This window comes from Microcoleus sp. M2_D5 (assembly GCF_036701935.1).
In the GTDB taxonomy this organism is placed as follows: domain Bacteria; phylum Cyanobacteriota; class Cyanobacteriia; order Cyanobacteriales; family Microcoleaceae; genus Microcoleus.
Genome location: NZ_JAUBRP010000013.1, coordinates 23,040 through 80,710, shown reverse-complemented (window position 1 = coordinate 80,710; position 57,671 = coordinate 23,040). Strand labels below are relative to the sequence as shown.

Below are 57,671 nucleotides of genomic sequence, written 5' to 3'. Positions count from 1 at the left end.
ACCGAATGGCAAACCGTCACCTGCGACGATCGCACCTTTTTGGTCTTCCCCGTCCAATTCAGACACCCAATCCTGACAGCGATAAATTAAAACGCGGTCTGTTTTGAGAAATTGGCGCACTTCTGCGACTGTACTTTGGAGAATGCTTGCTGGATCTATTGACGATCGAATATGTTCGATCATTTTGCCCAACAGCCGCTGTCGCAGAGCCTGCTGTCGCAATTGTTCTTCGATTTGCTGGCGTTCGATCGCGTAATGGATTGCCCGCACCAGCAGAGTTCGGTGAAATCTTCCCTTTACCAAACAATCTTGAGCGCCCCAGCGCAATACTGACCGGGCAATATTTTCATCGCTGATATCTGTCAGCACCACAATTGGCAATGTGGGCCATCCCCCTTTCAAAACTGCGATCGCCTCGCTTCCCCTCAAGCTGTCTGCCACTGACAAATCTAATAGTACGGCGTCAAACTTTTCTACTTCCAGACACCCGACTCCTCTCTCCACAGACTTAACAGTTTGGAGCAGAAAGAGAGACTCGCTGAATGACCCTAGAAGGTCTTCGATCATTGTCGGCTCTCCGAGGTCATCCTCAACCAACAAAATTTTCAGACATTGGTGACTTGTTAACACAACTATAGCGTTCGGAGCGAGTCGAAGGCAACTTTTTTGTTTTGAGAGCGATACTTGCGATCGGCAAATATTTCCGCTTATCAAATTCACTATACACTCAAACTAGGCATTTAGCGCTCCATTAAAGCTTACATATCCGGTGGGAGTGAAACGAGCTCAAACCAATACTCACATAAAGTCTTCATTACTTCCAGCAATCCTTCAAAAGTTACTGGTTTGGATATGAAGGAATTGGCTCCCAAGCGGTAGCAAAGCAAGATATCTCCTCTGCGGTGGGAAGTTGTGAGTATTACAACCGGAATTTGTTGCAAATGGGGGTCAGCTCTGATCGAAGTTAGTGTTTCTCGCCCGTCCAGCCTCGGCATATTCAGATCCAAAAGAATCAAGTCTGGCTGATGCCAATTGCTGCTACCAACATATTGACCGCGACGGTACAAGTAGTCTAGAACTTGTTCTCCATTTTCCACAAATTCGCTCGTGATTGCTAATCCAACTTCTCCCAGTGCTTCCTCCATCAAAAAGCGCGTAGCCTCGTCATCGTTTGCTATTAAAAGAGTAAATTTTTTCTTTTGATAATTCACGGCTTTGTCTCACTACAAACGTCTTTTGTGTGGTCGAGGGACTTTGAGCCGTGTCTGAGTACCTGCAAAGCATCTCTTGCCATCATCCGGTAAATATGACTGAGAACACTGAAATTGTGTTCGAGTAACTTACCGTTTGTCTCCATTTGCAAAGGTTTGCGAATCATGCTTGTTTCACTTGACAGTCTGTCCGAGAACCTGCCAACTGCAAACACATCACAAATCCTTCTCCGCGAACTACTATGGAAACTACTGCATCCCAAAGCAAGATGCTCTGGATACAGTTGAAAAAAATTAACAAGTCTTGCGCGCACGGCTGATTTGTAAGTTGTATAAGGATAGAGCTAATAGATTTATATTGATAGATTTATAGCTCGATGTCATCAGTGAATATGCTACACTTTATAAGCATTTTTGTAAAGAAAAGATAAAGATATTAAAAGCTTAAGTAAAGGACGGGTGACAATCAAGCAATTTGGTGACCAGCCCCCGGATTCATCCGTGGAGCGAGAAAAAAGCTCCGAATCCCGATCGCCAGCCCCCGGATTTATCAGTGAGGTCGCTTTCTTCAAATTTAAAATCTAAAATCTAAAATCTAAAATCTAAAATCGATTGACTGCTGGAGGCGGACTGCTGACTTCACTTTGATATAGGAAGAGAAAAATAAAAAGTCGAGCCTCGATTGGGTTCGGATTCTACCCACAGGCTACCGCCATGCCGCTCGACAATTCTTTGACAAATCGCTAAACCGATACCAGTTCCCGAATACTGTTTTTGGGTGTGCAAGCGCTGAAAAATCTGAAAAATTCGCGGATGATACTGTGAGGCAATCCCAATACCATTATCCTGCACTGAAAACACCCAGCTATCCCCCTGATGCGAAGCGTCCACCTGCACCACCGGCGCCTCACTGCTGCGGTACTTAATCGCGTTACCAATTAAATTTTGAAACAGTTGCAGCATTTGAAAACAGTCACCTTTTACCCTTGGCAAATTCCCCTTAGTAACTGAAGCTTGATTCTCGCGTATTGCCAAATGCAAATTAGCACAAGCATCCTCAAAAACCAGATTGCAATCTATCATCTCAAAAGGTTTCTGACTGCGACCTACCCGCGAATACTCCAGCAAGTCATCAATCAGCGCCTGCATCCGCTCGCAAGAATGAACTATATTGCGGATAAATTTATTACCTCGGGAATCGAGTTGGTTGGGCAAGCGTTTTTCTAATAGTTTAGCGTAGCCAGCAATCGTACTCAAAGGCGCTTGCAAATCGTGAGAAGCCACGTAAGCAAACTGTTCTAGTTCGGCATTAGAACGAGTTAATTCTTGAGCGTAGCGGGTTTGAGTGTCTAAACTCTCTTGCAGCAATTCTTGTACCAGCTTGCGTTCGGAAATATCTTCAATCGCACAAATCAAATACTGCAGCTTCCCGTTCACATCGCGCAGTGCCGAAACAGTAACATTTGCCCAGCGCACGGCCTCATCTTTGCATAGCAAACGCTTCTCCACAGAAAAAGTTTGAATCTTCCCAGATAACAGCGACCCCAGGTATTCTCTGTCCGCTTCTCTATCATCTGGGTGAGTAATTGCCTCCCAATTTTGCTGTAACAATTCAGATTGTGCATAGCGGACAATTTGACAAAAGCCGGGATTTACCCGCATAAATTTACCGCAAAGCGCTGTTTTAGCTATGCCGACCGCAGCTTGCTCGAATATCGCGCGGAAGCGTTCTTCGCTGTCTCGCAGGGCAATTTCTGCTCGTTTGCGATCCGTAATGTTACGAAATGTTACAGCCAGACCATCGTTTAATTTGACCGCCACAATGTGCAGCCAAACAATTGTATCTCCCTCCTGTTCGTAATAAAATTCTCGATCTACAGTTTCTCCTGTTTCTACTACAGAAACATACAAATCAAATAACCTGTTATTGCTAAATTGGGAAACTTTGGCTAAAAAATTCTTGCCAACTATCTCATTTAATAGCAAACCATAAAATTTTTCGGCAGCAGGGTTGATCAAGAGCCACTGGAAATCTACAATATTTCCCTCACTGTTGCGGACAGCAGAATAAGCCACCATACAGTCTAAGGAACTATTTAATATGCTAGCAAGCAGCGACTGCGACTGTTGCAGTTGATAATTTTGTTCTTTTAATTGCTGTTGCAGTTTTTGCAAGCGGACTTGCTTGTCGATGCGCGCTAAAACTTCTTCTACTTGAAATGGTTTAGTAATATAGTCGGCGCCCCCTACTCGAAAAGCTTGTAATTTATCGTTCATTTCATCTAATACGCTTAAAAAAATTACCGGAATTTGTTCAGTTTCTGGTGTCGCTTTCAGTCTCCGACAAACTTCATAACCGTTCATTTCCGGCATTCTAATGTCGAGCAAAATTAAATCCGGGCGATGGGCGATCGCAACATTCAACGCCAGTTGACCGGAAATAGCTCGGTAAACTTGATACCTCTGGGATGTTAGCAGTTTGGATAAGAACCGCAGATTGCTCGGTTGGTCATCAACCACCAATACTTTAATTTCGCTATTATCCATTTATTTTAAACTCGATTGAGTTAAATCCATTATCTTGTCGAGTCGGTAATCGGCAAGCAAATCTTTTAAAGCCTCAGCTAAAGTTGGATGACTTTCCCAGATGCGATCGACAAGTTGAATGGCCAGCTCTTCATTAACATCACTAGCTGCGTCGTAGAGTTCCTGCACCCAGCTTTGAGGCATTTGAGCCAGCAGCCCTCCGAAAAATGAATCGGGTTTTTCGCTCACACAATAACGCCGCAAAGCCCCGACTGGGAGTCGGGGCAAGTCTTGATAAAGATAGCGGACTCCCAAGTAGCAAGCCATCTTATCAAAAAGGATTTGTTCTTGAAAAGGTTTCCGCACAAAATCGTCGCAACCTGCGGCGATAATTTCGCCTTTTTTTTCCTCAAAAGTGCTCGCAGTCAGAGCAATAATTACAGTTCGCCACTGAGTTTCTTTCTCTTTGGCTCTAATTTGTCGGACAGCTTCAAAACCGTCCATTACTGGCATTCGCGTATCCAGCCAAATTAAATGAGGCTGCCAACTTTCCCAAAGTTCAACCGCTTGGTAGCCATTTTCCGCTTCTCGGACTTCAAAACCAATTGGTTGCAACATTTTAACCAGCAGCAGCCGATTTTCTTGATTGTCGTCAACCGCTAAAATCCGATAAACCGGTTGATCTGCTTCTAGTCCGATCGCCCGCTGCAAAGTCGCCACTGTTATTTCAGACGAAATAGCGGCAACTACTCGGATATTAAATTTAAAACTGGTTCCCTCACCTAAAACACTTTTTACCCAAATATCCCCGCCCATTATCTGCACGTATTTTTTAGTAATTGTCAAACCCAACCCCGTACCATCAGCCGCTTTTCTCCCCGCTTGTGTTTGCACGAAAGCATCGAATAAAGTATCAATTTCTGCTGCTGATATGCCAATTCCAGTGTCTTCAACTTCAAACAAAATTAACAATGGATCGACGAAGGTATAGTTAAGACGACTTTCAGATTCTGCCGGCTGTTGCTGGTTGCTTTCCACGCTCACGCGCAGCCAAATGCGGCCCCCGTCGCGAGTAAATTTCATGGCATTTCCCAGCAGGTTAATTAAGCAAACGCGCAGCTTTTTTTCGTCAGTTTTTATATATTGGGGAACATTAGCATCGACGAAAAATCTCAGTTGCATTTTTTTTGTTTCAGCTTTAATTTGAAACATTTCTTCGAGAGTATCGAGGAGTTGATAAAGGTCAAAGCTGCGTTCATCTAAGCCAATTATCCCTGCTTCTATTTTCGACAAGTCTAAAACATCGTTAATTAGTTCTAGCAAATGTTGACCGCTGCGGTTAATAATTCGGAGATTTTCGAGATTTTCGTGGCTGAGCAAAGAGTCGCGGCTCATGACTTGGGTAAAACCCAGGATGGCGTTCAGGGGAGTCCGCAATTCGTGGCTCATGTTGGCAACGAATTGACTTTTTGCGAGGGATGCAGCGGCGGCTGCTTCTTCGGCTTTTTTGCGTTCTATTATTTCTTCTTGCAGTTCGGCATTGCGATCGAGCAATTGTTTTTTCAGTCTTTTGATAGTCAGTTGGTGTTCGATTCGCGCTAAAACTTCTGCTACATGAAACGGTTTTGTGACATAATCTACCCCTCCAACTTGAAAGGCGGTTAGTTTGTCCAATACTTCATCTAAAGCGCTGATAAAAATAACGGGAATTTCCGAGGTCTTCGGATCTTCCTTGAGCTGGGTGCAGACTTCGTAGCCATCCATTTCCGGCATTTTGATGTCGAGCAAAATCAAATCGGGAGAACCAGACCGCGCGGCTCTGATTGCCATTTTTCCGTTAATTACGCCGCGGACTTTGTAGCCTCGATCGGACAGCGTTGCTGATAAAACTTGCAAATTTTCTGGAGTATCGTCAACAATTAATATGTTGCCTTTATTTTCTTCTATTTGATTGTGGATCATCGCTCGCTATTTTTTGTTAATTTAAGAATTATTGAATTTAGGAAAACTGGTTAAATACTCATTGTAGCACTCACTCCTCAATCAACTCCTTTTATATTTACAGAACTTATCCTAGTTAAGATTTTAGATTTGACATTAAAGAATTGGGAATGACTGATGATTAGCAGGGTGTGGAGCTGGGCTACAAGTAAATTAGTCGATCGCCCGCAGGCGAGTTTACAAATAGGCGATCGACCTACACGATCAATAATCCTGAACCTGCCTCTATTATCCCTTCTTCTCTCATGCTTCAACAATTTCTAAACTCCTCAATCAAATCGATAATTCGATCGCACCGGAAGTTATTCGCCAAATCGGCGAGCGCGCTGCGGAAACTAGCATTAATAGGAGGAATTGACAACAACAGCCGAAAAATCTCCTCGTTATCAACCGCATCCGCCGCAGAATACAATTCATCAACCCATTCAGCAGGCATAGCTTCCAAAAATGAAGTATTCAGCGTAAAAGCCAAATCAGCCGTTTCAGTTGCCGTGGAAACCTCGGCAGACACCGCAGCATCAGAACTTAGCGAAGCTTCTCGATCGTAAATATAGCGGACTCCCAGATACTTAGCCATCTTTTCCAGAATCACTTGCTCCCGAAAAGGCTTCGCTACAAAATCATCGCAACCAGCAGACAAAATCACCGATCGCTCCTCATCAAAAGCACTTGCAGTCAGAGCAATAATCACCGTTGCTTGACCTTTCAAATGCGCTTTAATCTGTTTAGTAGCTTCGTAACCGTCCATCACCGGCATCCGCATATCCATCCAAATCAAATGAGGTTCCCAACTCGACCACATTTCCACAGCTTGAACGCCATTTTCAGCTTCCTGCACCGCAAAGCCGAGCGATGTCAACATTCTAACCAACAGCAAGCGGCTTTCCAGGCGATCGTCAACAGCTAAAATCCGGTATTCTGGCTGTCCGGGTTCGAGACCCACAACTCGGCGAGCTGTTTGAGCCACCTGCATTTCCACTGCATTAGGGAGCGAAACTTTAACATCAAATCTAAAAATGCTGCCCCGACCGAGGGTGCTTGTTACCGTCATCTTCCCTCCCATTAACTTAACGAACTGCTGGCTGATTGGCAAGCCCAAACCGGTTCCTTCTTGAGCTTTTTTACCGCTTTCTGTTTGCGCGAAAGGTTTAAACAAATTCTCCATTTCTGCCGCCGAAATTCCAGCACCAGTGTCTTCCACTTCAAATAGCAAACAGCAACTGTCAATTGGTTGAATCTCTCCCTCCTTTTTAGTTTTTAACAACTCATGTTTGATTCTCAAGTTAACACCACCTTCTGCCGTGAATTTAATAGCATTTCCCACTACATTTATCAAAACCTGTCGCAACTTGCTTTCGTCAGTTTCTATATATTGAGGGAGAGCTGGCGAACAATCAAAAATTAACTGCAACCCCTTTTTTTCGGCTTGCAGCTTCAGCATATTTTCAGTATTTATTAGCATTTTGTGCAAGTCGAAGGTGCTATTATTAAGTGTCACCAGCCCGACTTCAATTTTTGACATTTGCAGAATATTGTTAATCAGAACAAGCAAATGTTCCCCGCTCTGGGTAATAATTCCTAAGTATTGCTGTTGGTCGGCATCGAGGTCTGGGTCGCGGGCCAGCAGTTGACTGAAACCGAGAATTGCGTTGAGGGGAGTTCGCAATTCGTGGCTCATATTCGAGAGAAATTCGCTTTTTGCCCTGTTCGCTCTGTCGGCTTCTTCTTTGGCTTTTTGCAGGACTATTTCAGCTTGTTTGCGTTCGGTAATATCGCTAGCAGTCCCTGTTGTGCCGATGATGTTTCCTTCTGCGTCCATGCGCGCGATCGCCTTGGTATTTATATCAATCTTTCTGCCATCTTTTCCTAATACTATATTTTCGTACTGAAACACAGTCTTTCCTGTCAGCAAGCGCTGCTGAAGTTCCCATTTCCAGTCTATTTCTCCTGGGGCTAAGAAATCGCTAAAAGAACAGCCTAGCATTTCTTCAGGCTCGTAACCGTATATTTGTTTAACTGCTTGGTTGACAAAAGTAATGTGTCCTTGAGCATTGCAAGACCAGATAACATCTTGGGAAGTTTCAACTAAATGACGGTATTTTTCTTCGCTCTCTGCTAGGGCTATTTCTGCTAGCTTGCGTGGAGTAATGTCCATCAAAGTTGTGAATAGTTTTGTCACTTGCCCTTGTTGGTTGACAACTACTTCTCCTCTGGCTTCGATGTAGCGGATGAAGCCGGCTTCACTTATTTGTGACGGAGAATTATCCGCAACAATTTTCTGTTCCGGGCGCAGAATTCGATATTCCAAAGTGTAAGATTGCCCGCTAGCAATCGCAGTGTCGATCGTTGTTTGCCACTTTTGTCGATCGTCGGGATGCACGTATTGCAAAAACTCAGTTAGTGTTGGCGCAGGCTCGGTTGGAGCGATCCCAAAAATCCGAGATAATTCTTCCGACCAAGTAGTTGTGTTGGCCGATAAATCGCATTCCCAATTACCGACACGGGCAATTCTTTGCGCTGCTGCTAAAGAAGCCGCTACAGCTCGGAGTTTTTCTTCTGCTAATTTGCGATCGCTAATATCTTGAATCACAGAAATTACGCAGGTTTCCCCATGAATCTCAATGATTTCTGCTGACAGCAGCCCCGTTCTAACTTCCCCTGTTTTAGTGCGAAAATTAAATTCGTAATTCAGAATAATTTGTTTTTCATCTAACAGTTTAAACAACTCGGTGCGGGCTTGTATATTTTCCCAAAGATTCAAGTCAAGCGCCGTGCGATCGATAATTTCAGCAGCCGAATAACCAATAGTCTGACAAAAAGCCTCATTAATTTCTAAATAACGACCGTCATTAAATCTGGTAATAGTAATCGGGTTGGGAGAAGAACGAAAAGCTTTAGCAAACTTTTCTTCAGACAATCGCAGTTGTGCAGTCCGCTCCTCGACCAAAGTTTCCAATTCTTGATTTAGCTTTTGGAGCTGAGAATTTTGTTGCGCTAATTGTTTCTCCCTAAAATAGCTGTTAATCGCTTCTTTTACCGTCAACTTCAAATCTTCCGACTGCCAAGGTTTCGATATGTATCGGTACAATTTAGCATATTTAATAGTATTCGCCACTGCTTCTAGGTCTGCTTGCCCCGTTAGCATGATTTTGATAGTTTTTGGCGAAATTACGTGAATCTGCTTCAGCAATTCGTCCCCTTTGATATTCGGCATCAGATAGTCGGAAATTACTGCTACGATTTCGCAACCCTCTGCGAGTAATTCCTCGATTAACTCTAAAGCATCTTCGCCACCTTCAGCGGTTTCTAATAAGTGTTCTTCCCCCAGGGTTTTTTTTAACTCAATTTTCAAACTTTCAAGAATTATCGGTTCGTCATCCACACAAATAATCACAGGTTTATTGTTCATATTTTTGTCAAGCCAGATTTTATTGTTTCTACTAATTCTTTGCGCTCCCACGGCTTGTACAAACAACGGTGCAAGTTTGCTTGCTCTTTCACCCGTGATATTGCTACTTCGTCTGCTTGCCCTGTCAGCATAACTTTCACAATTTTAGGATATTTTTGGTGAACCATAATCAAAAAATCATCTCCTTTAATCCCTGGCATTAACCAGTCAGATACTATGACTAAAATATCACTTCCATCTTCTTTTTGAATTTCCTCCATAATTTCCAGAGCTTCATCTGCATTTTCTGCTACTTCATAGAGGTAAGCATCCCCAAATTCTTTTTTCAGTTGAATTTTCAAACTATTTAAGACCACAACTTCATCGTCAACGCACAAAATTACTGGTTTAGACATAAAATTTTACTTCAATTAAAATTGTAAAATTTGGTAATTTCCCTGTTTGTTGTATTGCTATCAAGGGATTCCTATGGGCAAGGATATAGTAAATTTTGTTTTACCAGGCACGCTTTCTACTTGCAGTCCACCTTGATGTTTCTCCAGAATTTTTTGAACTATATCTAATCCCAAACCACTGCCTTCCCCTGGAGGTTTAGTTGTAAAAAACGGCTCAAAAATTCTCGGCATAATTTCTGGGGGAATGCCGGGGCCACTGTCGGTAATACTGACTGATATTGCGTTCGCTTGGTGTTTGACATCAATTTTTAACACGCCTTTGTTACCCATCGCTTGTAAAGCATTGTGAACTAAATTTGTCCAAACTTGACTGAGTTCATCAGGATAGCATAGCACAGAGGGCAAATTAGTACCATAGTTTCTGACTACTTCCACACCGTGTTTAATTTGGTAGTGGTAAAGCGTTAAAACAGTATCAATACCGTCGGTAATATTAGCGATTACTTTGGAACCCGACTGGTCGTAACGAGAGTAGCTTTTTAAAGCAAAAACGATTTTGGCTGCCCTATCCGTGGCAGTAGCAATATTTTTTGTGCTTTTTAGTACCGTAGCAAATTGGTAGGCGATTTGTACAATGTTTTGACTTTGGCTGTCTTTCAACAAAGGTAAAAAAGGTTCTACATTATTGCCGATACCGATGTCTAATAAAGTACAGGCAAGGCTAGCGGCGTCGTCAATGTTTTCTGATTCTAATTGCCCCTGCAAAACTTTTTTTAACTGACGTTTTTCTTTACTAGATAATGTATCTGTTTCTTGGCTGGACTTGTGTAGTAAAGCAAAGAAATCGTGCCGCCTTTCCGGGGATAGTTGTTGAAAAAATATCGGCAACTGCTGCAACTGTTCCGTCCAGAAGTCGGCGATGTTCTGCACAGAAGAGCGAATCGCCCCTAAAGGAGAATTGATTTCATGAGCAACTCCGGCAATTAACTGTCCGAGGGCTGCCATTTTTTCTGATTGAATAAGTTCTTTTTGAGTTCGCTTCAGTTCTTCTAAGGTATGAGATAATTCAGCATTTTTTTGGCACAGCGCTGACTCGGCTATTTTGCGGTCGTTGATATTGCGGGCAACCCAAATGACTGCATCTTTTGAAAATAGAGAAATACAGGCTGAAAACCAAATTTTGCGACCGCAAACTGTTAAGCTGTAGTCGAAATTGATAGTTTGTTGTGTTTCTAACACTTGCTGAACTAAAATCCACCAGTCATCCGGGTTGTCGTCGTCAAAAAAATGTTCGATGGTCAAGCTGACTATATCGCAATCCGGTTCAAAAACCGCTGCCACATTCGTAGGCAAAACTTCTATGTTCCGCTCACTGTCTAGCACGAGAACGATGTCTGTCATCGCTTCAAAAACTGCGCGTACTTTCCTTTCAGAAAAGTGCAATTTTTCTTCGAGCAATTTGCGATCGCTAATTTGTTGCTGCAATTCTTCGTTACTGGCTGCTAGTTGAACGGTGCGATCTAGAACCCGCTGTTCGAGTTCTGTGTTCAGGCGGCGAACTTCAGCTTCAGCGGTGGTGCGGTCTTGTATTTCCTTTTTTAACTGACTGTTGGCATTAATTAATTCTAAAGTTCGCTGTTTTATTTGTTCTTCCAAATTATCATTTAATATTCGCAATTTTTCTTCTACTTCTGTTCTCCGCAACGCTTCTTTTTGCAATTCTTCGTTCATTTTGTTCAACTCCTGAATTTTGTCGGCAACTGTTTCCTGCAAAAGCTCAACATTTGCGTGCATTTCTACCGGATCTAAGGCCTGCAGCAGGCTAATTTCAGTCACAATTCCGGCTAAATATCCTTCCTCGTCCACCACCACCAAGCGCCGGATGCCGTGCTGCTGCATTAACTGGTGAGCCTGCCACAAGGTGGCTTTTACTTGCAACGGTATCAGCGGAAAACTCATCGCGGCGGTGACGGGAGTACCTGCGAAATCTAGTCCAGAAGCTTGAAATTTAACAATATCGCGTTCTGTAATTATGCCCACAGGTTTCTGATTTTTGTTGTCGCTGTCAGTGCAAATGACTATGCAGCTTTTTCGCTGGGTTCTCATCTGTTTTGCGACTTCTAAAACTGAGGCGCTGCTTGAGGTAACTGTTAATTGTCTAGTCATAATTTCTTCGGCGCGCCACATTTTTAGCAAGTCGGCCGGTTTGAGGATTTTACGGATGCTTTCGCAGGTGATAGCGCCTAGCAAGTTCCCACCTTCGTCTAGGAGGGGTAAATGACGGATTCTTTTCGATCGCAATATGCTCAATACCTTGAAGATATTCCCCGCTTTATCGAGGTTCAGGGCGATCGGGTTTTCAGTCATCACCTCAGAAATTGCCACCCCTGCTAGCGGTATTTCGCTAGCAGTTATTTTCACAACATCACGTTCTGTAAAAATTCCGAGCAATTGCTGCTCAAACGCGATTAAAATACAACTGGCACTCGCCTGAGTCATGGCAGCAATTGCGACTTTCAAGGGTGTGTCTGGAGGCAGCACCGGCGGTTTGGGGTCGATCGCCTGTTCTAGCAAGCTTTGGGTATCAGAAACTGTTGTTGACATGGGCAAATCAAGGGGGATAGATGCAGGGGGAACCGCCACTTAATACCATTTTAGATTTCAGATTTTACAGTCGCGGTATCCTCACAGCAATAGAGAATTGACATCGGTCTAAAGTTGCATTTTAGTCCCGTATTGGTATGATTTTTAGTGCGATCGCGCTAAACGGCGATATGAATTGGCACGATACACGTCCTTTAGCCGATAACTGATGTTACTTCTATTTTAGCTAAATGTTTTTCCACACTTTTTTTAACAATCCCCAGTTCCAACCCGCTGCCTTCGTCGGCGGGTTTTGTGGTAAACAACGGATCACATATTCGTGGCAAAATTACCAAGTAATTCAGTTGCCACTGACGAGCAGGCTCTGATTTTCTTCTCTCACCTCTAATTTTAAAATTAGGCAATTATCTATCGCTTGTAAACCATTGTGCATCAGATTTATCGAAACTTGTTTTAGTTCGTCTGCCTCCGACAAAAATTTAGGCAGTGGATCTGGATGATTTCTGACCACTTCTACTCTTCTGTGCTTGAGTTTTTTCAATCAAAAATTAATAGAGTTTTAATAGATCGGTAATATTGGCAATTAGTTTTATACCAGACAGTTATATCGAGAATATTTTAAAAGTTAAAACTTACTTTTTTGGCTCTATCTAGATTTTCTTTTTTGAGAATTTGTGAATAAATGACAGAGACTCTCTGCCTGTATCAGCCATTTAATTACCCTTTGATGAAATATGTGATTGCAGTACAATTGTATGGATTATTTATGTTGAGTAAGCAGGTTTATCGATTAATAAAATTAGTGTTTGATTTCTGTAAGTTATTGCCATAAAAAATAGAAAAATTGCGAGCTTTTGCTCATAGCAGACAACTTCAAAATCAGCGTTTTTGACAAAAAATTAATAGCTTTTTCGGAACATTGGCAGAGTTTCCCTGACATGAAACTTGTCGTTAGCGATACAAGCTGCTACTTATAATATCCTGCCTCAGAGGCTGTTGGCATTGAACATCGATAACTGTAGCTATGTGTTGCAGGAACTAGCAGCCCAGAAAATCACGGTGTCCGCAATTGTAAATAATAACCCTGCCTTTGCGCGCAAGCATTCAAGGCAGGGTTATTATTGAGTATTCCGAATTCTCAAGGGTGAAGCGAGGGCGCTGCTGCCGACTTCGGCTGCCCAGCAGTGCACTACTCGCCCAATCGAGTTATTTTAGCGCTGCGTTGGGCCAACATCAGCACTACATAAATAGTCATTACATAGCCGGCGGCCAGAATGGGAATAATTAGAGGAATATCGCGATAAATCATAATTAGAACCAAAAGTCAAGGACGAGGAGGAGCAGGACAAGTTCAAGACCTACTACATTAAGTCAGCACGCAAGACCATGCCTTGGTTCTGAAGGCTGTTTTTCCAGATCAAGCCTGCGGGAACATTTAGGCGTTCCCGGTCATCAATAATGATTTACTGCTTTACAGATGCTTAAACAGCCTAAAACCATCCACTTTAGCTGCTTTGAGCTACCGTGCACATAAGATGCGCTACTCTTAACTTCTGAAAACTTTTAGCCGCGAGGAACTAAAAATCTGTACCAGAAATTTTGGCTGCGATCGACTAACAAGGCTGGCTCTACGAAACTTTTACAGGCACCTAATAGCTACCTGCCCGTCTGGCTGCACTTAATGTATAGAATTGTTTAAATCCTTAATACCCATAATAACACAGGGTTTCTGGGATTTAGAGAATTTTTGGCAAGGTCCTTAACAATTCGATACAATAGGGGCAACCCCTCTGGCAGCCGGCTACTCGCCTCTGGCAGACGGGTGACACCCATCGGGTGGTAGATGACAAATAACTGCAGATATCCTAGATTTTTCTTTTCTATTGCAGAGAATTACCTTAAAATAAAGATATGATATGTAAAATTTTGTTACTTTACGGCTTGAGTCGGCGTATCCATGATCTCTAGCACTCTCCTATTTTCCTCGGTTGAAGAAGACCTGCGACTGTTGACAGAAAACTTAAAACAGTTAGTGGGTGCCCGTCATCCCATCTTGTACGCGGCTGCAGAATACTTATTCGGCACAAAGGGAAAACGAGTGAGACCCGCAATCGTTCTGTTGATGGCCAAGGCGACTATGCCCGATCGGGAAATCACGGAAAAACACCGCCGCCTCGCTGAAATCACGGAAATGATCCACACAGCTAGTCTAGTCCACGACGACGTGGTGGACGAGTCGGATTTGCGACGGGGAGTGCCGACGGTTCACAGTCGGTTTAACAACCGAGTGGCAGTATTGGCGGGAGACTTTCTGTTTGCTCAATCTTCCTGGCATTTGGCAAATCTCGACAACCTGCCAGTAGTCAAACTGCTTTCAGAAGTGATTATGGATTTAGCTGAGGGGGAAATTCAACAGGGACTCAATGGATTTGACACCAGCTTGTCGATCGAAGCGTACCTCGAAAAAAGTTATTACAAAACAGCGTCTTTAATTGCCAACAGTTCCAAAGCAGCGGGCTGTTTGAGCGAGGTTTCAGCGTCCATAGCAGACGATTTGTACAACTACGGTCGCAACATTGGTTTGGCATTCCAAATAGTAGATGATATATTAGATTTCACCGCTTCAACGGAAACTTTGGGGAAACCTGCAGGCTCGGATCTCAGAAGCGGTAATCTGACAGCACCCGCACTATTTGCCCTAGAAGAAAAACCTTACTTGGAAGTTCTCATAGAACGCGAATTTGCCCAAGAAGGAGATATAGAGCAGGCCCTGGCACTGGTAGAAGATTCTAGAGGCATAGAGCGATCGCGAGAACTAGCCACAAACCACGCACAGAAAGCAGTCGAATACTTAGCTGCGCTGCCCCATTCAGAGTCCCGTCAAGCTTTGATTGATTTGGCTGAGTACGTTTTGAGTAGACTTTATTAGAGGTGAAAAAGTTACACTTTATTGGTAATGGGGAATTGGTAATGGGGAATTCCCCATGCCTAATGCCCTGTTACCAATCAATAGAAAATAGATTTGTTTAGGCAAGATCCGGCGGTGGAGCCGATCGATACTGTTGCAAGTAAACGTTAATTAAACTCTGTACTTGCTCGCGAGGGATTTCCGTCCCGACTTCCTGATTTCCGGGACTTTCAAAAAAAACAATGCTGTCAAGACCTTCGAGAGCTATCATCTGAAATAAAATGTGAGTGACAGGCAAAAGCACCGGTCTGAGGCGATCGCCCCCAGCAGCAGCAGCCTGCGACGCATCTTTAATACTGCTCCAAGCATAAATCACCCTCTTCTCCCGTCCCGGTTGCTTGAGATTGCTCAAAACCACGATCGCCCAACTTTGGTCTACCGCTTGCAGGATCGAGTATTCAAGGTGCTGTAGCTGTTGGGCAATTAACACCAGGGCCGGGGCGATCGCCTTTAAGATTTGTGGCGTCGAACCGTCGGGCGGAGCTTTTTCGATCAATGCTTGAATCTGTTGGTCTAAATCCATCAGTCAGTTCTTTGATATCTAAAATTAAAAATTTCAGGTTAGCAGGTTCGCATCCAAGTATATATTACCCCTTGGAGTTTAGCTAGTCAGACGGGAATCCCCACACGCTTGTCGCTTCGATTAGTGTGGGATGACTCCTCGCGTGAATCGAGGATTCCACATTTTCATGGTAATTAGCTCAGCAACAAAACATTTAATCGATCGACTTCTTTTGGAGAAGATTTCTTTGGCTGGTATAGCTAGAAGCACGGGTGTTTCTCAAAAATGGTTACAGGATTACGTAAATAATAAATATGCCTCACTCGAACGCAGAGTAAAGGTTAAACCTAAAAAAAGTCAGATTGAATGTTGAATGTGATGAACTGTGGCCATTTGTAGATTGCCAAGAAAATAAGCAATGGGTGTGGCGCCGCAATGGATAGAGAGACCAGAGAAATTATTGGTGTTTATATTGGTGATCGTAGCGAAGAAGGATCCAAACAATTATGGAATTCTCTACCTTCTGTATATCGACAATGTGCTGTTTGCTATACAGATTTTTGGGCTGCATATGCTTGTATTTTTCCTTCGCTACGCCATCAGCCAGTTGGGAAAGACAGTGGAAAAACTAATCACATTGAAAGATTTAATACTACTTTGCGCCAACGTGTTTCTCGTCTAGTAAGAAAAACTCTTTCATTTTCTAAAAAGTTAGAAAACCATATTGGTGCTATTTGGTATTTTATCCATCATTACAACTATGTTTTGAGCCAATAAATATCTAATCACTACATATTTATTACTACCCCGCACCTAAACAGTTGCCATCAATGATTCTGATTTGATAAGGAGTTAGTAACTTTGGTGGACTATCTCCCAGAAATTGCATCACATCAGTCATAGAGGCAGCAGTTTCTCCTAAATACTGCAAGATGGGGTGAGCCAATAGCTTGTATGCTAGTCCTACAAGGTTTCAACCATTATACCGATACCCGCAAGTCGAAGAGAACAGCAACAGTCGCCGATCTAAGTTTATTCGTAAGGTTGCCAAGCTTGTCGCCAGCGACCGTTGCCGTTCAAGATTCACCAAGAATGCCTGAATCAAGAACACTTTGACAGGGCTACCCCGCTTTAGCCTATTGGTTGCCACCCGGTAAACTAGGGGATATGCTTTCACTGCTACACTTGGAGGGAAGGACTTACCGCATGGCGGTTCACCTTCAAATGTCACCAGTCTCATCAACTGCGCTAACCGTATCGCAAGCTTTTTAACTTACTTTAGGTTAAACGAATCGCACACTCCGATCCGTACCGGGTTGTTGACTGCTTAGTTGAGGCATGACCGGACTTCAATTGAAGTTTTTTACGTGGGAGTAGCGGGTGTGAATCCGCTAGGGAAGTGGGCTTCCCATACTAAACAACCTTATCAGGTCGCACTCGGCTAAACGAATCGCACCCGAAACAATATAATTACACAATCGCAGCCGCTTTCATCGCGAAAATGCGATCGATCGCATCTTCCACAACCCTATCAGGCGTAGAAGCACCCGAAGTCACGCCGACTACAATTTTACCATCCGGTAGCCAACCTTCAGTTACTACCAAATCTCCCCCCAAAGGCTTGTGTTCGATCCGATTTCCCGGTAAAATGCGCTCCGCACAATCAATGTGATAAGAAGGAACAGTTTTGTCGATCGCAATTTCCTGCAAATGCGTAGTATTAGAAGAATTAAAACCACCAATCACCAGCATCAAATCCAACTTTTCCTCAACCAAACTCAACATAGCATCTTGCCGTTCCTGAGTCGCATCGCAAATAGTATTAAAACTAAGAAAATGCTCGCTCAAATTCTCCGGCCCGAACTTCCGCATCATCGTTTTTTCAAACAACTTGCCAATATTCTCTGTCTCTGTTTTGAGCATAGTAGTTTGGTTAGCAATTCCCACCCTTTCTAAATCCAGATCCGGGTCAAAACCAGCAGAATAAGCCTTACTAAACTTAGCCAGAAACTCAGCGCGATCGCCCCCATGCAAGATATAATTGCTGACATATTCAGCTTCTTGCCAATTCAACACAATCAAATACTTATCAGCAAAAGAACTCGTAGCAACAGTTTCCTCATGCTTGTACTGACCGTGAATAATCGAAGTGTAATCCTTTTTTTTGTGCTTTTCAACAGTATTCCAAACCTTAGAAACCCAAGGACAAGTAGTATCAACAATCTTGCAGCCCTTATCATTAAGCAACTGCATTTCTTGGACGCTGGCCCCAAAAGCAGGTAAAATTACCACATCGCCGCTATCGACAACCGAAAAATCTTTCTGCCCCTTTTCCACAGCAATAAAACCAACTTCCATATCGCGCAAATGCTGATTGACAGACGGATTATGAATAATCTCATTAGTAATCCAAATCCGTTCGGTTGGGAAATGCTGGCGAGTCTCGTAAGCAATAGCTACAGCGCGTTCCACCCCCCAGCAAAAGCCAAAAGCCTCAGCTAGCCGGATCGTGACAGCCCCACGTTCCAGTCTGTAATTATTGTCGCGAATTTGCTGGATCAGACTGCTTTGATAAGCCGTCTGCATTACCCCAGCTACCTCAGCTTCGTGTCCGAAACCCTTGCGGTGGTAGTTTTCCGACTGTTGGAGCGATCGTTTAAAAGCTTTAGTATCCATGCGGTATCGAGTTGAAATCTAGGTTAATTACCTTTGATTTTAGAATGCCTGGGGTGCGATCGGACTTATTGGCTCAGTAGCAAACAGGGCATATGCTATTTATACGATCGACACATTGAATTGAGAGCCAAGAAAGAATGAACGCGCCTTCGCGGCTCGTTAAAAAAAACTTAAAAAAAAGCGTAGAGACCCAGATACCTGCATCTCTACACGATCGAACTTATTCAAATAATCAGCTTCAAATCTTCTTCGGCGCAAAAGGAGAACTCGATTCAAACGAACTGAAACCGCCGCCAAAATCCTCACCGTAAGCTTCTTCCCCGTGCAAGTCAATATCCAAACCTTTGTCTTCAGCAGATGACGGCACTCGCAGTTCCATAAACTGTTCCAAAATTTTCAGGATCGCAAAAGTGCCGACACCCGCAAACACGTAAGTAGCTAGAACGCCTATCAACTGGGTGCCGATTTGCCCCGGATTCCCGGCAAACAGCCCGTCCTTTCCGGCAGCGTTAACCGCTTTAGTGGCAAACACGCCCGTCAGAATCGCGCCCACAGTTCCGCCGACGCCGTGAAGCGGGAAGGTATCCAAAGAGTCGTCAAATCCAAGCTTAGCGCGCCAGCTAATGGCAAAGAAGCAACAAACCGAAGCGATCGATCCGATCAAAAGCGCTCCCACTGGCAGCACGAATCCAGCGGCAGGTGTGATGCCCACCAATCCCGCGAGGAAACCGCTAGCAATTCCCACTGCTGTCGGTTTGCCTCTGAGCACCCATTCGACAATTGTCCAAGTTAAACCGCCGACTGCTGCTGAAATCATCGTGGTGACAAAAGCCACTGTTGCTAAAGAACCAGCTCCCAAAGCGCTACCGCCGTTGAAGCCAAACCAGCCAAACCACAGCATCCCAATTCCCAACAAGACGTAGGGTACGTTGTGGGGGGTGTGGGGTTTCTTCAAGTGGTCTTTGCGGGGCCCGATTACCCAAGCTGCGACAACTGCTGAAACACCGCAACTGATGTGCACGACTGTGCCGCCGGCAAAGTCTAAAACTCCGATCGCCTCCAGCCAGCCTCTACCCCAAACCCAGTGAGCTAAAGGAGAGTAGATAAAGGTAGACCACAGCAGCACGAACCAGAAATAGGTTTTAAATGTTACCCGTTCGACGATCGCCCCGGAAATCAAGGCTGGAGTGATGATGGCGAACATCATCTGGTAAACCATGAAGACTTGGTGGGGTATTGTCGGTGCGTAGCCGCTCGGATCTGGTGTGTCCGCCGTGACGTTGTTCAAGAACATCCAGTCGAAGCCGCCGATGAAGCTTTCGATCCCTTGCCCAAACCCTTTAGCATCGAGGTTGCTGGCGGTGACATCAAAGGCCAAACTGTAGCCCCACAGCGTCCATGTGACGCCGATCAGTCCCATCATGATTAAGCTCATCATCATGGTGTTGAGGACGTTGCGCGATCGCACCAGTCCCCCGTAGAAAAACGCCAGCCCCGGTGTCATCAGCAATACCAGTGCTGAGGAAACCAACATCCAGGCCGTATCGCCGGTGTCGATCGGATTTGGCACCACCGCAGCAGTACCAGCAGCATCTTGAGCTAAGGCATTGTCCGTTAGCGGTACGCTTAACAGCCACAGCGCGATGATGCCGATCGTTAAACTTTTTTTGATCACGTTAGTTGTACCTTCTCATACTCAGCAATTTTCCGGGAAGACCCAGCCGATTTTAGATGTGAGGATTTTAGATGGAATAGTTATTTGGTTTTAATTCCCTGTTTTAGCGGAACAAATCTTCAATAGATACAGCCTCTTCCGTAGTTCATGAAGTACACTATAAAGCTATATTGTGTGGTGTTAATCTGTAGGGTGCGTCGCGGCGAAATATTGGTCGATAAAACTTACAGATTGACTGGTGGCGACGCACCCTACAGCAGGCGATCGCTCTTCTTGTGTGTACCACATCTACATCGAATATGCTGTAATTCCCCAATCCTCAACCTCCCGACGTAGTATAGCCGGACTCATCTAAATTCGTCAAATATCAATCCAATGGTCTGTGCCTTTTGGATTCCACCATTTGTACAAACAGTTATTCTGTATCACCCTATACTAAATAGCTAACTATCATATTTCTTAATGTATCAGTCCCTACTTGACATAGCCAGTGACAACACAGTAATCGGAGAGGGGGAGAGTTGGGGAGAATATGACTTCATCCTTTATTTTTCTAACTAAGGACTAAGGACTAATGACTAATGACTAAGCTGTTCTGCATCTAAATCGTATTTTTGTGCGGGCTATAAGCCCAACCCCTACTCCCCACAAGAACTTTATCAAATTTTAGTTCACAGTTTAAATGTGCAACAGCTTAAGGACTAAGGACTAATGACTAAGGACTAATAACTTATGACTAAGGACTAATGACTAAGGACTAATGACTAAGGACTAATAACTTATGACTCATTTTTCAACTGCATTTGATCGAACATTTGCAGGGCCGATCGCCAAACCAGATAGCCTCGATCGTTAAGGTGCAAGCCGTCCGTGCTGAGTTCGGTTAACAAATTGCCGTCAGCATCCGCAAACAGCGGGTGCAAATCCAGATACAAAACATTTTCGGAACTAGCAATTTCTTTCAGCCGTCGATTTATTGCCCGAATCCGACTGTTAGGAATCGCCAACAGCCGATCGCGATTTTCCCAAGTAGCTTGTTCCCCGCTGTGTGGCAAAATCGACTGCACCACCACTTGCGCTTTAGGGTGAGCCCACCGCAAATCGCGAATAATTTGTCGCTGGGTGTCCAAAATCCCTTCGTCGCTTGCCCCCCGCAACAAATCGTTAATCCCGATCATCACAAACACTGTATCCGGCGCAGTTCTATCGAACAACTGCAACCGCTTCAGCAAACCCAGGGAAGTCTCCCCCGAAATCCCTTGATTCAGCCAAATTCGATCGACTGGTAACAGCTTGGTCGGAAACCACATACTGAGAGAATCTCCCGCCAAAACACTCAATCTTGAGGGTCGATTTGCCGCCACCGCCTCAGCTTCGCGACCCAACTGCGTCACCCACTGCTGGTAAGTCCACTTATGTCGCGGCCCCGGAACTGGCACGTCTAGCACTGCCTTTGTAGAGATCGCCGGTTGACCAATTTGTTCCTGGGCCGCTTCTGCCGTCACCGCATCATTCGCCTGGAAACTTTCTGTCAAGTTATTTCCCCGCAGCAGTAGTTGAGCGACTGTAAGTATCAGTACCCCGTTCGTCACCAAAGATAGCAAAGCCCAAACCGGAACAGTTTTCGATCGGCTAACTTCCATCCCTAAGAGGGATTTATGAGTTCTACTTCTGCTACCTCCTCCGAACTTCTCCATAAACTCAAGCTATTTGCAGGCCTCACACCGAATAATTTGCACTGATTGCTGCATCAAATTTTACCGCTCAATTAAAGCCTCAATTCTTGTAATAATCAAGCACTGTGCTGTATTGGGCAAGGGCGGCGATGCAGAACTTTGCTTTTTCGCACTACTTTACCATAAAAAATCTGCCTACCAAACTTTCTGGCACCGCAATCGGATTTGTCCAACCAGCAGACCCCGACAAAAATATATCTAAAACTTACCGAAATTACCCATTTCTGATGCTAAAATCCAAAAATGAAAAAATTAACTATAACTGAAGCAGCCAAACTTAAAGGTGTGAGCGCTTCCACCTTGCGAAGATGGGAAGCCGAAGGCAAGCTAATACCAGAACGCACCGCTAACGGTCACAGACGCTATGACCTAGCTCATCTTCTCGGCTTAAAACCCAACGGCGCTTTAACCATTGCTTACGCTCGGGTTAGCAGTCACAACCAAAAAGATGATTTAGACAGACAAAAACAAGTTTTGGAATTGTTTTGTGCATCTCAGGGGTGGCAATTCCAAATCATTGATGATGTAGGTTCGGGGGTTAATTGCAGTAAGCGGGGTTTACAACATCTAATTCGGGCGATCGCAGATAATCAAGTAGAAAGGTTGGTATTAACTCACAAAGACAGACTGCTGAGATTTGGTTCTGAACTAATTTTTAATTTGTGCGAACACTTTGGGACAGAGGTAGTGATTATAAATCAAACCGAAAATACGAGCTGTGATGAGGATTTAGCTAAAGATATACTAGAAATAATCACTGTTGTCTCCGCCCGCCTTGATGGCAGCAGAAATCCCAAGAACAAGCGCGTCGTTGAAGAACTTAAAGCAATTGCCGGTAAACTCTAATCAATACACCCGTTTGCAAAGTTCGTTAGTTACAGATTCTCAATTCCCAATTACCAATTAGCGGCGCACATCTCATGCAATCGCAAACTACTATATGTAAGGTGTTGCATAATAGCGGGATGATTTTGATTTTTTTGTCGGATGGACTCTCGTAGCTCGAAGGCGTGTATTTTCACAACAGGCGGGACACCCCACAATAATCATCCTCAAATTGTGCAACGCCATATGTCAGCCCTTAAAGGTCAACTAAAAATAAAAATATGCCCGCGTTCGTATCGAAGATTGAAACGCGAGCACAACGATAGACAGCCATAAGTTGGCGGGTATTTCAGATTCGGGTTTTTCTGAATAAAGAGGTGGATTAGCTGATAAATAGCTAATCTACGACACGAAAGCTGAATCGATCGATCGCACGATCTACAGTTTGTTAGTCTTCCCCCCAGAACCCCCACCATAACCGCCGTAGCTGGTCTCACTTCTGTTATCCAAGCTCGTTTCCTTCACAAACCCAGTGTAAGCTTCCATCCCGTGTTCGCCGATATCCAAACCTTCAGCCTCCTCTAAAGCAGAAACGCGGATACCCAGCAAAGCTTTGAGTGCCAGCCAAAAAATCGTACTCAGCAGCACGGTCATCCCCCCTACAGAGATAATGCCGACCAACTGCGCCCAGAGTTGACCGAAACCTCCGCCCACAAGCAATCCGGCTGCGGGGCCTGCGGTATAAAGTCCAGTTGTAGGCCCGTCAGCAAACAGCCCAACTGCCAGAGTTCCCCAGATTCCACAGACTAAGTGAACTGAAGTTGCGCCTACAGGGTCGTCAATTTTCAAGTTGTCGAAGAAAGTTACTGCGAAAACTACCAGGATGCCGGCGATCGTGCCGATTATGGCAGAGTTGGGCACGTTGATCCAAGCGCAGCTAGCTGTTACGCCGACTAAGCCGGCGAGGATGCCGTTGATAATCATCGAAAGGTCGGGTTTGCCGAGGTACAGCCAAGCTGTAATGGTTGCAGCAACTCCCCCGAAGGCACCGGCGGTGTTGGTGGTGATCGCAATATGGGCGATCGCATTTGGATCGACTGCCATTGTCGAACCGGGATTAAACCCGAACCAACCCAACCACAAAATCAAACAGCCCAGGGTGGCAATGCTCATATTGTGTCCCGGCATCGCCACAGTATCGCCGTCGCGGTACTTGCCGAGCCGCGGCCCCAAAAATGCCGCTCCCATCAAAGCAGCCCAACCGCCTACGGAGTGAACCACTGTCGAACCGGCAAAATCCCAGAAGCCTGCGTCTGCCAGCCAGCCACCGCCCCAAATCCAGTGTCCGGTAATTGGGTAAGCAATTCCTACTAGCAGCAAGCTGAAAATTAAGAATTCAAGGAATTTAATTCGCTCTGCAACTGCTCCAGAAACGATCGTGGCAGCAGTTCCAGCAAAAACTAATTGGAAAAAGAATTTAGCGTTGAGGGGGACTCCCGTCCAGTTAAGCGACTCGAAAATGCCTTGATAAGCGTCTCCTGTGGCGGGGCTGTTGTCGGCTACGTTCCACAGAAAAAATCCGCTGCTGCCGATAAAATTGTTGCCGTTGCTGAACATTAAGCCAAAGCCGATCGCCCAAAATGCGATCGTAGAAAGCGCAAAAACAATCAAGTTTTTGGACAGCACGTTAACCGCATTTTTCTGACGGCAAAAACCGGTTTCCAACATACCGAAACCGGCGTTCATAAAGAACACTAGCATCCCCGCAACCATGACCCACATCGTATCCAGCCCCACCTTAAGGCTCGCTAATTGTTCCTCGGTGGTTGGCGTGGCAGGGGTTTGGGCTACCGCCGCATATCCCCACACCAAGAAGATGATTGCAGCTATTGGTATGCAGGCTTGCCAACTTGGAGTGAGGCGGGCGATCGCCCGTGGTAACTTCTTCAACCTGTTGACTTTCGTAAAAAATTTAGCTGCTGGCAAATTTAAACCATCCCGCCTGACTTGTTTCGACTTTTTCTTTCCGACAGTCATTTTAATCACTTTTACCCTCTTTACGGCTACTAAGCTCAGCAATATTCGGAAAACTTTCCAATCTTACTACAAAAGTTTATTGGATTATTTGTTGAGATTGAGATAGTTATGATAGCCTAGCTCTTCTAGTTGATTTTGTTTTTTCAGTACAGATTCGGACAAAGTTTTGCGGTAATGCAAAACTCGCTCTAGCAATTCTGGCTGATGAGCTGCCAGTATCTGAACTGCCAGCAAGCCAGCATTCTTAGCGTTGCCGATCCCCACTGTTGCTACGGGTATCCCGGCTGGCATTTGCACGATCGAGTACAGCGAATCTACCCCTTGCAGGTGGCGGCTCGGTACGGGCACGCCAATCACTGGCAAGGGGGTTAAAGATGCTACCATACCTGGGAGGTGCGCCGCTCCCCCGGCACCTGCGATAATGACTTTCAAGCCTCGTTGGTGCGCGGTTTGGGCGTATTCTACCATGCGCTCAGGGGTGCGGTGCGCCGAGACGATCGCCACGGAGCAAGCAACACTGAATTCTTCGCAAACTGCGATCGCATCTTTCATGGTTGGCAAATCCGAATCGCTACCCATAATAATTCCAACTGTCGCTTGATTCATGCAATTTTCAGATTTCAGATTTCAGATAAATGCTAATTTTAAATGATTGCGTTAACTCAAATTTAGATATTTTGTACCAAAACTGACCCTTAAAAGCAATTTTGCCACCAGCCCCCGTCTGAGCAGCCCTGGAGCCAGCAAAAAGCAAAAAGCTCCCCCTCCTCATCGCCAGCCACCGGATTTATCCGTAGCGATTATTAAATCTAAAATCTAAAATCCAAAATCTAAAATCGGATGACTGAAGCCACAACCCCAACTGCCGCCCGCACAGATATTCTCAATGCTCGCCTCCCCGGCTGCAAGGATTTGCAGATGCTTGCTGTTGACGAAACGGGAATCATTCAAGAAGTTTTGCCGATGGACGCCGTATTTAAACGGATTTGTCCTCCCCATTTGGAAGTGGTTGATGTAGCAGGCGATTGGCTTTCTCTAGGCGGTGTAGACTTGCAGATTAACGGGGCGCTCGGTTTTGCTTTTCCCGATTTAGAAAACGAGCATATTGAAATTTTGCCGAAAATTTGTCAATTTTTGTGGAATCAGGGAGTCGATGCTTTTTTGCCGACTTTGGTGACAACTTCGGTGGATAAGTTTAGGCGATCGCTCTCGACTATAGCTGATTATATCCGCACTGTACAAACTACTGTTGCCACAACCAATAAAGCCAAAACAGCGGAAATTATCGGCGTTCACCTCGAAGGCCCTTTTCTCAACCCCCAGAAGCGAGGCGCTCACCCAGTTGAGTTTTTGTTACCGCTAACTATAGAAAATGTCAAGCAAGTTTTAGGAGATTGTGCCGACATTGTCAAAATAATTACTTTAGCACCGGAGTTAGACAGCACTGGCGAAGTCATTTCCTATTTGCAAAGTTTGGGAATTTCCGTCAGTCTCGGACACTCTCAAGCGACGGCAGAGCAAGCCCAACAAGCATTTGATCGGGGAGCTTCAATGGTAACTCACGCTTTTAATGCGATGCCGAGTTTGCACCACCGAGAACCGGGTTTGTTGGGAGCGGCGATTGTTTATCCGGGGGTAAAATGCGGTTTAATTGCTGATGGGAAGCACGTTTCTCCGATAATGATTGATTTTTTGCTGCGCGCTGGTAGGTATGAAAAAGGCGTTTTTTTGGTGAGCGATGCTTTAGCTCCTTTGGGTTTGCCTGACGGTGTTTATCCTTGGGATTCCCGACAAATTGAAGTCAGAAAAGGTACGGCTTGGGTAAGATTAGATTACCACTCAGTGCTTGAATCTGCTACTTTGGCGGGTACAACTCTGCCGCTGTTGGCGGGAGTGCAGAACTTGGTGGAGTGGGGAATTTGCGATGCCGAAAGTGCGATTGCCCTGGCAACTGAATCTCCGAGAAGGGCGATCGGAATTTCGGGAATTATTGGCAAATCTGCAACTCAATTACTCCGCTGGAATTTAAATGCTGCGACAAAGCAATTGACTTGGCATCGGTTATTTTAAAGTCATTAGTCATTAGTCATTAGTCATTAGTTATTAGTTACAGCACTTTCCAGGTAAGTGAAGTACAGAGAAACCGGGTTTCTTGAATAAAACTGGTTTCTGGCGATAAATCCAGAAGAAACCCGGTTTCTGGGGTGTACTTTATAAACCTGGAATCCGCTGTATTAGTCATCAGTCATCAGTCATCAGTCATCAGTAATTTGTTAGTTGCCATGCCCTATGCCCTATGCCAAATTCCAAATTCCAAATTCCAAATTCCAAATTCCAAATTACGACCCTAGGCTATATAATATTTAACCGTTGGCAATAACTCAGCAGCAGGCAGATCGATGAATTTGGTAGATGACAAGACTATAGTTAGACAGTATTTTAACTCGACGGGATTCGATCGCTGGCAGCGAATTTACGGCGAGGGCAAAGTCAACAAAGTTCAGCTAGACATCCGCACCGGGCATCAGCAAACGGTGGATACAGTCATCGAATGGCTGCAAGCTGACGGCAATTTGCCCGGGCTTTGTGTCTGCGATGCCGGCTGCGGTGTAGGCTCTCTGAGCATTCCCCTGGCTGAGGCTGGGGCGATTGTTTGCGCTAGCGATATCTCTGAAAAGATGGTAGCAGAAGCTTACGATCGATCGACAGCAGTTCCCGGCAAGCTCTACAACATCTCCTTCGCGGCCCAAGATTTGGAAGCCTTAACGGGCAAATTTCACACGGTTATTTGCTTGGACGTGCTAATCCACTATCCCCAAAGTAAGGCTGCAGAAATGATCGCTCACCTAAGTTCGATCGCCGAATCGCGACTAATTCTCAGTTTTGCCCCCAAAACTTTAGCATTAACCGCCCTCAAAAAAATTGGCGAACTTTTCCCCGGCCCCAGCAAAACTACCCGCGCTTACCAGCACCGCGAAGCTGATATTATCAAAATCCTAGAAAACAACGGTTTTGCGATTAACAGAACAGCGATGACTAGCACTAGCTTTTACTATTCTCGCTTGCTGGAAGCTGTGCGGAAATAGGTTAAAAATCTCGGCCAATTCTGAGGTCAGTTTACATCATTTACTGGCGTAGTGGGGCAGGTTTATACAATTTCTTGGTGGGGTGGGGCGGGTTTATATAATTTGTCGATCGCTCTCAAAAATTTTGGATAACCTGCCCGTACATGGTAAAATTACGGACAAATTTGTAGATACTGTCTTGACCTGTCAAGGGGTAGCGATCGCATAATTGGGGTCGAAAGGCTTTTGGGATTTTAAAATCCCAAAAGCCAAATGCACCAATTTCCTCATCAGTTCACCAATCACCTGCATTTTGACCTTGCCCCAGCTCAATAATCGCTCACTCATGGCTTTCAGCAAAGGGTTGCGGGGCATCGCCACTACCGCAGGCATATACAATGCTTTTCGCAGTCGGACGTTTCCGGTACAAGACAAACGAGTTTTGCCTTTAACTGAAGTCCCAGAAGTGCGTTCGCTGGGAGTTAAACCCGCATAGGCTGCTAATTGACGGGCCTTGTTGTAATCAGAAACCTCACCAATTTCAGCTAATAATACAGAAGCTGTTAAATCGCCAATGCCAGGAATTGAGGTCAACAGCTCGCGCTGTTGTTTTAAGTGTGGGTGTTGGTCAAAATGGTCACTAATCAGTTTTTTGATTAGTTGTTGTTGCTGTTTTAGATACTCCAAATGTTCCAGGGTAAGTGCTGCAACAGTTGGCGTAGCTGTTTCCAAACTTTTGTTCGCAAGTCATCATTTCTGTGACTGATTCGAGTCGCCGTAACAAGGCTTGTAATTCCTTGACTTCGGGTGCAGTAGGTGTCCATAATGATGGTTTCATTGCCGCACAATAACGGGCAATTAATGCGGAATCTACGGAGTCTGTTTTAGTTCTCAGAAGTTCGCTTTTGGCAAACCCTTTAATCCGCGCTGGATTGACGATGCTCACCTGAAAGCCTTCTCCATAAAGAAATTCGGCTAAGGCTTAGCCATAAATGCTAGTAGCTTCCATACAAGCATGGAGTTCGACTACACTTTGTTGTTTGAGCCAGTTATGTAAACTCTCAAACCCTTGAGTATTATTCGTAAACTTTTTGGGTTTAGTTGCACGAATTTCGGTCAGTAATGAGACATAAAAGTCTTTTTTACTGATGTCTATGCCGTATACTGTTGGTGCCATTATTTGCTCGCGATCTACTCCGATTTATGAAAGAACGTGACAGGCAATAATTAACTAACCTTGTGAATGCAGGCTTTCAAGGGCGATGCCGAGAGCCTAAGATACCGCCTGTGCTTGGTGCGCCTGTCATCAGTAATGTCCGCTTATCTACACAACAGACTTGCGAAAGTCTAAGGGGCGGGCCAACTTCACCGATTGCTGATGTCCTATAGCTAGCACTTTCGCCTGTTACAGAACCATTTGCACGAAACTTTCCTTGTTTCTTTAGATTCACTTTGCTTATCGGTACGATCGCCCACTTATCGGTACGATCGACTGATTATCGGCTCGATCGCCTGTTTGACAGCTCGATCGACTGATTATCGGCTCGATCGCCTGTTTGACAGCTCGATCGACTGACGTAGCGAGCGCCTGATTGACGGCTCGATCGACTGACTGACCTCGCGATCTATCGCCTGACTCTTTTAAGATACAAGGGGCGGGTTTTACTGACAATATATAACTGAAACAGACCATCTCTAAAACCAGCCCCCACCCACCCATAAATACAAACCTACCTTTTCGGATTCGGTGAATCATCGTAATTCCGTAGGGGCTGGTTTTACAGACAATTTCTAACTGAAACAGACAATCCCGCAAACCCGCCCTCACCCAACCATAAATACCAACCTACATTTTCGGATTCGGTGCAAATTTCAGGTTGATGTGGGTTATCGGTTGTGGCGGGGCGGGTTTATCTAGATTGTTGATAATCGTTAGATATTTTCTGTGAACCCGCCCCTACGGGATATGGTTAATTATTGATTTAGGAGTGAGTTTTTCAGATTTTTTGTGAATGATTGCTAAGGTAAAGTTAGAATTTCCACCCCAGATTCAGTCACAGCCAGAGTGTGTTCAAATTGAGCTGAAAGCTTTCCATCCTTGGTGATAGATGTCCAACCATCGGCGAGAATTTCCACTTCCCAAGTACCCTCATTAATCATCGGCTCGATCGTAAAAACCATGCCTTGTCTGAGCTTTTTTCCCGTGCCCCGCTTGCCGTAGTGCAAAATTTCCGGTTCCGTGTGAAAGACTCGGTGAACTCCGTGTCCCGCAAAATTTCGCACTACCGAAAAACCCTGTGCTTCAGCATATTCTTGAATCGCTGCACCGATGTCGCCGGTACGAGCACCCGGTTTGACTTCCGCAATTCCTCTTCTTAAACATTCCTCGGTTACTTCAACTAATTTTTTCGCTAGCGGTGAAGGCTTGCCCACAAAAAAAGTTTTGGAAGTATCGCCGTGATAACCATCTACTAAAGGCGTTACATCAATATTAATAATGTCACCTTCTTTAAGAATTTGTTTCGCATTGGGGATGCCGTGACAGACTACTTCATTGACGCTTGCACACAGAGATTTGGGAAATCCTTTATAGCCTAGGGGAGCGCTTTTTGCTCCGCGTGCCAAAGTCCAGCGTTCGGCTTCGTCGTTAATTTCTAAAGTGCTGACACCCGGTTTTACCATCGGTTCGAGATGTATAAGAAGTTCGGCTGCTAAACGGCCTGCTTGGCGCATTTTTTCGATTTCTCTACTGGATAAAAGCACTAAACGTTCGGTTGCCATAGTTGTTTCAGTTTTCTTTTTTTGTGGTCGCTTAAGAGTTTATTTAACTCAATTTGAGAATAGATTTGAATTGCTGTTCCATAAACTTGTAAGGTGCATCAGTCAGCGAATCTTTCTACAAATTGGCCAGTATTATTACTGACGCACCCTACTAGCAGCGATCGATTTGAACCAGTGCTCACAACGATCGCCCAAAGCTGCTAAAGAATATTCTACCTCTGCTTGTCGCCGGCAAGCGCTGCGGTCAATTTTGTCTAAGCGGGCGATCGCACCTACCAAGCCATTTACACTATCAGGCTCCACTAAAAAGCCCGTCAGTCCGTCTCGAACAATTTCGGCCGGCCCCCCGCGCTCGTAAGCAATCACGGGTACACCGCACGCTAAAGCCTCGATCGCGACATTTCCGAAAGCTTCCACCCAACGCGGCGTCATCAACAATGCTCGGCACTGACGGACTTGCTCTTGCATTTGGGTTGTTGTCAAAAACCCTAAATATTCTACCGGAGCATCCGGGTAATCTGCACAAATTTTTTGCCAATAATCCTCATCTTGCATTTTGCCCATAATTTTCAGGGGAATGCCTGTAATTTTCGCTGCTGCCACTGCATCTTCTAAGCCTTTTTCTGGGGCGATGCGGCCTAGCCAAGCTAATTTAGACTGCGGTTGGTTGCAAAATTCGTACAGGGATAAATCTATGCCATTTCCCAACAACTGACATTCACCGGCAAAGGCGAATGTTTTGGCTTGAGAAGCGGTGTGAACTCCGATCGTACCAGGAAACTGAACGGCGGTTTGTCCGGCAATGCGATCGAGGGCGGCGGAAAGGGAACCCATGCTGATCAAATGTGCGATCGGAGTCCTAAAAAAAGGTGTCAAATAAAATGGCAGCCAATCGTAGGCAAAATTAACAATGACATCCCATTCATCCTGAACTTGGCGAGCATATTCCCACATATTCGCCAGCACCGAGTCGGCGGGCATCACAATAGGATCGTAGTAATCTTGTGTTTGGGCGGTTACTTGCAACTCACCCGTTATTTCGATTACATAAATTGATTCTAATACTGAACCTATCGGCGCTACAACTGCTATTTTATGACCGCGACTCTGCAATTCTTTAGCTATGTTAAGGACTGTAAGTTCTACACCGCCCCCCAACCCCGAACCGAGTTGACCGACAGAAGTTGACAGAAACAATAGTTTTAAAGTCTTATTAGTCATTAGTTATTAGTCATTAGTTATTAGTCATATCATGTCCGGTCGATTACCCTGATTCCTTGCAGGTTGGGTTCACCAATAATATTTGCCAAAAACGGACAATCTCACAAACGGGCCCCCACCTATGTATTGTGGGCGATCGATCGGACATGATATCAGTAGTCATTAGTCAGCCGTCACTAATTCTAACATAATCTAAATTATAATTTTTCTCGTCTCACCTCTAAATTTTCAAATAATTTTAAAATTGCTGCATTTATTAATCTATCCCCGAACGCGGACGGAGGCGGTTTAACTGATTGATTGCCCAGCGAGCAGTTTCCTGAACTTCTGGATCTGGATCGTCCGTCGCACGCTGCAACAAGTAACTGATTTGATTCACCAATTCGTAAATCCGCGTCAAGTCGCGAATTGCATTTTTACGCACTTCAGGATTTTCATTTTGCAGCGAAATTGACCACGCATTATTCATTGGTTTGAGCGTGCGAATGCCAATTTCCGAGAGACTTGCCAAAATTAAACTGTACTGCTTGGAGTCGGAATTTGGTAGCAAATCGAGCAACGGCTCAACTGCTCTGGAATCTCCCCGCTGACCTAGTTCCCAAATTGCTTTGCCTCTCTTTGCGGGATTTAGCTGCTGCAAATCTTCAATCAGTGCTTCAATAATATCAACTTGAGGTATGCGATCCGTTTCGGGAAGGGCAATACCTTTATTCTTCGCTAGGGAATCGGTTTGATTAGTTGTTTCGGGAATGTTGAAACCTGTGTTGCTGTATCCGTTGCTGTGAGTTTCCAAGGGCGAGGTGTCGGAATTAATTCGATCGCCCTCGACGGCTGCACCATCGGCTTCTGGTTGCCCGGATTCCTTGATAAAAGGTCGATCGCTGCTCTCAATACTGCGGCCTTTTGGCAAATCAAAAGGGTAGGGCAAGGCTGACAGCGATTGTCCCCCAGAAGAAGTCTCTTGCGGCCTGCTTTGGTGCGAATTTGTAGGAGAATCTGGATTAGTAAATTGAGAGTTTTTAGGGTTTTGGCGCTCAAATCTTCCCCGTCTTCGCTTAGGATAATTTGACTCGTCACTGCTAACTAATTTGAGCATGATAAATACTGCCGCTGCCGTGACGACAACTGCTGCCAAACCCAACATTAAGAACCCCCGCTGACGAGACAAAGTGACGATCGAATTGGATACCGATTTCGGGATCTTAGAATTAGATTTGGACGTTTTGGACGGCTGAGATTTGTTTTTATCGGGCGCTGGAGACGGTTTTGGAGGCTTGGAATCCTGGCGGTCGTCCGGGGGAGAGTTCGCCTGAGCAATTTCTTGGGAAACAGCACGCGCAGAGGCATTGAGTACCTGTTGCCCTCCGTCGGCACTTGGACTGAACGCAACGCCCAGACAGGCAATGCAGGTGAACAAACATACAGAGGAGCGGTAATGCGCCATAAGACTCAATCCGGGTTTTGAGAGGCAACGCCGCATGACGAGCTTTAGTTTAACCTTGAGTTAGCTCGATCCTAGCTGCTATGGGCTTAACTAACTCACAAATAGCACCAGACTAGCGAAAAACCCTGGTTTGAGAGGGCACGGAGCCAGATATTTCTTAGCCAGATATTTCTTATAAGCACAATTGTGTCATTGACGTGCAACTCCTTTAAATAATTAGTTTAATTAGTTTAAAACGAACAACTACATTGGCGGCCGCGACTTTAGCAGCGGCATCCCGAAAGTTGATTGCAGCTAATCTCACCTACGTGCAGTGTGCAGTGCAGGCCCTGCAGCCCAGCACTGCGGGGGCGTTAGCAGACGATTGTGGCTAGCCGTCGATTTCTCACCAATAGCGTGGCATGACCAAAAGTTTAACAAGCTTCCGAGCCTGCAGGTCGATGTTTTTGTGTGAATTTGGGCGAAAGTGGGACAGGGGCATTGGCACTGCCAACGTGAAACCGGGTTTTTTCGTTAATTATTCGCTGCTAAACCGCATATTTTCCGTACATTCCAGGATGCACTCTCGACGCTCGCAAACCAGTTTTATTTACCAAAAATGCTGTAACAAAAAGAGCGCTGATTTGACCGATGTTAATTTGAAGGGGGCAATTATGCCGGATAGAAGTGTTTGGGCGATCGACTAAGATAACCGTTAGGAAATATTGCATTCAGCTAGCAAGCGCCAAAAATCATACTATCTTGTAAAAGTAGGGTCGGATTTAGTTAGGATTTATAGTGAGAGCAAGTAGAGCCTTTCACCCAGGCGCCCTCTGCGAACGTTCTGTTTATTTGTACCCACTTACTTAAGTTAAATCAATCGGTATTTAATGCTGTGCAGCCAAATTTGATATAAGATCGAGCTAAATTTCTAGTGTGAGAGTAGAGGCGTTTGTGAGCCAACAAGATATTTTAAATTTAGCAAAAGAAGGCGATGCCAGGGCGATCGCATTTCTGATCGGCCAAGCACTCCAAAGCTTCGGCGTCACGGCTAAAGCCAGCCGGGAAAACGACACCCTGCACCTGCTGCTGGAAGCAGAACATTTACCCGCAGAAGAAGCCTGTCTCCGAGTCGCAGTCAAAGGGTTGCAGCGGCTGCAACCAAATAACCTTTACTCCGTGACAGTTTACGGGCGGCGCAGCGGCGAGCAATTGCCCGCTTGGACTCAGACTGTAGAATTAAAAAAACGCTTGACTTCCGCACCCGTGAGTCCGTTAGTTGCCGTGAATGCAGCAGTAGCTGCGAGTAAAGCAGCCGCCGCTAGTTTACCCGCTTCTGGCATTCCTGTGACTTTGCCCGAGCTAGAAAAAACTCAAAATGTCACAAGTGCGCCCACTCAAACACCAGAAAAATCTCCGCCCCAACCCCCTAAAACCCCAACTCCAAAACCCCCAAACCAAAGGCAGCAAAAGCCATCACCGCAGCCAGAATTAGCCCGCACTAAAACTAAAAAATCTGGGCTGTCAGTCGGTGCTCTGAGTCTAATTCTGGTACCGATATCCGGCTTTGTTCTAGCTTCTCAACTTTACAAATCCTCACCCACCGCTACTAATAACCCTCCAACATCAAAGCCTGCGGTACAAGAAGCGATCTCGACACCCGCAGCCAAACCCCTTCCAGCTCCAAAACCGCCCTCCCCTGCCGCCACAAAACCTGCCATTGTGCCCGCAACAGTCAGCATCAAAGCAGTTGGCGACATGATCCCCGGCACAAATTATCCCTACAACAAACTGCCGGCAAAAAAAGAGATGTTATTAGAGTCGGTAAAACCGTATCTCAAAGGAGCTGATATTCTGTTTGGCAATTTTGAAAGCACGATGACCGATCATCCTTACAGTTCCAAAGCCGGCGGCGGACGAATGCTGTTTGCCTTTCGGACGCCTCCGAGTTATGCCAAAATTTTCAAAGATGTTGGTTTTGATATTTTGAATATTGCCAACAATCACTCTTACGACTTTAACGAGCAAGGATTTAAGGACACGATTAAAAACATTGACAGCAACGGCATGAAGGCTGTTGGCAAAAGAGATCAAATTGTTTATCAAAATGTCAAGGGCGTGAATTTTGCCTTTATCGGTTTCAGCAACTACGGCGACGTTCACAATTCCTTGCTGGAACTGAAAGCGGGAGCCGAAGTTGTCAAAAAAGCCAAGCAAAACGCTGATATTGTAGTGATATCAGTTCATGCTGGAGCTGAAGGAACGGGAGCTCTGAATGTAAGAAATAAAACTGAGTTCTTTTACGGAGAAAACCGGGGAAATATGGTTTTGTTTTCGCGGACGATGATTGATGCGGGAGCAGATTTGATTTTGGGACACGGCCCGCACGTCCCGCGAGCGATGGAACTTTATAAAGGGAAATTGATTGCTTATTCCCTGGGCAATTTTTTGGGTTATCGCACTTTGTCCACAGCCGGAGCACTCGGTCAATCTCTAATTTTGGATGTGAAAATGACTCCGAAAGGGGATTTTGTTTCTGGTAAGATTATCCCCGTGCAACTTGACGGGCGAGGTGTTCCGGCTGTTGATAACAAATTTAGGACTGTGGGGTTGATTGACCGTTTGACAAAGAGCGATTTTCCCAATAGCGGTTTGATAATTGATGAGAAGGGGCAAATTTTGAAAAAGAGTAAGTGAGTAGGGTGCGTCGCCATCAAAAATCTCCAAAGAAGATCGTATATCTCAGAGCGACGCACCACACAATAGACTTATTGCATAAATTTTTAATTGATAGGGAAAGCGCAGAGGCATTTCAAGATAGGAGAACGAAGGCATCCCATTCAAGTCTAATGTAGGGTGCGTCGCCATTAAAAATCCCCCATTTTCTATCAAAAATCTGACAGCGACGCACCTTACAAAATGCTATAGTGCAATCCTAAATCATTTGTGAATTTCTTACTCCCTCCCCGCGGCTTCGGGAAGGGTTGGGGTGGGGTAAAAAATTTACGACTTATTGAGGATTGCTATAGTGCAATCATCGTTTTCAAAGCTTCTTTCATTTCGTCTGCAGTCGTCGTTGCCGTACCGAATTGACGCACGACAATACTAGCGGCCAAATTGCCCAAAACTGCCGCTTCCCAACCGGATGCACCGACGCACAAAGCTAAAGTCATTGCTGCTACAACTGTATCTCCAGCACCGGTTACGTCAAATACATCAGTCTTGTTAAAAGGGGGAATGTCCCAACTTTGAATGGCAAATTCCCCCTTTTCACAAATGGATGTTGGAGGGGGTGAATTTTTGATTTCTTCGCCGTTCGCCCTTTCAAACAAAGTCATCCCTTCTTCGCCGCGAGTTATCAGGATTTTTTGAGCTTGAGTTAAGTTCAACAAATCGCGTCCTGCTTGCATTAAAGTTTGAGGGTTTTTGATAGCATATCCTACTGCTTGCTCGGCTTCGGGCAAGTTCGGAGTAAACAGCATTGCTCCAGAATATCGCTGCAAATTTGTTTGACAGTCTACAATTGTTTTGCCGGGAACTACTGCAGATTCGATCGCCAAATTCGTCCAAACTCCGTCGCCGTAGTCGGAACAAACCACTGCATCTACTGTCGGTATTTGCTGCCGGATGTAGTCTGCCAATTGCAACTGCAAATCTAAATCCGGCAACTCGTCCGATTTGCGATCGACTCGAACAATTTGCTGAGTCACCGACTGTCGCGCGTGCCCGGAGATTCGAGTTTTGGTGACAGTTGGACGCTGCGAATCGATTAAAATCCCACCCGTGTCAATTCCCGCCGCCTCAAAAATACCGCACAAAGCCTTTCCCTGGTCGTCTTTTCCCACCAAACCAGCAACTTTTACTTTGCCTCCCAGTTTGGCTAAATTATAGACAGCATTTGCGCCACCCCCGGGTACTTGCTGAGTATTTTCGTAGCGCAAAATCAACACAGGTGCTTCGCGGGAAATTCGCTCTACTTGTCCGGTAAGAAACTCGTCCAAGGTCAAATCTCCGATCGCTAATACCTGCGCTCGATCGAAGCAGTCTAATCTTTTCAATAATTGCTCTGTTGAGGCACGCAGTTGAGGCAAAAAATCGGAATAGTCGTTAGTCATTAACCAAAAAAATGAGACTGAGGAGTTGATAATTGAGTGTGGAACGAGCGGGAATTAAAAATCCTAATATAATTTAATAATTAATTTCCTCCCTTGTTTTATTTTTAACTTTTAATTGATTTTCTCACTGGGCTTTTGAGAAATTAGTTGCAGGCTGTTGGCGATCTCACTATCTCAAAAAAAATGGCAAAAAAATGCAGGTAAAATCGCAGCCTTTGAGACTCAACTGAAAGTTTCACGCTGTGGAATTTTCCTTCTACATAAATGCCTTCAAAAAACAGCAGAATTATTTCAATTTCTGCTTGATGATCGTAATCACCTGAGTCATTTGTTTTTTGAGTGCATCAATTTCCGCTTGCATTTTCGCCATTTTCACAGTCATCGCCTGAATTTCGGCGGCGCCCGCTCCAGAAGTGGGTGCAGCGGCGGCGGCTGGGGCTTCCGGCACTGGTTTCTTTTTGGCCAGTACCATCGCCGATTTGATGGCCTCGGTTAGCTGCTTCTTCTCAAAGGGTTTGGCGATGAATGCAAAAAAATGCTTCTCAAAGGGTTTCGGAATTTTTTCCATCACCTCTTCTTCGCGGCCCGACATGATCACCAAAGGTATCTTAGAAAGCTCAGGATGGGCTTGCACTTTTTGATACACTTCCCAACCGCTGACTTTGGGCAGTAGGAAATCTAACATAATTAGATTTGGCCGGGCTTGACGGATCAGTTTGAGTCCCTCTTCGCCGTCTTTTGCTTCTAGAACTTCAAAGTTACCCTGCGGCAACATCTCTCGGACTCGGACGCGGATGACTTTACTGTCATCGATTACCAAGATTTTTTGACCAGCCACGACTGACTCCTTCAGTAATGAATGAGTGATGATTTGCAACCTTCAGTATATCCCTAACAGAATTCTACCCATAATTATGGGCGAGTTTAGTTTTGTTGCACGTTGGCGCGATTCTGATTTGGGGCGATACTCCTACAAGTTCAGGGGCTTTGATTTCGGATACGATCGAAGGAATTAACTCAATCACCACTTAATTTTATGTCGCCCCAAACTCCTAAAACTCCTACTGTCAAAGCAGTTGCCGCTCAAATGCGGGGTGAAATCGAGGCGATGCCGGAGTGGTTGCGTAGGTCCGTTGGCAAAGCTAGCGAACTTTCCCAAGTGCAAAAAATTATCAAACAGCGGCAAATTCACACGATTTGCGAGGAGGGGAGATGCCCCAACCGGGGCGAGTGCTACGCCCAAAAAACGGCGACTTTTTTGTTGATGGGGCCGACTTGCACCCGCGCTTGTGCTTTTTGTCAAGTAGATAAAGGTCATTCTCCGATGCCGCTAGACCCGGAGGAACCGCAAAAGGTTGCCGAGGCTGTGCAGTTGTTGGGTTTGCGCTATGCGGTGCTGACTTCGGTGGCGAGGGATGATTTGCCGGATGGGGGTGCGGGTTGGTTTGCCAGGACGATCGCCCAAATCCGACTTCTTAACCCGCATACTGAAGTTGAGGTACTGACGCCGGATTTTTGGGGGGGAACAGGTAGGGGCGGTGCCCCCGTGCCCGCCCCCGACGGGGAGAATTCCGGCCTTGATGAGTTGCAGCGACAGCGGATTCGCACGGTGGTGGAGGCTAAACCGGCTTGTTACAACCACAATATTGAGACGGTGCGGCGGTTGCAAGGGCCGGTGCGGAGGGGGGCGAAGTACGATCGCTCGATCGGCGTTTTGCGTATTGTCAAGCAATATGACCCAACTATTCCCACCAAATCCGGTTTGATGTTGGGACACGGGGAAACCGAAGCCGAGATAGTCGAAGCGATGGCCGATTTGCGGGATGCCAAGTGCGATCGGCTCACCCTCGGTCAATACATGAGACCATCTCTAGAACACCTCCCAGTGCGTAAATACTGGACGCCTGCCGAATTTGACCGTTTTGGGTCGATCGCGCGGGAGATGGGGTTTGAGCGCGTGCGATCGGGGCCTCTCGTCCGCAGTTCATACCACGCCGGAGAGAGCGATTGAAACTAATTTGAATTCAACTCGGTATAAACTCGTTGTTACAAAAAATAACTCTAGAGGATTGTGCATAAGTGCGACGCTCTCTGCTATTTGTAAATAGAGTGACATTATGAATTAGGAGCTTTACCTATGGCAGAGATAGCGAAGAACCAATTAAAATCCGACTCCGTGATGAAAACGGGCAAATTCCCTTACCCATTTCGCGCAGGCTGGTTTCTGTTGCTGTTAGCAATCAATTTTGTGGTGGCAGCCTTTTATTTCCATATCATTGAATAGTTCTGCAAGTTAACTTTTAGCAGACCCTGCTGTTCTAGACCTCAACGTCGGAGAATGGTAGAGAAGGAGAGGGGGAGAGTTTTGAGTTTTGAGTTGGCGAGAATATGACTTCATCCTTCTAACTAATGACTACTGACTTCTTCCCTCTTCCCTTGAACATCTTCCTTCTGACTAATGACTAATTACTGATGACTAATGACTAATGACTTCTCTAACGATTTCTCGACGCTTCTAGCCTTGACAAGCGCTCTTGAATTTTAATAACATCTTGCTTAGTTTCAATTGCCAAAGTTGCTAAATTATCAAACATCGGGTCTCCAGACACCGTTCTAGGATTGGTGCGACCAGAACCGGAAGGGGAAGGAGACTGCGGCCGGTTAACTCTAGAACCTTGGTTCTGCAAGCTGTAGATTTGTCCCCTAAGTTCAGAAATTTGCCTTTCTAATTGAGTAATGCGAAACTCTAATTGACTTGTGGATTGAGCGGGTGTAAAAATTGGCGCAACAGCAATTGCTAAGGCGCAAGCCAGACACAAAAGACAGAGTTTCAGGGCGCGATGGCGAATATTTTTCGGCATAGCTTTAATAATTTAAATCATACCATTTCTACGATAACAAATCGTCGCTATTTTTGGTCTCTATCAGAAGTATGTCTTATGATAACTAGGAACGTAGCTATTTTAATGTTCGATGATGTCGAGGTACTGGACTTTGCAGGCCCTTTTGAAGTGTTTTCGGTGACATCAGAATTAAGTAAGGGCGATTCCCTTCGGGATAGCTTCGCTTCACGGCATTTTGCAGTCTCTACCGTAGCCGAACATCCAGGCGCTGTCAACGCCCGCAACGGTTTGAGTGTAAATCCCGACTGCACCATTTCCGATTGTCCGCCACCGGATATTTTAATTGTACCGGGAGGACAAGGTACGAGAAAGTCGATCGATAATTCAGCAATTATTAACTGGATAAAAGATTGTGCGCCAACAGCAGAATTAGTGCTTTCTGTCTGTACGGGTTCGCTGCTTTTGGCAAAAGCTGGTTTGTTGGAAGGTTTGGCAGCAACTACACACCATCGGGCATTGGATTTATTGAAAAAATTAGCGCCAAACACAACTATTATCGAAAATCAGCGATTTGTAGATAACGGCAAAATCATCACATCTGGGGGAATTGCTGCGGGAATTGATATGTCTTTGCACGTTGTCGGCAAACTTTTGGGTACAGCACAAGCTGAACAAACAGCAGAGCACATGGAGTATAAAATTGGGAATTGGTAATTAGGAATTGGGCATTGGGAATTGTATAATTTGCGCGTAGGGGCGGGTTTTACCAACTATCTATGACTAAAACAAACAATCTCGTAAACCCGCCCCGCCAATACACAAAGGATGCTACCGGATGTGATATCAAGCATCTTCGCCCCAAACTTTTAATTGTAAATAGACTAATAACAAAGCTACAGCCATCAGGAAAGTTGCCGCTGCTGCTGCATAGCCAAAATCAAATTGCGAAAAAGCTTGGTCGTAAATATAATAAACTAGCAAATTAGTAGAGTTCAAAGGGCCGCCGCCGGTGATGACGTAAACTTGCTCGAAACTCCGCAGAGTAAAAATAGCAGTAGTGACAGTAGCAAATACTAAAGTCGGCCGCAAACCGGGTAAAGTGATGTACAAAAATTGCTGCCAAGCATTAGCTCCATCCAATTCTGCCGCTTCGTAACGATTTACCGGAATTGCTTGCAATCCTGCTAAAAATACTACCATATTAAAGCCTAATTGTTTCCAAATACTGAGCAGAATTATCACTGGCATTGCCCAAACTGTGCTGCTAAGCCAAGGAATTGGATTTAAGCCGATCGCCATTAACACACTATTCACCGGGCCGTCGGTTTGAAACAACCACCGCCAACCCAAGCCAACTGCAACTAAAGAGGTAATCGAAGGAATAAAATAAGCGGTGCGGAGAGTTCCTCGCCAAGCAAACGAGCGATTTAGCAAAACAGCTAAGCCCAATGGAATCACTAAACTGGGAATGACTGTCGCAGTAGTAAAATAGAGCGTATTTTGGAGAATTTGCCAGAAATCCGGGTTTGTGACTAGACGCCAGTAGTTGTTGAAGCCAATCCAACGCACTCCCGACTGGGTAAAGCTGCCGCTGGTAAAGCTGAGGTAAAATAAATAGGCGATCGGCCAAATCAAAAAAGTACCCAGAAACAGCAAAGCCGGCGCCAGAAAAGTCCAAGCTGCGATCGCATCATTATCCAACCAGTTAAAACGCCCAAATTTAATCCGAACCATTGGCTTGTAAATTTTAGCTTTTAGTTTTAAATGGTATCATAATATAGGTCAATATCACAATGAATCTTCTCGATATATTAGCCAATTTACCCACTATAGAAACAGAAAGACTGCTGCTGAGAAAAATTACTTTAAACGATGCCAGCGATATGTTTGAGTATGGTTTAGATCCCGAAGTATCAAAATACACAACCTGGTCAACTCATACCTCGATCGAAGACACTAAGTATTTTATAAAATCGCTGCTAAAAATGTACAAAAAACGAGAACTTGTGGATTGGGGAATAGTTCACAAAGCCGACCGCAAATTTATCGGTACTTGCGGATATGTGGGATGGAGCATGACACACAGTCGCGCTGAAATGGGATACGCGATTTCTCGCAAATATTGGAATCAAGGATATATGAGCGAGGCTGTCAATGCAATGATGGAGTTCGGCTTTCGGGAAATGCAGTTGAATAGAATTGAGGCTAAATGTAAAGTTAGTAATATTGGATCGGCGCGCGTCATGGAAAAAGTGGGGATGCAACTGGAAGGAATATTGCGACAGCATCTATTTGTCAAAGGCGAATACTGGGATCTCAAAATTTATTCGATTCTCAGGGAGGATTTTTTTGCCAATCGGCCATATTAGCACTCCTTATTTCAATTCCGGCTGCGCCGGAAGGATAAGCGAGGACGCGGCACTGCCGTGTCCTGATTTCGGTCGGGTAATATTAATTCCGATGTAACCGAAATTGATATTACAGGTGATACAATTTTGAGAGGAAACTAAAAATTTTATGATAACAGCAAATACCAATTCTAGAGATTGTTTGATTGTTCCCCCAATTCCTACCGCCCAAGTCGAAAAAAATGTTTCTCTTAGTAAGCCCTTAAAACTAGGAGTTTTAGCATCAGGAAGCGGCAGCAACTTCGAGGTAATTGCCCATGCCATCCAAAACCAACAACTCAACGCTCAAATCGCCGTATTAATTTACAACAACCCCGAAGCCAAAGCCGCAGCCAGAGCCGAAAAATACGGCATTCCCTCGATTCTGCTCAATCACCGCGACTGCAAAAGCCGCGAAGAATTAGATACAAAAATTGTCAAAACTTTTCAAGAGTATGATGTAGAATGGGTAGTGATGGCGGGTTGGATGCGAATTGTTACCAAAGTTTTGCTCGATGCTTTTGCCGATCGCGTTATTAACATTCACCCCAGCTTACTGCCGAGTTTCCCAGGAATTCGCGCCGTCGAGCAAGCACTGGCCGCCAAGGTTAAAATCACCGGATGTACGGTGCATATCGCCCGTTTAGAAGTAGACAGCGGGCCGATTTTAATGCAGGCTGCGGTGCCCGTATTGCCTGATGATACCGCAGAAACGCTGCACGCGAGAATTCAGGTGCAAGAACACAAAATTATGCTGGGTGCTCTTGCACTTATTGCTGAATCTAATCAAAAAGATTGTGACTAAAAACCTCACCAGTGCCGCATCTATCCCCGAATTGCCAGTCAGCGAATCACCGGAAACAGACCGGCCGCTGATTCCGCCCAAAAACGGAAAGTTGCGAATTACTTACAGCATATTCCATTTATATGTGGTACACATAATCTGATGGCCCGTGTAAGGTGCGTCGCCACCCGTCAATCTGTAAGTTATATCCAATATCTCGTAGATCCGCACCCTACAGATTAACAGCACACAATTAAGGTTTCTACTGTACTTCATAAACCACCGAATATGCTGTAAGTGCTGCAAAGATAAAAATTTTAGAGTCTTGTTCTAGCTTGCAGATTCAAAGCTGCAAGTCAATCTAAAATCTAAAATCTAAAATCTAAAATCGAATGACTGACTCGAATCGCCTCAAATTAATTCTCAAAGAAAGACTCAAAAAAAACATCGGCCTCAAAGGAGAATTCTATCTGCCTTGCTTGCCATCGATGCTAGACGACTATCTTAAATTACTGTCAGACTTCTTAAACATTCTCGGACAAAACATCGACGCTGCCCAAGCCGAAAACTTGCGAACATTAATCGCCAACGCCTTAGCAGAAGGATTCAAAAATTCCCCCCACGCTAATCTCATAGTCTCCTATTTTCCCGCCAATTCCCAAAGCGGTTTAGCTGGTGGGATTACTCTGAATACCAAGATTCAAGTCGAATCGATGGCCCAGAAATATCATAGCTGGCCGGATATTCGCCCCGAACCTTTATTCGGCAGCCATCCTGATGCCAAAGTCATCGCCACTGCCGCCGAATTAGGCGAACCGCGAAAAGCACCTATTTTAGATGTTGGTGCGGGCCCAGGGCGCAATAGTTTGCCCTTAGCAAGGTTAGGCCATTCCGTAGATGCGATCGAACTAACACCGATATTTGCCGAGAAACTATCAGCAGCAGCCACCGCCGAAAACTTGGCGGTAAATGTCACCCAAGGCGACGTTTTAGACCCATTATTGAGGATGAAAACTTATCGGTACAAATTAGCCATTGCTACCGAAGTTCTTTCTCATTTCCGGTACCCCGAACAAATTCGTCTTTTCCTGGGTAAAATGTCCGATGCCGTTTTAAGCGGCGGGTTTATCTTATTCAGTGCTTTCTTAGCTGTAGATGGGTATGAACCCGATGAGATGGCAAAACAAATGTCTGAATTATGTTGGTCTTATCTGATTACCAGACAAGAATTGCAAGCAGCCATAGAGGGTTTGCCGTTAGAAATTATTTCCGATGAATCTGTGATTGAATACGAACAAAAACATTTGCCTGATTCTGCGTGGCCGCCGACACCTTGGTTTGTGAGTTGGGCTAGCGGGCGCGATTTATTTCCGGTGCAAGAAACGCCGCCGTTAGAGTTGCGGTGGATACTTGTTAAACGCTTGTAGCTAAAATAATAGGGTGCGTCAATCGATTTTAGGTTTTAGATTTTAGATTAAAGAATTGAAGCATTGACCCCACGGATGAATCCGGGGGCTTGTATCCTGGATGCTTTCGGTCAGAATGTAGTTTATCAATAATTGATAAAATAACGCGGTCTAACTCACATCTGGCATCATTTTCAAGAACAGGCAAGATGCCTGTTCCACAAAGACGGAGTTTTCTTGTGGGGAGTAGGGGTTGGGCATCCTGCCCGCCCGCAAAAGGCTAATTAAGAATGCTGCAACATCTCAGGTATAACGCACCCTACGACAATTTTGAGGGGTTAAAAATTCAATTCTCAACCTCGGATGCCCGCAATTGTCCGCAGGCGGCATCTGCTTCTAAGCCGCGAGAATACCGCACGCTAACTGCAATTTTCTTTTCCTTCAAGGTCGCAACGAAACTATTAATTCGATTGGGAGTCGGTCGCTTATATTCAGCTTCCTGAATCGGATTGTAAGGAATCAAATTGACGTGACACTGAAAACCGCGCAAGTGAGTTGCTAACTCGGCTGCGTGTTCTGGCAAGTCATTCACACCTGCTAAAAGTACGTATTCAAAACTCAATCTGCGTCCAGTCGATCGCACATATTCCCGACATTCTGCGATTAACTCACCCAAAGGATAAGGGCGGGCGCTAGGAATTAACTCTTCGCGCAATCTTTGATTGGAAGCGTGGAGGCTGACGGCGAGGGTAACTTGCAGTTGATGTTCGGCTAGTTGGCTGATGCGATTGCGAATTCCTACTGTGGAAATGGTGATGTTTCGCTGTCCAATTCCTACGTCTTGATTCAAACACTTGACAGCAGCTACAACATTATCGAAATTCAGCAGGGGTTCGCCCATTCCCATAAATACGATGTGGCTGACTCGGCGGCCGAAATCTTGCTGTACTGTCAAAACTTGATCGACGATTTCGTGTTTTTCTAAATTGCGCTTGAAACCGCCTTTTCCGGTAGCGCAAAAGTCGCAGCCCATCGCGCAGCCAACTTGGGCCGAGACGCACACAGTCAGCCGTTTATCGGTGGGAATGCCGACGGTTTCAATGATTTGACCGTCTGCCAATTTTAAGAGATACTTTACCGTGGCGTCTGGTGCGACCGATCGATAGTGAATTGTCGATCGCCCGATCGGGATTTTAGCAACAGTCTCGCGCCACTGTTTCGAGAATACAGAAATGTCAGAGATCGATCGCGCACCTTTCTCATAAATCCACTGGTACAACTGCTTTCCCCGATAAGCAGGTTGCCCGTTTTGCTGTACCCACTCCGTTAACTCAGCTAAACTCGCCCCCAGCAAGGGCGGAATTTTACCCGACTCAACAGCCAAAGCAGCAGTCTTGCGAGACTGATTCGCACCCTTGGAATTACCAGAAGAGTACACCTGAGAAACGGAAGTAGGAGACATAGGTCATCAGAAAATTTAAAGCCATCCTCCATATTAAAACTTCTAGACCCAACCTGCCGTTAATCTTCAAAAAGGCGAAGTCTCGATTTCCCTAAATCCCCCTTCTTAAGGGGAGTAGGGGTTGACTTTGAGAATAATCCGGTTCCCCCCTTTTTAAGGGGGGTTAGGGGGGATCTTATGGTGGACTCACAAAGAAAACTCCAGGCACCAATGTCCGCAACAAAGTTAATTTTTGGCAAAATTCCCCAAATATTGCGTGTAAATGACCGCCGCCACCTAAAATAAACTCTGGAGTTTGTTAAAGGGTGTGCAAATTTGACAGCTTTCCATCACAATTAATGCAACTTTTATGGTGCTAAATATTCTTGCGCTGCCCTTAGCGTTTCAATTTACATCGCCGGGCCCGATTATCTTTCAACTCGGCCCCGCAGCCATTCGCTGGTACGGGCTGTTAATAGCTTCTGCGGTATTGATTGGGGTCAGCCTGTCCCAATACTTGGCCCAAAAACGCCGCGTCAACCCGGAATTGTTGGGTGATTTGGCAATTTGGCTGGTTCTGGGCGCTATTCCCTGTGCTCGAATTTATTACGTGGCTTTCGAGTGGCAGCAATACGCGCAGAGGCCAGAGGATATTATTGCAATTTGGAAAGGCGGAATTGCCATTCACGGGGCGATTTTGGGTGGCACGATCGCAGCTTTAATTTTTGCAAAAATTCAGCGAGTTTCTTTTTGGCAATTGGCAGATTTAATCGCGCCTTCGGCAATTCTCGGTCAGGCGATCGGACGCTGGGGAAATTTCTTTAACTCGGAAGCTTTTGGCAGTCCTACGGATTTGCCTTGGAAACTCTATATTCCCCCAAGTAGCCGCCCGCCCGCCTACGCTAATTTTGAATACTTCCACCCCACATTTCTCTACGAATCCCTGTGGAATTTGACAGTATTCGGGTTGCTTCTAACTTTATTTTTCCGCGATTTGCAGGGCAAAATTCGCTTGAAAACTGGTGCTTTATTTTTGGTTTATATCGCAGCTTACAGTTCCGGTCGAGTCTGGATTGAAGGGTTGCGGACTGATAGTTTGATGTTCGGGCCGCTGCGGACGGCACAGATGGTAAGCTTGACTGGGATTGTGTTAGGGTTGGGCGGGTTAGCTTGGCTTTATTTGCTCGATCGACCTTTACCCGATGTTGTCTCCCCCAATAGCGATCGGGCAAAGATCGTTCCGAAATTGCCAGAGGATCAATAAAAAACCCCAGAGAGGTTAGTCTCTAGGGTTCAAAACCAGGGTGCATCTACCATCCCTTACTTCCAACCAAAATAGGTACATCCGGAAGAGTCCGTAAATTTAGCAAATTTTTTAGCAGCAATGAGTTTGACAGAGATTGAAGTCCTAATTCCAAGGGTATACATTGTAGGTGCAGGCCCGGGAGACCCGGATTTGTTGACTGTTAAGGCTCAAAAATTACTGGCTGCTGCTGATGTCATATTATTTGCTGATTCGTTAGTTCCAGAGCAAATTTTGCAGGGGGTGCGCGCAGATGCTGAAGCGATCCAAACTGCGGATAAAACCCTCGAAGAGATTGTACCTTTGATGGTGGAACGAGTGCGCGCCGGAAAAAGCGTCGTCCGCCTGCATTCGGGCGATCCCTGTCTATACGGGGCTGTCGGCGAACAAATGCAAGCTTTGGCCTCGGAGGGAATTGCTTTTGAGGTAATTCCGGGAATTAGCGCTTTCCAACTTGCGGCGGCTAAACTTAAAATTGAGTTGACAGTTCCGGGAATTGTGCAGACAATTATTTTGACGCGAATTAGCGGCAGAACCGAAGTACCGGAACGGGAAGAATTGGCGAGTTTGGCGGCTCATCAAGCGAGTTTGTGCCTGTATTTGAGCGCCCGCCATGTCGAACCAGCTCAAGCTAAATTGATGGAACATTACCCATCTGATTTGCCTGTAGCGATTTGTTATCGGTTGGGCTGGCCTGATGAAAAAATTGTGCTAGTTCCCCTTGACAAAATGGCCGTTGCTACGCGCGAAAATAATTTGATCCGAACGACAATGTATGTGATTAGTCCGGCGTTGGGAAAATCAGCAGAAGGACGATCGCGCTTGTACCATCCAGAGCACGATCGGCTGTTCCGTCAGTAGTCAGCAGTAGGTTGGGTTGAGGGACGAAACCCAACACTCATTTATTTGATGTTGGGTTTCGTTCCTCAACCCAACCTACAGAAGAAAAACTAATAACCAATAAACAAATCACAAATGAAAGATTTAACTCGCAGACAATTTATCGCTGTCACCGCATTAACCGCCGGATTTGCCCTCGCAGTTCATCCTATTGCTGTGGCAACTATTACCACAGATACAACTGGTTTAATAGCAGGTGAGGTGAAAATTCCAGTCAAAGACGGTTCAATTCCAGCCTACAGAGCAATGCCAGCCAGCGGCAGCAATTTTCCAGTAATTTTAGTAATTCAAGAAATCTTCGGAGTTCACGCCCACATTCAAGATATTTGCCGCCGTTTTGCTAAATTAGGTTATTTGGCGATCGCCCCAGAAATGTTTTCCCGTCAAGGTGATGTTTCTAAACTCACCGAGATTCCCGAAATTATTAGTAAAGTTGTCTCGAAAGTTCCTGACGCTCAAGTTATGTCCGATTTAGATGCAACCGTAGAGTGGGCACAAAAGTCAGGAAAAGGCAATACTAATAAGTTGGGAATTACAGGATTTTGCTGGGGCGGCAGAATTGTTTGGCTGTACTCTTCCCACAACCCGAAAGTCAAAGCTGGAGTGGCTTGGTACGGGCGTTTGGTTGGCAATTCTACGGCTTTAACTCCCAAACAGCCGATCGACCTTGCAGCAACTTTGAAAGTGCCTGTATTGGGGCTTTACGGCGGCAAAGACGACGGAATTCCCAACGATACAGTCGAGAAAATGCGGGAAGTTCTCAAAACTGGTAGCAGCGGTTCGGAAATTGTGCTTTATCCAGATGCGCCGCACGCTTTTAACGCTGACTATCGCCCCACTTACCGGGAAAAAGAAGCGAAGGATGCTTGGAAACAGATGCAAGATTGGTTTAAAAAGTATGGAGTTTCATAACAGTTTTGAGTTGTTAATTTTGACTTAAAACTGGTGTCAAGTTTGGGATCGAAAAAGGCAATATTACCGAATAGCCCTTAAGACAGGTGGGTTTGTGGGCCTGAGATTGGTAAACTGAGCGGTGTAGAATTATCGATCGAACAGGTAAGCCCGTGCTAGACGAACAAGCTAAAAAGACCATCTTGCGGAAAATCCCTCACGGATTGTACATCTGCGGTGTCAAAGACGGGGAGGAAGTCAACGGTTTCACCGCTAGCTGGGTGATGCAATCTTCTTTTACCCCTCCCTTAGTTGTCAACTGCGTCAAACAAGACTCCAAATCCCACGCCATGATCAAAGCCAGCGGTGTGTTTGCTTTGAGTTTCCTAGAAGCAGGGCAGAAAGAGTTAGCCCAAAAATTCTTCAAGCAGCAGCGCCGCGTTGGCAATAAATTTGAGGATGTAGAATTTTATCCGGGCGCGGAAACTGGTTGTCCGATTATCTCGGATTCTCTGGGTTACATCGAGTGCAAAGTTGTCGGCGCTGTGGAAAACGGGGATCACACGGTTTATGTGGGAGAAGTTGTGGCTGCAGGCGTCCACCGAGAAGGCAATCCGTTGCTGCTAGAAAGCACCGGTTGGAATTACGGCGGCTAAATACTTGGCAGTTGCTAGTTTCGCACTCCATCTCAAAAACCGGGTTTCTACGAGTTTTGGAGATGAATAACGAGAAATATTCGTAGAAACCCGGTTTCTCGCCCCTGCGCTCAATCTCAGAAACCGGGTTTCTATAAGTTTTTGCGCTAAGTTTGTAGGGTGCGTCGCTTGCTATATCTTGGATAGAAATTGCAGATGTTTGATGGCGACGCACCTTACCTCTCTTTTGTCACTTCGGGCGAGAGTATAGCGGTATGGTGCGTCGCTCATTGATAGTCGTAAATAATCAGAATTCTGGCGGCGACGCACCCTACTTTAATTAGAATAGGAGTAGGATAATAATCTCTACAGAAAGTGATAGAAGAGGGGTATACCCAGAAACCCGGTTTCTAGTCCCTGCGTGTAGTTAGGCGGCGCAGAATTAATAAAAAATCGGTAACAATATTGTCGATATTTTTATCAGTTAAAATTGGTACGTGTACGAAAATACATTTAGCAGCTATTTGAGAATCGCAAATATGTTTTAAAACCGCATAATACAGGGCTTCGCATACAAATTTTCCGGCTTCGTGACTGATTTCTGTTGCGGCTAAATCAGCGACTAGCGGTTCGATATTAACTGCTGTTTTCAGAATGTCGCTATCGCAGCAAGCGCAAGATTCTACAGTTAATTTTTGCCGGCTTTCGGCCATGCCGCAGCAGATAATAGTGTCGGGTTGGAGTTGGTTGATTTGGGCGATCGCTAAATTAGGTGCTAGCTGAAAATCTACTGGCAGTTTCCTCAAAAAAGTCAGGGCAGGCAAAGATTCGATCTGGGAAATCTTGGCTAACAAGTCGTCCGAAGAGTTGGATTTCTGATGGGGAAGCCAAGTATCAAATGAGGTTAGCAGGATTTTCGCCGTCATATTTGTGCAATAATACTGATATTGATAATATAAGGCAAGTAAGTCAATGTCTGTCATTGCAGTAGTGGACTATGACATGGGCAATCTGCACTCGGTCTGTAAAGGCTTGGAAAATGTGGGTGCAGTGCCAAAAATTACAGATTCTCCTGCTATAATCGAGCAGGCTGATGCGGTGGTTTTGCCGGGAGTTGGTTCGTTTGACCCGGCAATGCAGAATTTACGATCGCGCAATTTGATAGAACCGATAAAAAGGGCGATCGCCTCGGGAAAACCTTTTTTAGGCATTTGTTTGGGTTTGCAAATTCTGTTTGAAAGTTCCGAAGAAGGTGTAGAACCGGGATTGGGCGTAATTGCCGGAAAAGTGCGCCGATTTCGGTCGGAACCGGGTTTGACAATTCCCCACATGGGATGGAATCAATTGCAATTAACTCAAGCGGATTTGCCGCTGTGGCAAAATTTACCGTCCGATCCTTGGGTGTATTTCGTGCATTCTTTTTATGTCGATCCAGTTGAGTCGGAAGTGCGATCGGCAATTGTGACTCACGGCAGTCAAAACGTGACGGCGGCTATCGCTAAAGACAATTTGATGGCCGTGCAATTTCACCCGGAAAAGTCTTCGAGTACGGGATTGCAAATGCTGTCAAATTTTGTCAGTCTGGTGAGGGAAAAAGTAGCGGCTTAGGGGATTTGTGCAAAACCCGGTTTGTTGTATAAACCGGGTGTTTATAGTTTTAAATGATATTAGTTTCAATAAATAATGCAACTGTAAGTCTGCACCAAATTCATATTTAGTCAGTCATCCCCAATCTAAAATCTAAAATCTAAAATCTAAAATTGTATGAGCCTGAGAATCAGTGGCAATCGCCAAATCAAAACCCTGCCGGGACTCGCAACTCGCCCTACACCTTCGCGAGTTAGAGAAGCTTTATTTAATATTTGGCAAGGGACGATCGCAGATTGCAGATGGCTTGACATTTGTACCGGCAGTGGTTCGATGGGTGCAGAAGCTTTGTGTCGGCAAGCCGCGAGTGTCACTGGCATCGAACAGTCGGCGAAAGCTTGTGCGATTATCCGCCAAAACTGGGAGCAAGTAGCAGACTCATCCCAAACCTTCCAAATATTGCGGGGAAACGCGACGGCGAAGTTGGCGGCACTAGCGGGGCAGCAGTTCGATCGCATTTACTTCGATCCGCCCTACGCCAGCGACTTGTACGAACCGGTGTTAAACGCGATCGCCAGCCAAGAAATGCTAGCACTCCTCGGCGAAATCGCGATCGAACACAGCCCGGAGCGATCGACACAAGCGATTTCCGGCCTAGAAATTTGCCGCCACAAAGTATACGGCAATACAGCATTAACCTTCTATACCCGCAGTGGCTGACAGGCTCAAACCGCAGCAGCGTCAATCGATTTTAGATTTTAGATTTTAGATTTTAGATTGACTTGCGCGAGACAAATGCTCTTTGTTGAGGATTTTCGAGTTGAGATTTTGGATTGATTCCACGGATAAATCACGTGGCGGGTATCATCAACTCACATCTTGCACCATTCTCAAGAACAGGCTTTCCGGCCTGTTGCACAAAGAGTCGATTTTCTTGTGGAACAGGCCGGAAAGCCTGTTCATAAAAGCTTATTGAGAATGGTGCAAGATATAAGATCGAGAAATTCGCGGTCACGCCTGGAGGCAGAAAGAAACCGGGTTTCCGGGCGTGGGCGCCCCCAGGACTAAAAGTTTTTCCCTTGGATACAATACAAATTTTTCCGATGAAGTTAAGCTTTGTGCGTAGGTTGTCAGAGCAAGTTGCCTCAGCAATTGACGAAATAAATGAAGTTTAGGCTGAAAATAAAGACTTTCAGTTGTAACATGAACCCAAAGTGTGAGTGTGAATATTCCTAAAGGAGTGAATATGGTTCAGACACCTTCGCGCCCTCGTGGCAGCGAGTTTCCGGCTGCTAACTCGGTACAGCCAGTCAAACGCGATACGATTCTGCTGGGAGATAGCCTCCCCCTGCCCAATACCAAACTCTTCGGCACAGACGGCATTCGCGGGAAAGTTGGAGAATTGCTGAATGCACCCCTAGCCCTGCAAGTGGGCTTCTGGGCTGGACAAGTTCTACGCCAAAATTCCCCCAACCAGGGCCCTGTGATTTTGGGACAAGACAGCAGGAATTCCAGCGATATGCTGGCAATGGCACTGTCAGCGGGTTTGACGGCCGCCGGTTTGGAAGTGTGGAATTTGGGATTGTGTCCCACTCCCTGCGTTGCTTATCTGGCAAGCGTTTCGGAGTCGGTCGGCGGAGTGATGATTTCGGCTTCTCACAATCCCCCAGAAGACAACGGCATTAAATTTTTCGGCTCAAACGGATCGAAGCTGTCGCAGCAGTTGCAGGAACAAATCGAAGCGGGAATCCGAGGGGCAAAGGTTCCAATTTCTAGCTTGGGTTGGGGACACCACTACCATCGCTCTGAGTTGGTTAAAGATTATGCCACTTCGCTCTGTGATTCGCTGCAACAGATGAATTTGGAGGGAATGCGGATAGTTTTGGATTTGGCTTGGGGGGCCGCTGCGGGTTTGGCGCCGGCGGTGTTCGCGCAAATGGGGGCGGATGTGATCTGTTTGCACGACTCTCCTGATGGATCTCGCATTAATGTTAACTGCGGTTCTACTCATCTCGACAGTTTGCAAGCGGCGGTTTTGGAACACAATGCCGATTTGGGCTTTGCTTTTGACGGCGATGCTGATCGAGTTTTGGGTGTTGACAACAAAGGTCGAACGATTGACGGCGATTACATTCTTTATCTGTGGGGCCGGCAGTTGCGCGACTCCCAACAGTTACCATCCAATTTAATTATTTCTACTGTAATGGCTAACCTCGGCTTCGAGCGAGCTTGGGAAGAATTGGGGGGCAAACTAACTAGAACCAACGTCGGAGATCAGTACGTTCACGCTGAAATGCAGCGCACTGGTGCGATGTTGGGCGGCGAACAGTCGGGACACATTCTTTGTCCGCATTACGGTATCAGCGGCGACGGTTTGCTGACGGCTTTGCATTTGGCTTCGCTGGTGCGCCAGTCCGGGGAATCTTTGGCACAATTGGTAAGTGGCAGTTTCCAAACTTATCCGCAGTTGTTGCGAAATATTCGGGTGGACGATCGCGAAAAACGCCTGAAATGGCACGAGTGCGAGGCAATGCAAAAGGCGATCGATCGCGCTACAACGGCAATGGGCGAACAGGGACGGGTTTTGGTTCGCGCTTCTGGCACTGAACCGCTAATCCGAGTTATGGTGGAAGCTGCCAGCGCCGAATTGGCTAATTTCTGGACTGAAACTTTAGTTTTAGCAGTTCAGCAACACATCGCTATCTGATGGAAATGGGGAAGTGCTAAAACTTGGGAATTGTGAGTTTTGACTTTTGAGTTTTGAGTTGAAATCTTTTCATTCAAAATTCCTAAATCAAAATTTCTCACTATTAATTTCGAGTTTTAATTAACTTCTCCAAAAATAACGAGTGGGGCAGGCATCCTGCCTACCCTTAACTTTATTTTCACTCAATTGTGTGATGATGATTTCTGTTGTGATACCCACCTACAACCGCGAGCAACCTCTGCGAGAGACATTGGCTGATGCGATTCGGCAAAATTACCCAAATTTTGAAGTGCTAGTAATCGATCAAACTCGCACCCACGAATCGGAAACTCAAGTTTATTTAGAGGAATTGGCAAATGCGGGCAAAATTCGGTGGTTTAGAGTAGATTGGGCGAGTTTGCCGGCTGCTCGAAATTATGCAGTGCGACGCGCAGTTGGAGAGATTATTTTATTTATTGATGATGATGTACAATTGCCAGATGGTTTTTTGGCGGCTCACGCTGGCAATTATTTAGAAAAACCAGATGTGGGATGTGTGGCGGGCAGGGTTTTTGACAGAATGAAACTCGATAATTCTGGAGGCGATTTGGCGATCGAATATTTGCCAAGAGAAGCTATGGATGCTGGCATTGCCTGGTATTTTATCGATTTGGTGCATACAGTCAAACCGCAGCAGGTGCTCTCGGCTAGAGGCTGCAATATGTCTTTTCGCCGGCAGGTTTTTGCCGAATTCGGGCTGAGGTTTGACGAGCGGTTTGCAGGGAGTGCGGTGCGGGAGGAGTCGGATTTGTGTTTGAGATTGCGATCGACTGGCATGAAAATTTGGTACGATCCCAATGCCTGTTTAGTTCACTTGGGGGAAGAGAGCGGGGGCTGTCACGATGTCAGCACGCGATCGATCGAATATCAAGTCACATTTTATCACAACCATTTCCTCATGGGATTGAAAAATTTAACAGCCTTTCAATGCCTGCGATTTTTCGCCAAACTCTTTGACTGCCACGTTTTGGGAAATCCACCTTGTTATAAAAGCACCTCGCCCCTTAAAATTATAACTAGATTTGTTTTTTATATCCTGGGTTTTGTCAGTGCTATAAATACACTAATTCAATCTCTGTGGAATGATGGACAAAGTTACAGCCATCAAGACAAGATTAACGAGCAATAATTACCTATTCCCCATTCGCCTTTCCCAATAAATGAGAATTCTCGTGGCCAGTCACACCTATATTGTGGACATTAATCGGGAAAAATTAAAGATATTAGCCAACCTAGAACCCGATATTGAAGTAACAGTTGTAGTGCCGAAGCGTTGGAAACCAGGAGGCGTACAAAATAAAATTATAGAAACGCAATTCTATCAAAAAGGCTCATTTAAAGTTGTCCCCGTCTCCAACTTCAGTCAAAACAATCAGGGTTTGCTAACATTTGGGACAGATTTAATTGATGTTTTGCATAAAATCAAACCGCAGATCGTTCAAGTTGAACAAGGTTCAAAATCTCTCGCTTGCGCTCAGTTAATCTTACTAAATAAACTGCTAAAACTGCAAGCAAAAAATATATTTTTTACATGGTGGAATCTGCCTTATCAATTGAATTGGCCGGTTTCTGTCTTAGAAAATTACAATCTTCAGCACACCGACGGAATTATTGCAGGCAACCTAGATGGAGCTAAAATTTTGCGGCAGCGGGGCTATCAAGGTGCGGTAAAAGTAATGCCACAACTCGGAGTAGATGAAGCTTTGTTTCGCCACACTGGTAAAGACGCTGATTTATCGCGCAGGTTCGGTATTGAACAGACCGATTTTGTGGTAGGATTTGTAGGGCGATTTGTCGAAGAAAAAGGATTGTTGACTTTAGCTGAAGCCTTGGCAGGGTTGAAAAAAATTTCTTGGAAGTGGCTGTTAGTTGGACAAGGAAAATTGCGGGCGCACCTCGCCGAAAAATGTATTGAATGGGGAATTAGCGACCGAATAATCTGGGTAGAAAGCGTTTCTCACGAAGAAATTCCCCCCTACATTAACTTAATGAACTGTTTGGTATTGCCCTCGCAAACCAGCTATAAATTCAAAACTTTGACCGCGGTGGGCTGGAAAGAACAATTCGGTCACGTTTTAATCGAAGCGATGGCTTGTCACATTCCGGTGATTGGTTCCGACTGCGGGGAAATTCCCCACGTCATCGGCGATGCGGGGTTATTATTCCCAGAAGGAAATGCAGGGGTTTTGCGAGAATGTTTGGAGAAATTGATGGAGGGGCGGGAGTTTGCTGCTGATTTGGGCGATCGGGGTTATCAGAGAGCTATGAGTAATTATACCAATAAAGCTTTAGCTGAGCAGTTGTTGGAATTTTACAACGAATTGTTGTAACTTTTAGTAGTATAATGCAAGTGTTAAATAAAACCTGTGGTAAATGTCTATTCCTTCCGACATACGCTCTTTGGTAGACGAACTCTACCAGGTATTACATGATACCGAAAGCCAAGCAACGCAAGGACTTTTTGCACTTAGAAGATCAATGTCTCTTTTTCCAGAAAATGAAATACTGATGCAATATTTTTCTTCCATCAGCAATTTTGAATTCTGCATAGCAGGTGTTCGCTTACAAGCAGAGCACATTGTCGGCAATGTATTAATGGCTGGTGTGCCCGATGAAGATGTTCAAAAAGCAGGAGATTATTTAGCAGCCTTGCTAAAGATGGCTCCAGAATCGAAAATTATGATTGACCAAGTAGTTGAGAGATTAGAAGCATTGCTATGAAACAATTACCAGATGAAAGCCTACTGCTCGAAATCCTTGAAATTGTGAAAGCTGCGGAAGCCAAAGCCAATGAAATGTATGAATTTTCCAAGACAATGGCTCACAATACTCAAATTACAGCAACAAAGAGAGAGGAAGCTGAACAGCTAGACGGGCAACCTTTTCCAGATAATTAAATTTGTAATGAGAGATGTTGGTATGTGGATTTAAATAACTATCCCGGATGCGGATTCTCCAAATTATCCCCTCAATTTCCCTCGTCTACGGCGGGCCGAGTCAAATGGTACTCGGACTTTCTGCGGCCCTCGCTTCCCAAGGCATTGATGTCACAATTATCACCACAGATTCTAACGGAGATATCGGTCAAGTTCCCTTAGATGTCCCTCTAAATCAACCACTACAACAAAACGGCTATCAAATTATTTATTTCCGCTGTTCTCCGTTTCGTAGATATAAGTTTTCACTCTCGTTATTGCAGTGGTTAAATGAAAATGCGCGACAATTTGACCTGGCTCACATTCACGCTCTTTTTTCGCCAGTAACTACCTTCGCGGCTACAATTGCAAGATATCATCATTTGCCATATATTATCCGTCCCTGCGGTATGCTCGATCCGGCTGATTTGCAGAAAAAAAAGTGCTTGAAACAGATTTATGCCACGCTTTTAGAACGCCCTAATTTAGCAGGCGCAGCCGCAATTCATTTCACAAGTAAAGAAGAGGCTAAAATCTCAGAAAGATTTGGTTTGGACTTCACAGGCAAGATGCCTGTGCCACGGGATTTGGACTTCACAGGCAAGATGCCTGTGCCACGGGATTTGGACTTCACAGGCAAGATGCCTGTGCCACGGGATTTGG

At 45.3% G+C, this 57,671-nt stretch carries 53 protein-coding genes and 2 pseudogenes (1 of these 55 only partly in view); 26 read left to right on the top strand and 29 right to left on the bottom strand.

Translation table 11 applies throughout. The features are described from left to right. From QUA50_RS08135 to QUA50_RS08095, 9 genes are all read right to left on the bottom strand, one after another. Positions 1-630, bottom strand: the beginning of a protein-coding gene (locus QUA50_RS08135) for a diguanylate cyclase domain-containing protein (protein WP_333261172.1). 1,032 nt of this gene lie to the left of the window's left edge; 630 of the gene's 1,662 nt are visible here — the first part of the coding sequence; its start codon is at positions 628-630; its stop codon lies beyond the left edge, outside the window. Between the two features lie 128 nt (positions 631-758). Next, the gene (locus QUA50_RS08130) at positions 759-1,211 is read right to left on the bottom strand and encodes a response regulator (RefSeq protein ID WP_333261175.1); all 453 of its coding nucleotides are present in this window, start codon (positions 1,209-1,211) and stop codon (positions 759-761) included. Beyond that, complete coding sequence (locus QUA50_RS08125) at positions 1,208-1,378, bottom strand: hypothetical protein (protein WP_333261178.1); 171 nt, start codon at positions 1,376-1,378, stop codon at positions 1,208-1,210. The genes QUA50_RS08130 and QUA50_RS08125 overlap by 4 nt, the downstream gene beginning before the upstream one ends. 472 nt (positions 1,379-1,850) lie before the next feature. After that, a complete protein-coding gene (locus QUA50_RS08120; protein WP_333261182.1) occupies positions 1,851-3,758 on the bottom strand; it encodes a PAS domain S-box protein in 1,908 nt (635 codons plus the stop codon). Beyond that, entirely contained in the window at positions 3,759-5,699 is a 1,941-nt protein-coding gene (locus QUA50_RS08115; RefSeq protein WP_333261185.1) for a response regulator, read from the bottom strand. It lies immediately after the preceding gene. 289 nt (positions 5,700-5,988) lie between these two features. Next, complete coding sequence (locus QUA50_RS08110; RefSeq protein ID WP_333261188.1) at positions 5,989-9,147, bottom strand: PAS domain S-box protein; 3,159 nt, start codon at positions 9,145-9,147, stop codon at positions 5,989-5,991. Then, positions 9,144-9,542, bottom strand: coding sequence for a response regulator (locus QUA50_RS08105; RefSeq protein ID WP_333261191.1), 399 nt, complete (start codon positions 9,540-9,542; stop codon positions 9,144-9,146). Before QUA50_RS08105 ends, QUA50_RS08110 begins: the two co-directional genes overlap by 4 nt. A 60-nt stretch (positions 9,543-9,602) precedes the next feature. Beyond that, entirely contained in the window at positions 9,603-12,146 is a 2,544-nt protein-coding gene (locus QUA50_RS08100; RefSeq protein ID WP_333261194.1) for a CBS domain-containing protein, read from the bottom strand. A 194-nt stretch (positions 12,147-12,340) separates the two neighbouring features. Next, positions 12,341-12,472, bottom strand: a complete 132-nt coding sequence (locus QUA50_RS08095; protein WP_333298573.1) for a hypothetical protein — start codon at positions 12,470-12,472, stop codon at positions 12,341-12,343. A 1,631-nt stretch (positions 12,473-14,103) separates the two neighbouring features. On the opposite strand from QUA50_RS08095, the gene sds reads away from it, so the two are divergent. After that, positions 14,104-15,075 carry a solanesyl diphosphate synthase gene (sds, locus tag QUA50_RS08090; protein ID WP_333261200.1) on the top strand — a complete coding sequence of 324 codons (972 nt, stop codon included), beginning with the start codon at positions 14,104-14,106 and terminating at the stop codon, positions 15,073-15,075. A 97-nt stretch (positions 15,076-15,172) separates the two neighbouring features. Here sds and QUA50_RS08085 read toward each other — a convergent pair whose 3' ends face one another. Then, positions 15,173-15,637, bottom strand: coding sequence for a hypothetical protein (locus tag QUA50_RS08085; RefSeq protein ID WP_333056987.1), 465 nt, complete (start codon positions 15,635-15,637; stop codon positions 15,173-15,175). Between the two features lie 172 nt (positions 15,638-15,809). Here QUA50_RS08085 and QUA50_RS08080 point away from each other — a divergent pair. Further along, positions 15,810-16,393, top strand: a pseudogene (locus tag QUA50_RS08080) (IS1 family transposase); the annotation flags it as partial. Positions 16,394-16,418: 25 nt separating this feature from the next. Here the strand turns inward: QUA50_RS08080 and QUA50_RS08075 are convergent. From QUA50_RS08075 to QUA50_RS08060, 4 genes are all read right to left on the bottom strand, one after another. After that, a complete protein-coding gene (locus QUA50_RS08075; protein ID WP_333298571.1) occupies positions 16,419-16,562 on the bottom strand; it encodes a hypothetical protein in 144 nt (47 codons plus the stop codon). 524 nt (positions 16,563-17,086) lie between these two features. Beyond that, positions 17,087-18,292, bottom strand: a complete 1,206-nt coding sequence (locus QUA50_RS08070; protein WP_333261203.1) for a 4-hydroxy-3-methylbut-2-enyl diphosphate reductase — start codon at positions 18,290-18,292, stop codon at positions 17,087-17,089. Between the two features lie 238 nt (positions 18,293-18,530). Then, entirely contained in the window at positions 18,531-19,967 is a 1,437-nt protein-coding gene (locus QUA50_RS08065) for an ammonium transporter (protein ID WP_333261206.1), read from the bottom strand. Between the two features lie 779 nt (positions 19,968-20,746). Then, positions 20,747-21,664 carry an SGNH/GDSL hydrolase family protein gene (locus QUA50_RS08060; RefSeq protein ID WP_333261209.1) on the bottom strand — a complete coding sequence of 306 codons (918 nt, stop codon included), beginning with the start codon at positions 21,662-21,664 and terminating at the stop codon, positions 20,747-20,749. 282 nt (positions 21,665-21,946) lie between these two features. On the opposite strand from QUA50_RS08060, the gene QUA50_RS08055 reads away from it, so the two are divergent. Continuing rightward, a complete protein-coding gene (locus tag QUA50_RS08055) occupies positions 21,947-22,549 on the top strand; it encodes an IS607 family transposase (protein ID WP_333261212.1) in 603 nt (200 codons plus the stop codon). A 417-nt stretch (positions 22,550-22,966) separates the two neighbouring features. Here QUA50_RS08055 and QUA50_RS08050 read toward each other — a convergent pair whose 3' ends face one another. Continuing rightward, positions 22,967-24,565 (bottom strand): ammonium transporter, encoded by a 1,599-nt coding sequence (locus QUA50_RS08050; protein ID WP_333261215.1) that lies wholly within the window; start codon positions 24,563-24,565, stop codon positions 22,967-22,969. Positions 24,566-24,649: 84 nt separating this feature from the next. Continuing rightward, entirely contained in the window at positions 24,650-25,171 is a 522-nt protein-coding gene (gene purE, locus QUA50_RS08045) for a 5-(carboxyamino)imidazole ribonucleotide mutase (protein ID WP_333081709.1), read from the bottom strand. A 234-nt stretch (positions 25,172-25,405) separates the two neighbouring features. On the opposite strand from purE, the gene nagA reads away from it, so the two are divergent. Continuing rightward, entirely contained in the window at positions 25,406-26,635 is a 1,230-nt protein-coding gene (gene nagA, locus QUA50_RS08040) for an N-acetylglucosamine-6-phosphate deacetylase (RefSeq protein ID WP_333261217.1), read from the top strand. 329 nt (positions 26,636-26,964) lie between these two features. Further along, a complete protein-coding gene (gene bchM / locus QUA50_RS08035) occupies positions 26,965-27,651 on the top strand; it encodes a magnesium protoporphyrin IX methyltransferase (protein ID WP_333261220.1) in 687 nt (228 codons plus the stop codon). Between the two features lie 186 nt (positions 27,652-27,837). Here bchM and QUA50_RS08030 read toward each other — a convergent pair whose 3' ends face one another. The 7 genes and pseudogenes from QUA50_RS08030 to QUA50_RS08000 all read right to left on the bottom strand — a co-directional run bounded on the left by QUA50_RS08030 (position 27,838) and on the right by QUA50_RS08000 (position 33,076). Next, the gene (locus QUA50_RS08030) at positions 27,838-28,224 is read right to left on the bottom strand and encodes a transposase (protein ID WP_333261223.1); all 387 of its coding nucleotides are present in this window, start codon (positions 28,222-28,224) and stop codon (positions 27,838-27,840) included. Between the two features lie 46 nt (positions 28,225-28,270). After that, positions 28,271-28,597, bottom strand: a pseudogene (locus tag QUA50_RS08025) (IS110 family transposase); the annotation flags it as partial. 15 nt (positions 28,598-28,612) lie between these two features. Next, the gene (locus QUA50_RS08020) at positions 28,613-28,807 is read right to left on the bottom strand and encodes a hypothetical protein (protein ID WP_333261226.1); all 195 of its coding nucleotides are present in this window, start codon (positions 28,805-28,807) and stop codon (positions 28,613-28,615) included. Between the two features lie 279 nt (positions 28,808-29,086). Beyond that, a complete protein-coding gene (locus QUA50_RS08015; RefSeq protein WP_333261228.1) occupies positions 29,087-29,386 on the bottom strand; it encodes a hypothetical protein in 300 nt (99 codons plus the stop codon). A 263-nt stretch (positions 29,387-29,649) separates the two neighbouring features. Further along, complete coding sequence (gene map / locus QUA50_RS08010; protein ID WP_333261231.1) at positions 29,650-30,411, bottom strand: type I methionyl aminopeptidase; 762 nt, start codon at positions 30,409-30,411, stop codon at positions 29,650-29,652. A gap of 135 nt (positions 30,412-30,546) precedes the next feature. Then, complete coding sequence (locus QUA50_RS08005; RefSeq protein ID WP_333261233.1) at positions 30,547-31,632, bottom strand: glycosyltransferase family 4 protein; 1,086 nt, start codon at positions 31,630-31,632, stop codon at positions 30,547-30,549. 256 nt (positions 31,633-31,888) lie between these two features. Next, positions 31,889-33,076, bottom strand: coding sequence for a HEAT repeat domain-containing protein (locus tag QUA50_RS08000; RefSeq protein ID WP_333261235.1), 1,188 nt, complete (start codon positions 33,074-33,076; stop codon positions 31,889-31,891). 248 nt (positions 33,077-33,324) lie between these two features. Here QUA50_RS08000 and QUA50_RS07995 point away from each other — a divergent pair, with 248 nt between their 5' ends. Together QUA50_RS07995 and QUA50_RS07990 are read left to right on the top strand one after the other, a co-directional pair. Further along, entirely contained in the window at positions 33,325-33,450 is a 126-nt protein-coding gene (locus tag QUA50_RS07995) for a hypothetical protein (RefSeq protein ID WP_333409688.1), read from the top strand. A gap of 559 nt (positions 33,451-34,009) precedes the next feature. Then, positions 34,010-35,752, top strand: a complete 1,743-nt coding sequence (locus tag QUA50_RS07990) for a CapA family protein (RefSeq protein WP_333261238.1) — start codon at positions 34,010-34,012, stop codon at positions 35,750-35,752. A 326-nt stretch (positions 35,753-36,078) separates the two neighbouring features. Here the strand turns inward: QUA50_RS07990 and QUA50_RS07985 are convergent, their stop codons facing one another. Further along, the gene (locus QUA50_RS07985; RefSeq protein ID WP_333261240.1) at positions 36,079-37,170 is read right to left on the bottom strand and encodes a PfkB family carbohydrate kinase; all 1,092 of its coding nucleotides are present in this window, start codon (positions 37,168-37,170) and stop codon (positions 36,079-36,081) included. Between the two features lie 286 nt (positions 37,171-37,456). After that, positions 37,457-38,008: a response regulator gene (locus QUA50_RS07980; protein WP_333225019.1), complete on the bottom strand. Its 552-nt coding sequence runs from the start codon at positions 38,006-38,008 to the stop codon at positions 37,457-37,459. A gap of 198 nt (positions 38,009-38,206) precedes the next feature. On the opposite strand from QUA50_RS07980, the gene QUA50_RS07975 reads away from it, so the two are divergent. Together QUA50_RS07975 and QUA50_RS07970 are read left to right on the top strand one after the other, a co-directional pair. Next, positions 38,207-39,181, top strand: coding sequence for a lipoyl synthase (locus QUA50_RS07975; RefSeq protein WP_333261243.1), 975 nt, complete (start codon positions 38,207-38,209; stop codon positions 39,179-39,181). A 126-nt stretch (positions 39,182-39,307) separates the two neighbouring features. Then, a complete protein-coding gene (locus QUA50_RS07970; protein ID WP_333298570.1) occupies positions 39,308-39,454 on the top strand; it encodes a photosystem I protein PsaX in 147 nt (48 codons plus the stop codon). Positions 39,455-39,665: 211 nt separating this feature from the next. Here the strand turns inward: QUA50_RS07970 and QUA50_RS07965 are convergent, their stop codons facing one another. After that, entirely contained in the window at positions 39,666-40,031 is a 366-nt protein-coding gene (locus QUA50_RS07965; protein WP_333261246.1) for a hypothetical protein, read from the bottom strand. Positions 40,032-40,109: 78 nt separating this feature from the next. Here QUA50_RS07965 and QUA50_RS07960 point away from each other — a divergent pair, with 78 nt between their 5' ends. After that, the gene (locus QUA50_RS07960) at positions 40,110-40,727 is read left to right on the top strand and encodes a DJ-1/PfpI family protein (protein ID WP_333261247.1); all 618 of its coding nucleotides are present in this window, start codon (positions 40,110-40,112) and stop codon (positions 40,725-40,727) included. Positions 40,728-40,856: 129 nt separating this feature from the next. Here QUA50_RS07960 and QUA50_RS07955 read toward each other — a convergent pair whose 3' ends face one another. Beyond that, positions 40,857-41,747: a sugar ABC transporter permease gene (locus QUA50_RS07955; RefSeq protein WP_333261250.1), complete on the bottom strand. Its 891-nt coding sequence runs from the start codon at positions 41,745-41,747 to the stop codon at positions 40,857-40,859. Positions 41,748-41,806: 59 nt separating this feature from the next. On the opposite strand from QUA50_RS07955, the gene QUA50_RS07950 reads away from it, so the two are divergent. The 4 genes from QUA50_RS07950 to QUA50_RS07935 all read left to right on the top strand — a co-directional run bounded on the left by QUA50_RS07950 (position 41,807) and on the right by QUA50_RS07935 (position 44,611). Continuing rightward, positions 41,807-42,382 carry a GNAT family protein gene (locus tag QUA50_RS07950; protein ID WP_333261253.1) on the top strand — a complete coding sequence of 192 codons (576 nt, stop codon included), beginning with the start codon at positions 41,807-41,809 and terminating at the stop codon, positions 42,380-42,382. Between the two features lie 148 nt (positions 42,383-42,530). Further along, positions 42,531-43,205, top strand: a complete 675-nt coding sequence (purN, locus tag QUA50_RS07945) for a phosphoribosylglycinamide formyltransferase (protein ID WP_333261256.1) — start codon at positions 42,531-42,533, stop codon at positions 43,203-43,205. Further along, entirely contained in the window at positions 43,198-43,347 is a 150-nt protein-coding gene (locus tag QUA50_RS07940) for a hypothetical protein (protein WP_333261259.1), read from the top strand. The genes purN and QUA50_RS07940 overlap by 8 nt, the downstream gene beginning before the upstream one ends. A gap of 229 nt (positions 43,348-43,576) precedes the next feature. Continuing rightward, a complete protein-coding gene (locus QUA50_RS07935) occupies positions 43,577-44,611 on the top strand; it encodes a class I SAM-dependent methyltransferase (protein WP_333261261.1) in 1,035 nt (344 codons plus the stop codon). A gap of 325 nt (positions 44,612-44,936) precedes the next feature. Here QUA50_RS07935 and rlmN read toward each other — a convergent pair whose 3' ends face one another. Beyond that, positions 44,937-46,052: a 23S rRNA (adenine(2503)-C(2))-methyltransferase RlmN gene (gene rlmN, locus QUA50_RS07930; protein ID WP_333261264.1), complete on the bottom strand. Its 1,116-nt coding sequence runs from the start codon at positions 46,050-46,052 to the stop codon at positions 44,937-44,939. 349 nt (positions 46,053-46,401) lie between these two features. Between rlmN and lgt the strand changes: the two genes are divergently transcribed. The 4 genes from lgt (at position 46,402) to QUA50_RS07910 (ending at position 49,781) form a co-directional block, all read left to right on the top strand. Beyond that, a complete protein-coding gene (gene lgt, locus QUA50_RS07925) occupies positions 46,402-47,295 on the top strand; it encodes a prolipoprotein diacylglyceryl transferase (RefSeq protein ID WP_333261266.1) in 894 nt (297 codons plus the stop codon). Positions 47,296-47,415: 120 nt separating this feature from the next. Beyond that, on the top strand, positions 47,416-48,195 hold the full coding sequence (cobM, locus tag QUA50_RS07920) for a precorrin-4 C(11)-methyltransferase (protein WP_333234218.1): 780 nt from the start codon (positions 47,416-47,418) through the stop codon (positions 48,193-48,195). 114 nt (positions 48,196-48,309) lie between these two features. After that, positions 48,310-49,146: a dienelactone hydrolase family protein gene (locus QUA50_RS07915; protein WP_333234217.1), complete on the top strand. Its 837-nt coding sequence runs from the start codon at positions 48,310-48,312 to the stop codon at positions 49,144-49,146. 152 nt (positions 49,147-49,298) lie between these two features. Beyond that, positions 49,299-49,781, top strand: coding sequence for a flavin reductase family protein (locus QUA50_RS07910; RefSeq protein WP_333234216.1), 483 nt, complete (start codon positions 49,299-49,301; stop codon positions 49,779-49,781). Between the two features lie 389 nt (positions 49,782-50,170). On the opposite strand, the gene QUA50_RS07905 is transcribed toward QUA50_RS07910, so the two are convergent. Then, positions 50,171-50,743: a pyroglutamyl-peptidase I family protein gene (locus tag QUA50_RS07905; RefSeq protein WP_445243145.1), complete on the bottom strand. Its 573-nt coding sequence runs from the start codon at positions 50,741-50,743 to the stop codon at positions 50,171-50,173. Here QUA50_RS07905 and hisH point away from each other — a divergent pair. From hisH to QUA50_RS07865, 8 genes are all read left to right on the top strand, one after another. Then, positions 50,733-51,368 carry an imidazole glycerol phosphate synthase subunit HisH gene (hisH, locus tag QUA50_RS07900; RefSeq protein WP_333056843.1) on the top strand — a complete coding sequence of 212 codons (636 nt, stop codon included), beginning with the start codon at positions 50,733-50,735 and terminating at the stop codon, positions 51,366-51,368. The two genes, QUA50_RS07905 and hisH, sit on opposite strands and share 11 nt — an antisense overlap. A 156-nt stretch (positions 51,369-51,524) precedes the next feature. Further along, on the top strand, positions 51,525-52,067 hold the full coding sequence (gene rsmD / locus QUA50_RS07895; RefSeq protein WP_333233887.1) for a 16S rRNA (guanine(966)-N(2))-methyltransferase RsmD: 543 nt from the start codon (positions 51,525-51,527) through the stop codon (positions 52,065-52,067). Positions 52,068-52,593: 526 nt separating this feature from the next. Beyond that, positions 52,594-54,054: a phosphoglucosamine mutase gene (glmM, locus tag QUA50_RS07890; protein ID WP_333261364.1), complete on the top strand. Its 1,461-nt coding sequence runs from the start codon at positions 52,594-52,596 to the stop codon at positions 54,052-54,054. 193 nt (positions 54,055-54,247) lie between these two features. Beyond that, complete coding sequence (hpsN, locus tag QUA50_RS07885) at positions 54,248-55,222, top strand: hormogonium polysaccharide biosynthesis glycosyltransferase HpsN (protein WP_333261271.1); 975 nt, start codon at positions 54,248-54,250, stop codon at positions 55,220-55,222. Between the two features lie 31 nt (positions 55,223-55,253). After that, positions 55,254-56,423, top strand: coding sequence for a hormogonium polysaccharide biosynthesis glycosyltransferase HpsO (gene hpsO / locus QUA50_RS07880; RefSeq protein WP_333261274.1), 1,170 nt, complete (start codon positions 55,254-55,256; stop codon positions 56,421-56,423). Positions 56,424-56,466: 43 nt separating this feature from the next. Then, complete coding sequence (locus QUA50_RS07875) at positions 56,467-56,814, top strand: hypothetical protein (RefSeq protein WP_333261276.1); 348 nt, start codon at positions 56,467-56,469, stop codon at positions 56,812-56,814. Further along, entirely contained in the window at positions 56,811-56,990 is a 180-nt protein-coding gene (locus QUA50_RS07870) for a hypothetical protein (RefSeq protein WP_333261279.1), read from the top strand. The genes QUA50_RS07875 and QUA50_RS07870 overlap by 4 nt, the downstream gene beginning before the upstream one ends. A 47-nt stretch (positions 56,991-57,037) precedes the next feature. Continuing rightward, positions 57,038-57,671 (top strand): glycosyltransferase (locus tag QUA50_RS07865; protein ID WP_333261282.1); only part of this gene is annotated, 634 nt, incomplete at its 3' end.

Bases quoted from the DNA above. Each gene is read 5' to 3' on its own strand.
- QUA50_RS08125 (WP_333261178.1), bottom strand. From the start codon at position 1,378: ATGATTCGCAAACCTTTGCAAATGGAGACAAACGGTAAGTTACTCGAA.
- QUA50_RS08120 (WP_333261182.1), bottom strand. From the start codon at position 3,758: ATGGATAATAGCGAAATTAAAGTATTGGTGGTTGATGACCAACCGAGC.
- QUA50_RS08115 (WP_333261185.1), bottom strand. From the start codon at position 5,699: ATGATCCACAATCAAATAGAAGAAAATAAAGGCAACATATTAATTGTT.
- QUA50_RS08110 (WP_333261188.1), bottom strand. From the start codon at position 9,147: ATGAACAATAAACCTGTGATTATTTGTGTGGATGACGAACCGATAATT.
- QUA50_RS08105 (WP_333261191.1), bottom strand. From the start codon at position 9,542: ATGTCTAAACCAGTAATTTTGTGCGTTGACGATGAAGTTGTGGTCTTA.
- QUA50_RS08100 (WP_333261194.1), bottom strand. From the start codon at position 12,146: ATGTCAACAACAGTTTCTGATACCCAAAGCTTGCTAGAACAGGCGATC.
- sds (WP_333261200.1), top strand. From the start codon at position 14,104: ATGATCTCTAGCACTCTCCTATTTTCCTCGGTTGAAGAAGACCTGCGA.
- QUA50_RS08085 (WP_333056987.1), bottom strand. From the start codon at position 15,637: ATGGATTTAGACCAACAGATTCAAGCATTGATCGAAAAAGCTCCGCCC.
- QUA50_RS08070 (WP_333261203.1), bottom strand. From the start codon at position 18,292: ATGGATACTAAAGCTTTTAAACGATCGCTCCAACAGTCGGAAAACTAC.
- QUA50_RS08060 (WP_333261209.1), bottom strand. From the start codon at position 21,664: ATGGAGAAGTTCGGAGGAGGTAGCAGAAGTAGAACTCATAAATCCCTC.
- QUA50_RS08055 (WP_333261212.1), top strand. From the start codon at position 21,947: ATGAAAAAATTAACTATAACTGAAGCAGCCAAACTTAAAGGTGTGAGC.
- QUA50_RS08050 (WP_333261215.1), bottom strand. From the start codon at position 24,565: ATGACTGTCGGAAAGAAAAAGTCGAAACAAGTCAGGCGGGATGGTTTA.
- purE (WP_333081709.1), bottom strand. From the start codon at position 25,171: ATGAATCAAGCGACAGTTGGAATTATTATGGGTAGCGATTCGGATTTG.
- nagA (WP_333261217.1), top strand. From the start codon at position 25,406: ATGACTGAAGCCACAACCCCAACTGCCGCCCGCACAGATATTCTCAAT.
- bchM (WP_333261220.1), top strand. From the start codon at position 26,965: ATGAATTTGGTAGATGACAAGACTATAGTTAGACAGTATTTTAACTCG.
- QUA50_RS08020 (WP_333261226.1), bottom strand. From the start codon at position 28,807: ATGGCACCAACAGTATACGGCATAGACATCAGTAAAAAAGACTTTTAT.
- QUA50_RS08015 (WP_333261228.1), bottom strand. From the start codon at position 29,386: ATGATTCACCGAATCCGAAAAGGTAGGTTTGTATTTATGGGTGGGTGG.
- map (WP_333261231.1), bottom strand. From the start codon at position 30,411: ATGGCAACCGAACGTTTAGTGCTTTTATCCAGTAGAGAAATCGAAAAA.
- QUA50_RS08005 (WP_333261233.1), bottom strand. From the start codon at position 31,632: ATGACTAATAAGACTTTAAAACTATTGTTTCTGTCAACTTCTGTCGGT.
- QUA50_RS08000 (WP_333261235.1), bottom strand. From the start codon at position 33,076: ATGGCGCATTACCGCTCCTCTGTATGTTTGTTCACCTGCATTGCCTGT.
- QUA50_RS07985 (WP_333261240.1), bottom strand. From the start codon at position 37,170: ATGACTAACGACTATTCCGATTTTTTGCCTCAACTGCGTGCCTCAACA.
- QUA50_RS07975 (WP_333261243.1), top strand. From the start codon at position 38,207: ATGTCGCCCCAAACTCCTAAAACTCCTACTGTCAAAGCAGTTGCCGCT.
- QUA50_RS07970 (WP_333298570.1), top strand. From the start codon at position 39,308: ATGGCAGAGATAGCGAAGAACCAATTAAAATCCGACTCCGTGATGAAA.
- QUA50_RS07965 (WP_333261246.1), bottom strand. From the start codon at position 40,031: ATGCCGAAAAATATTCGCCATCGCGCCCTGAAACTCTGTCTTTTGTGT.
- QUA50_RS07960 (WP_333261247.1), top strand. From the start codon at position 40,110: ATGATAACTAGGAACGTAGCTATTTTAATGTTCGATGATGTCGAGGTA.
- QUA50_RS07955 (WP_333261250.1), bottom strand. From the start codon at position 41,747: ATGGTTCGGATTAAATTTGGGCGTTTTAACTGGTTGGATAATGATGCG.
- QUA50_RS07950 (WP_333261253.1), top strand. From the start codon at position 41,807: ATGAATCTTCTCGATATATTAGCCAATTTACCCACTATAGAAACAGAA.
- purN (WP_333261256.1), top strand. From the start codon at position 42,531: ATGATAACAGCAAATACCAATTCTAGAGATTGTTTGATTGTTCCCCCA.
- QUA50_RS07935 (WP_333261261.1), top strand. From the start codon at position 43,577: ATGACTGACTCGAATCGCCTCAAATTAATTCTCAAAGAAAGACTCAAA.
- rlmN (WP_333261264.1), bottom strand. From the start codon at position 46,052: ATGTCTCCTACTTCCGTTTCTCAGGTGTACTCTTCTGGTAATTCCAAG.
- lgt (WP_333261266.1), top strand. From the start codon at position 46,402: ATGGTGCTAAATATTCTTGCGCTGCCCTTAGCGTTTCAATTTACATCG.
- cobM (WP_333234218.1), top strand. From the start codon at position 47,416: ATGAGTTTGACAGAGATTGAAGTCCTAATTCCAAGGGTATACATTGTA.
- QUA50_RS07915 (WP_333234217.1), top strand. From the start codon at position 48,310: ATGAAAGATTTAACTCGCAGACAATTTATCGCTGTCACCGCATTAACC.
- hisH (WP_333056843.1), top strand. From the start codon at position 50,733: ATGTCTGTCATTGCAGTAGTGGACTATGACATGGGCAATCTGCACTCG.
- QUA50_RS07905 (WP_445243145.1), bottom strand. From the start codon at position 50,743: ATGACAGACATTGACTTACTTGCCTTATATTATCAATATCAGTATTAT.
- rsmD (WP_333233887.1), top strand. From the start codon at position 51,525: ATGAGCCTGAGAATCAGTGGCAATCGCCAAATCAAAACCCTGCCGGGA.
- glmM (WP_333261364.1), top strand. From the start codon at position 52,594: ATGGTTCAGACACCTTCGCGCCCTCGTGGCAGCGAGTTTCCGGCTGCT.
- hpsN (WP_333261271.1), top strand. From the start codon at position 54,248: ATGATGATTTCTGTTGTGATACCCACCTACAACCGCGAGCAACCTCTG.
- hpsO (WP_333261274.1), top strand. From the start codon at position 55,254: ATGAGAATTCTCGTGGCCAGTCACACCTATATTGTGGACATTAATCGG.
- QUA50_RS07875 (WP_333261276.1), top strand. From the start codon at position 56,467: ATGTCTATTCCTTCCGACATACGCTCTTTGGTAGACGAACTCTACCAG.
- QUA50_RS07870 (WP_333261279.1), top strand. From the start codon at position 56,811: ATGAAACAATTACCAGATGAAAGCCTACTGCTCGAAATCCTTGAAATT.